The sequence below is a fragment of the Pseudomonas sp. ACN8 genome (assembly GCF_002303925.1).
Lineage (GTDB): Bacteria > Pseudomonadota > Gammaproteobacteria > Pseudomonadales > Pseudomonadaceae > Aquipseudomonas.
Window position 1 is genome coordinate 1 of the sequence record NZ_MRCS01000014.1, and the last position, 55,774, is coordinate 55,774.

The window sequence follows — 55,774 nt, forward strand, 5'->3', positions numbered from 1 at the left end:
GCGAGAGGACATGGATCAATCCGTACTGAATAGATATGACGGATAATAACAGCTCAGCCAAATCCACTTTGACTTGTATCAGATACTACTCGGCCTCCCTGGCCCCGGATGTCCGGCAATCGGGTGTAAAATTGGCCTGCGAACAGCTGTTTAAAGCTGTTGCATCATTTTGCGTACCCCAGCCACATGACGACGGCTGACGATCAGCGCATCACCGTTGAGGCCTTTTAGGAATAGCTGAAAATGCCCCAGGGGTGTGCGTTGCAATCGCTCGATACGCTCACGGGCGACCAGTGCATTGCGATGGATACGCACGAAACGGTCACCGAATTCATCTTCGAGGGCCTTGAGCGGCTCATCGAGCAGTACTTCGCCGCTTTCGTGGCGCAAGGTCACGTATTTGTGGTCGGCAATGAAATACACCACCTGATCCAGCGGAATCAGCTCGATCCCTTTACGGGTCCGGGCGCTGATATGGCTGCGCGGGCCGTTGCCGCTTTCGGCAGCGGGGCGGGTCAGGGCGCCGAGCTGGGCACGATTGGGGCGCTCGGCTCTCTTTAATGCTTCATGTAATTGTTCAGTTCTCACAGGTTTCACCAGATAGCCTACGGCGCTGGCCTGTAAGGCTTCCACGGCAAATTCATCGGGCCCGGCGCAGAACACCACGGCGGGGGGAGTTTCGCGTTCACACAACCGAGCAGCCACTTGCAGGCCATCCAGGCCGGGCATGCGGATATCGAGCAGCACGATATCCGGCTTGTGGCTGTCGATCAGTGCCAACGCCTCTTCGCCATTCGTGGCACTAGGCTCCAGGACACTGTACCCCTCGAGTTCGCCAACCATTCGGCTCAGGCGCTCGCGGGCCAAGGGTTCGTCATCAACGATCAGGACATTCATATTGCGCTGGATTCCTGCGTGAGTCTCGCACAAGGATAGCGTAGACAGGTGAAGTGACGTCCGTCACCGCGATCCACGCTAAGACTAGCGCGAGCGCCAAAAAGTGCCGTTGGTCCGGCGGCTAAATTTTCATCTGCCGGGCGATTGGCGGCCCAGGCCCGCGTTGGCGATGCATCGCCACAGGGTTTGCTGATACGCAATATGAACACCCCACTCTTCTTATAGCCAGCGGCTGCACCGAGAAGTGCGCTGGTCCTACTGTCCAACTGTAGACGGTTGCCGGGACGATATTGCTCAATTGGAAAATATCGTTCGGCAAAAATGCGCGAATATTGTCCGAGCCCGGGCTCTCGCCCCCCCAAAAAACGTATCGACCAGTGTCAGCGACAGGATTGGCAACCCTGTTATTATCCGCGCCAGCGTTCCACGCCTTCTTACTTCAAGCCGATACGAGCGAATTCATGAGCACTGACAAGACCAATCAGTCCTGGGGCGGCCGCTTCAGTGAACCCGTCGACGCCTTCGTCGCCCGCTTCACCGCCTCCGTCACCTTCGACCAGCGCCTGTATCGCCACGACATCATGGGCTCGATCGCCCACGCCACCATGCTGGCCAAGGTCGGCGTACTGACCGATGCCGAGCGCGACAGCATCATCGATGGCCTGAACACTATCCAGGGTGAAATCGAGGCCGGCCAGTTCGACTGGCGCATCGACCTCGAAGACGTTCACATGAACATCGAGGCACGCCTGACCGACCGCATCGGCGTGACCGGTAAAAAGCTGCACACCGGCCGCAGCCGTAACGATCAGGTTGCCACCGACATCCGTCTGTGGCTGCGTGACGAGATCGACCTGATCCTGGCCGAAATCACCCGCCTGCAAAAAGGCCTGCTGGAACAGGCCGAGCGCGAAGCCGCCAGCATCATGCCGGGGTTCACCCACCTGCAGACCGCACAGCCGGTGACGTTCGGGCACCACATGCTGGCCTGGTTCGAAATGCTCAGCCGCGACTACGAACGCCTGGTCGATTGCCGCAAGCGCACCAATCGCATGCCGCTGGGCAGCGCGGCGCTGGCCGGCACCACCTACCCGATCGATCGCGAATACACCGCCCAACTCCTGGGTTTCGACGCGGTTGGCGGCAATTCGCTGGACAACGTCTCCGATCGTGATTTCGCCATCGAATTCTGCTCGGCGGCCAGTATCGCGATGATGCACCTGTCGCGATTCTCCGAAGAGCTGGTGCTGTGGACCAGCGCGCAGTTCCAGTTCATCGATCTGCCCGACCGTTTCTGCACCGGCAGCTCGATCATGCCGCAAAAGAAAAACCCGGACGTGCCGGAGCTCGTGCGTGGCAAGACCGGTCGCGTATTCGGCGCGCTGATGGGCTTGCTGACCCTGATGAAAGGCCAGCCTCTGGCCTACAACAAGGACAACCAGGAAGACAAGGAACCGCTGTTCGACGCTGCCGACACCCTGCGCGACTCGCTGCGGGCCTTTGCCGACATGGTGCCGGCGATCAAGCCCAAGCACGCGATGATGCGCGAAGCGGCCCTGCGCGGCTTCTCTACCGCCACCGACCTGGCCGACTATCTGGTGCGTCGCGGCCTGCCATTCCGTGATTGCCACGAAATCGTCGGCCATGCCGTGAAGTACGGCGTGGACAGCGGCAAGGACCTGGCGGAAATGAGCCTGGAAGAACTGCGCAAGTTCAGCGACCAGATCGACCAGGACGTGTTCGCCGTACTGACCCTGGAAGGCTCGGTCAATGCCCGCAACCACATCGGCGGCACCGCGCCGGCGCAGGTGAAGGCTGCCGTGGCTCGCGGCCAGGCGTTGCTCGCCAGCCGCTAAAAGCCAAAAGCATCGCAAGCAGGCTCGCTCCAACATTGGATATGTGTTCGCACATCTAACCCTGTGTGCGAGCCTGCTCGCGATGACTGACTTCAGAACACCACAGAACTACTTCCTGGCCGCGACCATCGCCATGAACGCTGGCATCGCCGCCTCTCTGTCCAGCGCAATTCGCTGAACGTTGGGGTTCTGTCCCAGACGCTCCAGCAACGCCTTGGCCGCTGGCATTTCTGCCAACAGATCAATCCCGAACACCTTCTGCCCGACCGCACTGGCCAGTGAAACGCTGTACTGGAAGTACAGGTCGGCAATGCTCAAGCTTTCTCCAGCCACATAAGGGGCGAATTTGCCGTGCCTGGCCAGGGAGGCAAACCCCAGTAGCAACTCAGCCTTGCTCTTTTCCTTGATCGCCTCCGGCACCGTCATGCCAAAAAATGCTTCCGGGAAGCAGGCACGCGCCGGCAGTTCGATGTACAGCTCGATTTCCTTGGCCAACGCCAGCACCTGCGCGCGCTCGAACGGCTCACTCGACAACAGCGGCTTGCCCTTTTGGGCTTGTTCGATGTACTCGAGAATCACACTGGTTTCGTTAATGTAGCCCTGCTCGACGCCCAGCACCGGGACCTTGCCTCGCGGGCTGATCGCCAATGACTCCGGGGTCTGGGTCGGGACGAACATGACCTCCTCGAACGTCAGGCCTTTTTCCAGCAACGCCAGTTTGACCATGTTGTAGTAGTTGCTGACGCAAAATCCATAAAGTTTAAACATCACAAAGCCTCCAGGCCGTGCGGGGTGGGCGGTGTCTGTTTATAGAACGCTCAAGGCGTTCCTGCCAGCAGCAACATGCAGGTGAATGCGGGTAAACTGGCCGCCTTTCCCTGAGGAGCCTGCCATGAGCGAGCCAACCGATATCGACAACGACGAAGAAGAGTTCGCCGAAAGTACCCTGATCCAGGCCATCGAAAACCAGATCGAAAGCGACAACCCGCCGGCTGCCAAGGCGACGTTCAACAAGCTGACGCTGGTGGGTTACGAACGCGAAGAAATTCTTAACCTGATGGCTCACGTTTTGGCGGTCGAAATCGACGCGATTCTCGAAGAAGACCGCGCGTTTAACACCGAATGGTACGAAGCTGCCCTGCGCGCATTGCCCGAGTTGCCGCCGGAAAAGCAGTAAATCCACGCCCTCCCTGTAGGAGCGAGCTTGCTCGCGAAAAACCCGAGAGCGCCACGGGGCATCTGGTTTACGCGTCATCGTTGACGATCTTCGCGAGCAAGCTCGCTCCTACAGAGGCAAAAAACCCTGTCGCGAGCACTGGACATGCCGCGCAAGTGGGCTCACCTTAGGGGCGCTGTCGTCCAATTCCTAGAAAGTCTGGAGTCCTTATGTCGCTTACCCCTGAGTTGGTTGCCGAACTGGAAGTCCTCGCACTCTTCAACCTGGACAGTTCCCAGGAAGGTCTGAAAATTCATCAGACCGCTGCCCCGAAACACATCGCCGCCGCCAAACGCCTCTTTGAAAAAGAACTGACCGACCAGCCTGATGGCGGTTACCTGACCAGCCTGGGTCGTGACGCCGCGCAAAATGTGCAATCCGTGCTGACCATTCTTAACGCCGAAGTAACAGCCTGAATTCTGCCGCATCGCCCACGGAGACCCCGATCCAGGGATTTCCGCGGGCACATTCCCCTGATGCCTGCCTCAAGCCGTTAGAAATCTGACGCCAGAAAAACAAAATCAGCTTAAAAGTCCTCGCCTCAAGGCGCTAAACTGCCCCTCATCCGAAGAGCCCCACGTCCGAGCCCTGCGAGCCGGTTTGAGCTGACATGACGCGCACCCACGAAATCCGCCCTGATCTGGACGAGGGAATCGATCGCAAGGTTCTCAGCCAGCTGCGCGCACGCTTTCTGAAACTCAACGAAGGACGCATGGCTCGCGCCATGGAAGGGTTGTCGACCCGCCAGCAAGGGGTCCTGACCTTGCTGCCGCTGTTTTTCCACGTTAACCATCCGCTGTTGCCCGGCTACGTTTCCGGCAGTACGCCGGCCGGGCTGTCGAATTTCGAACCGGATGCCAATGTCCTCGCCGAAGCCCAGCGCCTGACCCGCTCGTTCTCCTACAAGCCGCGCCACGGCAGCAACCCGCCAAGGCCGATTCACGGACTGTTCCTGATGGGCAGCCTCGGCACCCTGGCGCAGGCCGACCAGAGCGACATGGATGTGTGGGTCTGCCATGGGCCGGACCTGACCGAGAACGAACTTGCCGAGCTGCGCAAGAAATGCCAGTTGCTGGAAGCCTGGGCCACCAGCCAGGGCGCCGAAGCGCATTTCTTCCTGATCGACCCGAGCCGTTTCGTCCGCGGCGAGCGCGATACCCAGCTGAGTTCGGAAGATTGCGGCACCACCCAGCACTACCTGTTGCTGGACGAGTTTTACCGCACCGCGATCTGGCTGGCCGGGCGCACACCGATCTGGTGGCTGGTGCCGGTCTACGAAGAGTCGAGCTACGACCGCTACACCCATACCCTGATTTCCAAGCGTTTCATCCGTGCCGATGAAACCCTCGACCTCGGCAACCTGGCCTACATCCCGCCCGGCGAATTTGTCGGTGCCGGGCTCTGGCAATTGTTCAAGGGCATCGAGTCGCCCTACAAGTCGGTACTCAAGCTGCTGCTGACCGAGGTTTACGCCAGTGAACACCCCAGGGTCTATTGCCTGAGCCTGCGCTTCAAGCAAGCGGTGTTCGCCAACCAGCTCGACCTCGACGAACTGGATCCGTATGTCGTGGTGTACCGGCGTATCGAGGAATACCTGATCGCCCGCAACGAACCGGAACGCCTGGAACTGGTACGTCGCGCGCTGTACCTGAAGGTCAATCGCAAACTCACCGGCAACAGCCGCACCCAGAGCTGGCAGCGCTCTTTGCTCGAACGCCTGGCCCATGAATGGCACTGGGACCAGCGCCAACTGACTCTGCTCGACAGTCGCAGCCAGTGGAAAGTCCGTCAGGTCAGCTCCGAGCGACGGGCACTGGTCAACGAGCTGAACTACAGCTACCGCTTCCTCACCCAGTTTGCCCGTCACGAACAAACGGTCAGCCGCATCAACAAGCGCGACCTGAGTGTCCTCGGCCGTCGCCTGTACGCCGCTTTCGAGCGCAAGGCCGGCAAAGTCGAATTCATCAACCCCGGCATCGCCCCGGACCTGGCTGAAGACACCCTGACACTGGTGCACGCACCGAACAAGAAAGAACCGGGGCAAAGCCAGTGGGGCTTGTACAACGGCAGCCTGACGGCACTGGAATGGGAGCATTTCGCGCCGATCAAACGCAGCCGTCACTTGCTCGAGCTGCTGACCTGGTGCCACCGCAATGGCGTGATCGACAGCAGCACCCGCCTGGCCCTGCACCCCGGCACCAGCGACTTGAGCGAATTCGAACTGTTCAACCTGCTCGGCAGCCTGCAACAGACTATCGCCCTGCCCTTGCCCACCGTCGCCGAGGAACCTCTGTTGCGCGCCAGCGTGCCGAGTGAAGTGCTGATCCTGGTGAATGTCGGCATCGATCCGCTCAAGCACCATCGCGACCTTAACATCCTCATGACCACCGAGCGCACCGACTCCCTGAGCTACGCAGGTGTCCGGGAAAATCTGGTGCTGACCCTGGACCAGGTCACGCTCAACAGCTGGAACGAAGTGCTGGTCGGCCGCTACGACGGCCCCCATGCCCTGCTCGACTGCATCCGCGACTACCTCAACAATCTGCCCGCCGGGCCGCAACAGCCGAAGCTGAGGGTGCGCTGCTTCTGCCATAACCGCGCGCAGTTCATTGCCCAACGGGTGGAAGAAATCCTCGATACCGCGCAGAACCTGCTGCTGAGCCGGCTCAACCATCGCTACCTGATCCAGGTCCAGCAGCACTACCACGTTCTGGAGTTGGTGCCGGGCCAGGTCCAGCACATCGCGCTAGCCACTCTGCCGGCACTGATCGATTACCTGGGCAAGGAAATGGCGAGCTACAGCCCGCTTCACCTGGACCCAAAGGCTTTGGAAGACCACGATCTCGCGCTGTTCCTGCCAACGGGCCAGCCGAACTGCATCCAAGTGTTCTACCGGGTCAACGAAGATCAGGCCGATCTGTACGTGCTCGATGAGTTCAATGCCCTGTGGCAGCAACGCCTGCCCTGGCACGACGAGCAAAGCCTGCTGGTGCCGCTGCAGCGTTTCCTGCAATCGATCCAGTACCGTCGCGATGCCCTGATGCCAATGGACGCGGCCCACCCCCTGAACCTCGACACCCTGTATTGCCAGTTGCTGCCGTCAGGCCCTGGCCGGGCGCGCCGCATCGAAGCCCGGCCGGTGCCGCAGACGCCGGTGAACAAGCCGTTCTACGACGTGCAGGCGATCGTCGGCAAAGCCGCACCGGGTCAGGTGCAGGTGACGTTGTATTGCAATCAACGGGAGTTTTCCGAGCTGGAGCATGGCGACCAGTTGTTCCGCGTGGTCGCCAGGGAAATCGTCGGGCAGCGCCGGGAAACCGAACGCTACCGCTGCTACATCACCGACCTCGACCTGTCAGGCCTGCTCGGTGAAGGGCAGAGTTCCACCCATCTGTACCTGCGCTTCAAAGCTGACCTGGAGCTGGCATTGAACGAGGCGCTCGATCAGGTCTGAGGGGTGTCACTCCGGGAACGCGCCGCCATTGGCCGGCTGCGATTCGACTTCCAGCAGCGTCAGCTTCAGGGTCTTGCCGCCCGGAGCCGGCCAATCGATGTGCTGGCCAACCTTCAGGCCGAGCAGCGCGCTGCCCACCGGCGCAAGGATCGAGACTTTGCCTTCGTCGGCGTTCGCATCCTTGGGATACACCAGGGTCAGGTGGTAGTCCTTGCCACTGCCTTCTTCGCGGCAATGCACACGGGAATTCATGGTCACGACATCCGCCGGCACTTCATCGTGGCCGACCAGGGTATCGGCGCGATCCAGTTCGGTTTGCAGCGCAATAACGCCCGGCAGCGTCTCGTCCAGGCTGTCGATCAGACGCTCAAGACGCTGAACGTCCAGACGGGTAAGGGTGATGGAAGGTGCGGTCATGGTCTGGGCAGACTCCTTTCTTCTGCACGAAAAAAGCAAAACCCCGCCAGAAAAAGGCGGGGTTTTCACAAGCCTCGATGGGTTGAGGCGTTTCCGGACACTATCACAGCTCAAAAAATATACAAGCCAGGCCATTTTTTGTGGGAGCGAGCCTGCTCGCGAAGAACGTTAAAGCGCCGCGTTCAACCAGACAGCCCTCGTCATCGTTAACGCCCATCGCGAGCAGGCTCGCTCCTACAGGGGATGGGTAGCGGCTTTTCGCCGGGCGGCCTGCGCACAAATCACCCGCCGACGTTCGTCATCGGCCGAACGCCATTCGCGAATGTCTTCGACGTGACGGAAACAGCCCAGGCAGACTTTCCGCTCGTCCAGCCGGCACACACCGCTGCAGGGCGACGGTACCACCGGGCTGACGTTGCTGTAGAGCGGCTTGGGAGCACGGACAGGCGCAGGCTGGGTCACGATCTCACAGGCCTTCGAAATCGAGCTCGACACCAGCCTGCTGCTGGACGATACGCTCAAGCATCTCACCCAACTGCTCTTCGCTCTTGTCGCACATCCAGCGCTCGCTTTCTTCGTCGTAGTCGAAATGGAAACCACCGGACACCGCCGCCAGCCACAGCTGACGCAGCGGCTCCTGGCGACTGAAGATCAACTGGCTGCCGTTCTCGAACTTGACGGTCAGCACACCGGCCGAGCTTTCGAGGTCGATATCCAGGTCGCTCTCGTCAAAGATGTCCTCCAGGGTTTGCTGGGTGGCATCGACAAGGTCATGGAAACGCGCTTCGGACAAACTCATTACGGCAACCTCAAAAAGTGTCTGATCAGGCTCAAGCGCCGCAAGATACGACTGAGCCCCGTCGATTGCAAAGGATAACAACCGAGGCCCCCCTTGTGGGAGCGAGCCTGCTCGCGAATGCGGACTGACATTCAACATTGATGTCGCCTGACACGACGCCTTCGCGAGCAGGCTCGCCCCACAGGGATTGCGTGATACCGGCCGGCCACGAGCCAAGCCCCGCCGGACGGGCGGTCCGTTGCATAGGCAAGCTGCCGGGTGGCCGGTATACTCCGGCGCAATTAATGCATTTTCAAGGATTTCGCCATGAAGCGCCTGATCTCTTCCCTTGCTGCGCTCCTCGCGGTTGCCTGCCTTGTGTCGGCCTGCGGTCAAAAAGGCCCGCTGTACCTGCCCGATGAAGACCAGGACCCTGTCGAGCAAGCCAAGTCGTCGCAGCAGCAGCCTGCCTCCAAAGCACACAAGCACGACGTCTACCAATAATAAGGGAACCTCATGGACGCTTTTAACTACCGTGACGGTGAACTGTTCGCGGAAGGTGTTGCCCTGTCTGCCATCGCCGAGCGCTTTGGTACACCGACCTACGTTTACTCGCGCGCGCACATCGAAGCGCAATACCTGGCTTACGCCGATGCACTGGCCGGCATGCCGCACCTGGTGTGCTTCGCTGTAAAGGCCAACTCCAACCTGGGTGTACTGAATGTCCTGGCGCGCCTGGGCGCCGGTTTCGACATCGTCTCCCGTGGCGAACTGGAACGCGTACTGGCCGCTGGCGGCACCGCTGACAAGATCGTGTTTTCCGGTGTCGGCAAGACCCGTGACGACATGCGTCGTGCCCTGGAAGTCGGCGTGCACTGCTTCAACGTCGAATCCACCGATGAGCTGGAACGTCTGCAAGTGGTCGCCGCCGAACTGGGCGTTCGCGCGCCGATTTCGCTACGCGTGAACCCGGACGTCGATGCCGGCACCCACCCGTACATTTCCACCGGTCTCAAAGAGAACAAGTTCGGCATCGCCATCGCCGACGCCGAAGACGTATACGTGCGTGCCGCGCAACTGCCGAACCTGGAAGTGGTCGGCGTCGATTGCCACATCGGCTCACAACTGACCACCCTGCCGCCGTTCATCGACGCCCTCGACCGCCTGCTGGGCCTGGTCGACCGCCTGAGCGATTGCGGTATCTACCTGCGCCACATCGATCTCGGTGGTGGCCTGGGCGTGCGCTACAAGGACGAGGAGCCGCCACTGGCTGCCGACTACATCAAGGCCGTGCGCGAGCGTCTCGACGGTCGTGACCTGGCGCTGGTGTTCGAGCCGGGCCGCTTCATCGTCGCCAATGCCGGTGTGTTGCTGACCCAGGTCGAGTACCTCAAGCACACTGAGCACAAAGACTTCGCCATCGTCGACGCGGCCATGAACGACCTGATCCGCCCGGCGCTGTATCAAGCCTGGATGGACGTCACCGCGGTGTGCCCGCGCAACAGCGCCGCTCGCGCCTACGACATCGTCGGCCCGATCTGCGAAACCGGCGACTTCCTGGCCAAGGATCGTCAGCTGGCCCTGGAAGAAGGCGACCTGCTGGCCGTGCATTCGGCCGGTGCCTACGGGTTTGTCATGAGCTCCAACTACAATACCCGCGGCCGTGCCGCTGAAGTGTTGGTGGACGGTGATCAGGCATTTGAAGTGCGTCGCCGTGAAACGGTAGCCGAGTTGTTTGCTGGCGAAAGCCTGCTGCCGGAGTAAAACCATGCTGCTGCGTTTTACCAAGATGCACGGCCTGGGCAATGACTTCATGGTCCTCGACCTGGTCAGCCAGCACGCGCATATTCTGCCCAAGCATGCCAAGCAATGGGGCGATCGGCACACCGGCATCGGTTTCGACCAGTTGCTGATCGTCGAAGCGCCGAGCAACCCGGACGTGGATTTCCGCTATCGGATCTTCAACTCCGACGGTTCCGAAGTGGAACAATGCGGCAACGGTGCGCGTTGTTTTGCCCGCTTCGTACTCGACAAGCGCCTGACCGCAAAACGGCAGATCCGCGTCGAGACCAAAAGCGGCATCATCGAACTGGACGTTCGTAGCGACGGCCAGATCAGCGTCAACATGGGCGCCCCGCGCCTGGTGCCGGCCGAGATTCCGTTCGAAGCCCCGAGCCAGGCCTTGAGCTATCAAGTCGACGTCGACGGCACCACGGTCGATCTGGCCGCCGTGTCCATGGGCAACCCCCATGCCGTGCTGCGGGTCAGTGATATCAACAACGCGCCGGTGCATGAGCTGGGGCCGAAAATCGAACATCACCCGCGCTTCCCGGCACGGGTCAATGTCGGTTTTCTCCAGGTCATCGACCGCAACCGCGCGCAGTTGCGCGTCTGGGAACGTGGAGCCGGGGAAACCCAGGCTTGCGGAACCGGTGCCTGTGCCGCCGCAGTGGCCGCGATCAGCCAGGGGTGGATGGATTCGCCGCTATTGATCGACCTGCCTGGCGGGCGCTTGTCCATCGAATGGGCAGGCCCTGGCCAACCGGTGATGATGACCGGCCCGGCAGTGCGCGTATATGAAGGACAAGTGCGTCTTTGAGTGAGCGAAACCCATGACCGACAAGCCTCAGGTACCCGCACGACAAACTGACGAGTCACCGTCCGAAAGCCTCGAGGCGGCGGCTGTTGCCGCGTACCTGGAGGCTCATCCGGACTTCTTCGTCGAGCACGAAGAACTGCTCCCGTCCCTGCGCATTCCCCATCGGCGCGGCGATACCGTGTCGCTGGTGGAGCGTCAGATGACCATCCTGCGCGACCGCAACATTGAACTGCGTCATCGCCTGTCGCATTTGATGGACGTGGCCCGGGACAACGACCGGCTGTTCGAAAAGACCCGTCGCCTGATCCTCGCATTGATGGATGCCGCCAGCCTGGAAGACGTGGTGATGTGCGTCGAAGACAGCCTGCGCCAGGAATTCCAGGTGCCCTTCGTCAGCCTCATCCTGCTCGGCGACAACGCCATGCCGGTGGGCCGCTGGGTCACCCACGCCGAAGCACAAGTGGCCATCGGCGGTTTGCTCTCGGAAGACAAAAGCGTCAGCGGCAGCCTGCGCGAGCATGAGCTGGATTTCCTGTTCGGCGAAGAACAGCGCAAGCAGATCGGTTCCACCGCCGTCGTTGCCATCAGCCACCAGGGCATCCACGGCATCCTGGCCATCGCCAGCCGTGATCCACAGCACTACAAAAGCTCGGTGGGCACCTTGTTCCTGAGCTACATCGCTGAAGTCATGGGCCGCGTGCTGCCACGGGTCAATAACTCTCTACGCTCGGTACGCTGAACATGGAACGACAACTCGACGCTTACTGCGAACACCTGCGCAGTGAGCGGCAGGTGTCGCCCCACACGCTGTCGGCCTACCGTCGCGACCTCGATAAAGTGCTGGTCTGGTGCGTCAAACAGAACATCGGCAGCTGGGCGGCGCTGGACATCCAGCGCCTGCGCAGCCTGATTGCCCGTCTGCACGCCCAAGGCCAATCGTCCCGCAGCCTGGCGCGATTGCTGTCGGCCGTTCGCGGGCTCTATCACTACCTGAACCGCGAAGGCCTGTGCGACCACGATCCGGCCAATGGCCTCGCACCGCCCAAAGGCGAACGCCGCCTGCCGAAAACCCTCGACACCGACCGCGCCCTGCAACTGCTGGAAGGTGGTGTGGAGGATGACTTTCTCGCTCGCCGGGATCAGGCGATTCTGGAACTGTTCTATTCCTCAGGGCTGCGCCTGTCGGAGCTGACCGGACTCAATCTCGATCAACTGGACCTGGCCGACGGCATGGTCCAGGTACTCGGCAAGGGCAGCAAGACCCGACTGTTGCCGGTGGGCCAAAAGGCTCGCGAAGCGCTGGAGCAGTGGCTGCCACTGCGGGCCATGGCCAACCCCGCGGACGATGCGGTGTTCGTCAGCCAGCAAGGCCGCCGCCTCGGCCCCCGGGCGATCCAGGTGCGGGTCAAGGCTGCCGGCGAGCGCGAACTGGGGCAGAACCTGCACCCGCACATGTTGCGGCACTCCTTCGCCAGCCATTTGCTGGAGTCCTCTCAGGATCTGCGCGCGGTGCAGGAACTGCTCGGCCACTCGGACATCAAGACCACGCAGATCTACACCCACCTGGACTTCCAGCACCTGGCCACGGTCTACGACAGCGCCCACCCACGGGCCAAACGCATTAAGGGCGACGATTCATGAGCATTCAGTTGATCACCTTCGACCTCGACGACACCCTGTGGGATACCGCCCCCGTCATCGTCAGCGCCGAAGCCGTTTTGCGTGAATGGCTGACCGAGCACGCGCCCAACCTGGGGGCAGTGCCGGTGGAGCATCTGTGGGCCATTCGCGAGCGCGTATTGAGCAAAGAGCCTGGTCTCAAGCACCGCATCAGTGCCCTGCGTCGACGGGTGCTGTTCCATGCACTGGAAGAGTCCGGTTATGGGCATGGCGAAGCCTCGGATCTGGCGGACAAGAGCTTTGAAGTGTTTCTGCACGCTCGCCATCAGATCGAAGTGTTTCCGGAAGTCGAACCGACCCTGGAAATCCTCGCCAACCATTACGCCCTCGGCGTGGTCACCAATGGCAACGCCGATGTGCGTCGGCTGGGCCTGGCGGATTACTTCAAGTTTGCGCTGTGCGCCGAAGACATCGGCATTGCCAAACCCGACGCACGACTGTTTCAGGAAGCCTTGCAGCGCGGTGGCGCGACCGCTGAAACGGCGGTGCACATTGGCGATCATCCGGGCGATGACATTGCCGGTGCGCAGCAGGCGGGAATGCGGGCGATCTGGTTCAACCCGGCGGGCAAGATATGGGAAGCAGAACGACTGCCGGATGCGGAGATTCGCAGCCTGACCGATTTGCCAGCATTGCTGGCGAGCTGGAACAGAGCCTCGAGCTGACACAAAAACCAATGTGGGAGCAAGCCCGCTCCCACAGAGAACTGTGCTCAACCCGAAGTTTGTTTCAGGCATGAAAAAGCCCGCAGCGACGGCGGGCTTTTTCAGCAAGCGGGTAGCAGGCTCAGATAGGCCGGCTGCCGTACTTGTTGTCCGGTTTCTTGGGCGGATCGGCGACCACATTGGCCTCCACTTCCTGCACCTTGCCGCCCTTGGCCAAAAACTCCTCCATGGCCCGCGCGAGAGCATCGCGTTCCTTGTTCTTGGCTTCGACACTCGGCAGCTCATCGACCGATACCGCTGCCTTGGCCTTGCCTTTGGCGGTCGGAGCCGGCGCATCACCGCCGTCGTCTTCAGCGACGTCTTCCGCCGCTGCTTCCAGACCTTCTTCGGTTTCGTCGTCGTCGCCTACTTCGAGGTCGTCGTTTTCCAGATCATCGTCGCTCATGTTCTACCTCATGACTTGCGAAAAGCAGATTAGTTATAGCCCAGCTTTGCCCTCTGTCGAAGGCTGCAGGAAAAAATTCAACAGCCGCTGCTGACCAGCGGTTATGCCTCTTCACCGTGCACGGTGGCGAGGACTTTACGGGCACCGCCATGATCACGGTGCTCGCCCAGATAAACGCCTTGCCAGGTCCCTAACGCCAACCGGCCTGCCGAAACCGGCAAACTGAGCTGACAGCCAAGTACGCTGGCCTTGAAGTGCGCCGGGAGGTCGTCCAGGCCTTCGTCGTTATGCTCATAGCCGTCTGTTCCTTGTGGGATCAGACGATTGAAAAATCGTTCGAAGTCGCGACGTACCGCCGGATCGGCGTTCTCGTTGATGGTCAACGACGCCGAGGTATGCTGCAGCCACAAATGCAACAGACCGACCCGACATGCCTTGAGTTCAGGCAAGCCGGCGAGTAATTCGTCCGTTACCAGATGAAAGCCCCTGGGCCTCGCCCGCAAGGTAATCAGAGTCTGTTGCCACATACAGTTCTCCGCACGTTCGGGGCGCATTCTAGCGCGCTCTGGGAAAAAACAAAGGCCCTAATATTCCTTCAATTCTGTAAGCCTTTGGCCGCACAAAAACACCTGACGCAAACATCGTAAAACCTGTAGGAAAAAACCTTTCAGCTCAGCCTTCAATGACAAATTCCAGACAAAAAAATGCCCGGCAAGCCGGGCAAGTTTTTTATCCGCGTGCTTACAAGTTGTAGCCGCGTTCGTTGTGAAGCGCCAGATCGATGCCGACCGCTTCTTCTTCTTCGTTGATGCGCAGGCCCATGACCATATCCAGCACCTTGAGGATGATGTAGGTAGCGATCGCGGTGTAGATCACCGTGAAGCCCACGCCTTTGCACTGAATCCACACTTGTGCGGCGATGTCGGTCACGGTGCCGAAGCCACCCAGGGACGGAGCAGCGAACACACCGGTCAGGATTGCGCCGAGGATACCGCCGATACCGTGCACACCGAAGGCGTCCAGGGAATCGTCATAGCCGAGCTTGCGCTTGAGGGTGGTGGCGCAGAAGAAGCACACCACGCCAGCCGCCAGACCGATAACCAACGCGCCCATCGGGCCAACGGTGCCGGCAGCCGGGGTGATTGCCACCAGACCGGCAACCACGCCCGAAGCGATGCCCAGTGCGCTAGGTTTGCCGTGGGTGAGCCACTCGGCAAACATCCAGCCCAGCGCAGCAGCGGCGGTAGCGATTTGAGTCACCAGCATCGCCATGCCGGCGGTGCCGTTGGCCGCAGCGGCGGAACCGGCGTTGAAACCGAACCAGCCGACCCACAGCATGGCCGCGCCCATCAGGGTGTAACCGAGGTTGTGCGGCGCCATCGGCGTGGTCGGGAAGCCCTTGCGCTTGCCCAGTACAAGGCAGGCAACCAGACCAGCCACACCGGCGTTGATGTGCACCACGGTGCCACCAGCGAAATCGAGCACGCCCCAGTCCCACATCAGGCCACCGTTGCCGGACCAGACCATGTGCGCGATCGGCGCATACACCAGGGTGAACCAGATGCCCATGAACACCAGCATTGCGGAGAACTTCATCCGCTCGGCGAACGCACCGACAATCAGCGCCGGGGTGATGATCGCGAAAGTCATCTGGAAGGTGACGAAGACCGCCTCGGGAAACAGCGCCGCAGGGCCGGTCAGGCTGGCTGGCGTGATACCGGCAAGGAACGCCTTGCCCATGCCGCCGAAGAAGGAGTTGAAGTTGACGACGCCCTGCTCCATGCCCGTGGTATCGAACGCGATGCTGTAGCCATAGATGACCCACAGGACGCTGATCAGACCGGTAATGGCGAAGCACTGCATCATCACGGAAAGAATGTTTTTCGACCGAACCATGCCGCCGTAGAACAGCGCGAGGCCGGGAATGGTCATGAACAGCACCAAGGCTGTCGAGGTCATCATCCAGGCGGTGTCGCCGGAGTTGAGGACTGGGGCCGCCACTTCGTCTGCCGCCAGAGCAAGGCTGGGCATTACGATGGACAACAGGGCTCCTAGCCCTGCGAATTTACGCAGAGTCATATTGTTTTCTCCTGGGGCGTTGGGTTTGTGGCGGCTTAGATTGCGTCGGTATCGGTTTCGCCGGTACGGATGCGAATCGCCTGTTCCAGATTGACCACGAAGATCTTGCCGTCACCGATCTTGCCGGTGTTGGCAGCCTTGGTGATGGCCTCGATTACCCGGTCCAGATCCTTGTCGTCGATGGCGACGTCGATCTTCACCTTGGGCAGGAAATCGACCACGTATTCCGCGCCGCGATACAGCTCGGTGTGACCCTTCTGCCGACCAAAGCCTTTGACTTCAGTGACGGTAATGCCCTGCACGCCGATCTCGGACAGCGACTCGCGTACGTCGTCCAGCTTGAACGGCTTGATGATGGCAGTGACTAGCTTCATGAAAACTCTCTCCCGAATTGGTGGACTTGCCCCAGGAAAACAAACCCGACTCAAGTCTAAGCGCAGTGCCTGGCTTTGTAACGCATCGTCGGCCCTGACCTGCCCGTCCGACGCTCCTCACGAAACACTCCCCCGCTTCGCTTGGCGCACTGCGTTCGTCACAGTGACTGCATCAGTGCATGGGTCATCAGGGTCTAAGCAGAAAGCTTGCCATCTCCACAAAAACTACTGTTTTCAAGCCTTTACCCGCAGATGACTGCCACTTCGCAACAACAGCCGACGCGATACGCACAACAACGGTGCGATACCGCCCGTCCCCATGCGCGAAAAGCGTGCATCCCTTGCCCGCGCAAATGACTATAGACACTGCGTGATACACTGCCCGTCATTGTTTCCAGGACATTGCCCATGCTCGCGCCAAAAGACTTCCTCGACGCCCTCACCGGCACCGCCTCCCGCCTCTTCAGCGGCGACACGCCTCTGCCGAAAGCTGAAATCGAAAGCCAGTTCAAGATGTTGCTGCAGAGTGGCTTCAGCAAACTGGATCTGGTGAGCCGGGAAGAATTCGATAGCCAGATGGTTGTGCTGGCGCGCACGCGGGCGCGGCTGGAGAGCCTTGAAGCGAAAGTGGCGGAGCTGGAAGCGAAGCTGAATCCGCCGACCGAATAAATGCTGATGTGAAATGCAGCCCCCCCTGTGGGAGCGAGCCTGCTCGCGATTGAAGGTCGGAACGACCTTGCACTTCACCTGTAGGAGCTGCCGAAGGTTCGGGCCGCGTTCGGACGATCTTTTGATCTTCAGCCCCGCAACAATCCCGGCAACGTCCTACAAACATCACACCGCCGTCCGATTGCGTCGCCAGGTATCCGCTCTCTAAGCTCATCCCAATGCTGAATATTCAGCACTGGGTTTGGCGACCTGGAACCAAGCAATGCACCGCAACCATCCGTTTTCGGGCAATTATCTCGATTCGAATTATGGCGGCTGTGTGTGGGAGACCTTAAGGTCTGCCGGTATTCGCTTGGCCGGTTCGCCAACCCGCACGCAGCTGCCACCCTTATTGTTTGGCGACGATAAATGGCAGTTATCTATCAAGCGAACTTGGGTACTGCTCCATGGAAGAAAACTTTCTAATCCCTCACATCTTCACCCGCCACAAGCTTCACCTCCACGCCTTACTCCTTCAAAACCAACCGTGGCTCTGCGCTCGCGACCTTGGCCGACTACTACGCATCTATCTCAACGAACGCCTAGTCCAGAAACTCGATCCTGACCAATATCAAACCACCAAAATCCTGATCCACGGCCGCATCGAAAACGCCCTGCTGATCAGCGAATCCGGCGTCTACGCCTTGCTGGTCTATCACTACTGCCCCGAATACCGAGCCTTACGCGAATGGCTCACACACGAAGTCGTTCCCGCCCTGCGAGACGCCCAACACCCCACCACAATCGAGCGCCCACAACTGAGCCTGCTCAACTGGCCGGAAAGGTCATTGAGCCTGCTGCACTGGAACAACCAGCCGTGGATTCGGCTGCAGGATGTGCCGCAGATGATGACAGAGCGGGAGCAGGCAAGACGCCCGGTAAAACCGTGGTGGAAGCGGGCTTCACGTGTCTTGCAGTCGCTTTGAACATTTTAACGTTCAACCACGCTCGATCTGGGCTGAGCGCAACTCGTAGGTCGATTGCAGATTCAGCCAGAAATCGGGTGTGGTGTTCAGGTGGATGGATAGCTTTTGCGCCAGACCAACTCTGACACCGCTCCGCTGATTCACCACATCGCTTACTTCCGCCTCTGGCTCGTTCAGCGAGCGAGCCAGAGCATCGGTTGTAACGCCCAGTGACTTCAAAAACTCCTCGCTGAGAATTTCGCCAGGATGAATCGGGCGCATCCCATTCCTGTTCATTCACGCCTCCTAAGGCTGCATTCAGCGAGATCATAAGCAGCAACCTTCATCCGGCAAGACCATCCACGCTCTTTCATCGAAGTCCTTCAACAATCTCGGCACGGTCCTACAAAAAAGCAGCTCTCCGGCCTGATTTATCAGTCCGCCCCTTTTCTTTACGCTTTTCGCGTCTTCAATTTAACTCCTAGGCACAGGAGGTCCATGATTCACAAAAAGCGAAAAGCTAGGCTGTTGCTCATCGTTCAGTATCATGCTGAAGCGCTTCGACTGACTGGTAATATTTCAGCCAATCAACAACGATTTCTTGATGTCGCTGCCACTCACGGCAAAAACCTTGAACCTCTGGGCTTGCTTGCCGGCAAAAGAACCTGAACCTAGCTACCAAAGAACCGCCTGAATGGCGGTTTTTTGTCTGCCAGCATGCTCCAGGCTGACTCGCAACATCCTGCGAAAATTCATCTTCTCTGGCGCCACGCGAAATCCTCATCTCCTGACTACCCTTGAAAACCCGCAGGAAGCGGTATCCGTCATTTCAAGGAACGACCATGTCCCTCTCCATCGTCCACAGCCGCGCCCAGATTGGCGTGGATGCCCCCGCTGTCAATGTTGAAGTCCATCTGGCCAATGGTTTGCCATCGCTGACCATAGTCGGCCTGCCCGAGGCGGCGGTGAAGGAAAGCAAGAAACGGGTGCGCAGTGCGACCATCAATTCGGGGCTGCAGTTTCCGCCACGGCGCATTATCCTGCGGCGCGCAAGCCCGGGCATTCGTTGGTGGTGCCGCGCGCCAATACCGATGAAGCGTGCCTCGCGTCGGGCTTGAAAGTGATTAGCAAACCCTATTCCGATTTGATGAATTGCAGGGACAACTCGCGGCGAAACGTGCGCTGTTGAATTCTTCCCCAGACGCTCACAACATGTTTATTTTGCGTTGAAACACACCCAACGACTCATGATGGCGGAATGTCTTTTCCCTAGGGATTTTGCGATCCCATCTGTATACTCTGCGCACTTTTTTCCCGTGATCAGCCATGACCTCTATAGAAGAATATCTCAAGGAAAAGCACGGCAAGCCGGTCGTTTCCAGACTTGAGCACAGAATTAGAGGCGGCGCGAACAACGCAAAGGGCAATACCTTTGAGACAGATTTTGCCGTGCACACCATTGCGCAGCTCTATGTTTTAGGTGGCGATCACAAAAGCACAGAAATTCTGACCCAGGCTGTTGACTTAGTAGATGACCTGGTGTGCGAAAACCCTACTTTGGGCACAAAAGAGAATTATCAGCTGAAAAACTCCCCAACTATTCGATGGGGGTCGGGAATTGCGGACGACTTTGCCATCCAGCAAGATGTAAATACTAATTTCTACAACATACCAAGCTCAAAAACTATTCTTGTAATTTCTGATGAAAACTGCCATCGCAGACTGACTAAAAAAATTCCAGAAATTATCAAGACACATTCTGCCTGCGTGTACTTTAAATCTGAGACGTTCAATTCACTGCTTGCTAGCAATGACCCGCAGATTCAGCCATTTAAAGAGCTATGCGCATTCCCAAACGACCCAGATAAAGTAACCACCGTATGGCAAGCACTCAATGGGGCTTGGACTACAAACAGAGCAAATAGCGTAACGGCTCTTAAAATTGTTGAGGCAGCGGCGCAAGGCTTTAAACCCTACTATTTCAAACTCAATGCGGGCGCCGACATCCCAGAATCCTTGAAGGCTATCCTTGACAAAGTCGACGGACTAAGCTATAGCGTATGCAACGGTTTCCTTGTGTACGATATAAAAGGATGTCTTGAAGGAACGATACAAATCGACTCGGACAGCCTAAACGAATTGGAAACAAAGCTGTCTAACAATCCAGTGACTGACTGGAGTAGCTTCATCGATGTTATTAGCCGGGGTGATGTATGATAACTAAAGTCGCAGTAGCAGAAAATGCCGAGCGCACTTGGGCTTATCCTAATGAACAACGCAGTATCGATATGCTTTCTAGCCTGCTCGATACTTCGTCCCCTCCAAAGGCTTATCAGGACACGATGTATCGAATTGGTCAGTTGCTGGCCGAAAAGCTCTATGATGAACAAAAAATATCGTCTAAGAGCAAGATTTGTATCGTGTCCACTGTAGAGGATGCGGACTTCTTATCGAAAGGTGTATATGACACCCTCGCTGATAAGGTGCAAGAACTCTATTTTGTTTGCGTTTGGAACCAACGTGAAAGCATGTTTGAGGGCAGCGCTACCGTTGCCCCAATCATTCGTAAATTTATGCAACCAGGCTATGAGAACTCCGATGAGATGATTGTAGTAAAATCTATTATCTCTGGTTCTTGTGTAGTAAAAACGAATATTACTGCACTTTTTGACAAAATTCGACCAAAGAAAATTCATGTAGTTTCGCCAGTAATGCATGAAGATTCAGCGAGAAAACTGTTGAAAGAATTCCCAAGCAGCTACTCTGGGCTGTTCGATTTTGAATTCTTAGCAAAAGACAGAGATCGCGATAATAACACTGGCGAGATAAGACCGGGAATTGGTGGCAATGTATATGAAAGACTTGGTTTCTCCAATCAAGCGGACAAGAACCAATATTGGCCAAAGCTCGTGAAATCCATGCTACACGCGATGTAACTTAATATCATGAAAAGGCCCGCCAATGCTGCGGGCCTTTTTTTGTATCTAACACCAAATCCCCCACACGTGCCCGCGAAATCCAACTGGAATTTCTTATACCTCTTATGGCGGGGCTGGAGGTGACGATTTCCGAAAACCTTTGCTGCTGGGGCCGCCCGGTCGTGAAATCTTGGTATTAGCATATACAACGAAGTCTGGACACGCGGCTAGTCCATGCCATAGTCGACTATCCCATGCGTTGCATCCAAGCTTATCCCTAGCTTCGTCATACCTTCGCTTCAACACCCCATCGAGAGCCTTCTGCGTCACTCCACCAGGATAATATTGACGTAACTCTCCAATCAGCCCGCTAACTGTACTAGATGCCTCACCTTTGAATCTTTCGATAAGTCCAAGCCGGTCAAGATGCTGATGCGCAATTGCACCTGCCTGGCTGAACTTACCCTCACCTCCACCATAGTATTGAATAGAAAGCCTTCCGTTGTTAACGGTAACCTTGCAGTGTAGCAAGGCCTCCTCATTATCTACGGTGAAGTAGGGATGACAATAAATCAGGTGATTTTTGTCGAAATAATTTGATTTTCTCTGATTGCAGCCATAGCAGATATAGAGCAGATTTTCGTGATAAACGGAATACTCTGGAAAATAGTCCTTGGGCATATAGTGATCCCAAGTTTTCGGATCGTTCAACATGCAGTACGCGCATCGCTGCACATTAATATCTGCTTGTGACTGTAAGGATTTTAGAATGGCATCCTTATGCGAGGATAATTCCTTGGTGTTAACAGCATAGCACGACTTCAGAGCCTCAGACGCCTTGTCAGTCCAAGCCTGCTCTATGGGCGTATGAAACCCCTTTAATATTGTTGCATATGACTTGCAAAGAGCTAATACGTCAACTTTCACCGCCATTAGCTCGGCTCTTGTCTTCAAATTCTTATTGCCAATAATTTTTTGGAAATAACTGTCAACGTCGAGACTATTTGCTGCTAGTTGATATCTCATTGCAGCGATGCCTTTCCTTCCCCTAGCGACTCGAGGTAAATGTCAGCACTTAAACTCAATTGATTGCTGAAAATGGCGCGTACAGCTTCAACATCTTGGTTCGCTTCACTATACATACGGTCCAGCACCGAACGATAGTCGCGGTCAGCCTCAGTAGAAGAGAAGACAAACTTGGTTAACTCTGACAAACTTTCTCCAAATGTCTGAAAAGTAGGTTTCAAAACCATTGGAGTCATCCGATCCCGACGAATTACATGGACACACTCCATGGGGAGTTGTTGGATTACCAAGGGCGAATGCGTAGCAATAATGGCAAACGAATCCTGACTTTCCAGAATTTCGCTGAGCGTATTCAGGAGACCAGTAAGCAATTGAGGATGCAGATGCAACTCTGGCTCGTCAAATAGAATTAATGTACGGCGGTCAATTTTTGAAAGTATATGAAATACACAATTTAGAGCCAGCCGTTGTCCGGCGCTTAAACGTTCGTAAAGGTTTTTATTATTCTCCGGCTCATCGATAAAAGTATCCAAATCATCAATTCGAACGAGATTCCCAAGAACTTTTTTCAGTAGATCTCGCTTTTCATCGGAAAGGCTGGCGAGCGTTGTTTGAATTTCCTCCAGAAGATCCTCTTTGCTCTTGAGGCGTCCTCGATGATGTTGCAGCCCACAATAGCTGTATTTAAATTTTTCACCCTGCAACTGCGTCGGGCGTTCAAATTCGTCAAATGCACTAAACGATACAGCTACAACGCCATATATTGAAGGAACAGGATTAATAACATCATCGCCTTGAAGCGCAGATCGCTTTGCCTTTAGAGCCTGCTTTGAAAAACGGCTCATCAACATTGCAAGCCTTGCCATCACTTGCGTTTTTCCGACACCGTTTAGCCCAACAATCGACTGCATGCGGCGAGGTGCGCCAAGTTTAGAGTAGAAGTCAAAGTGGAATTCATGCGGAGCACTCGCTCCCTCGAGTAGTACTTTTGCAGTAAATGCATTTATTAATTGCTGTTCGGCGCCAAAGCGAATCCCTGCGTCGTCGAGTAATTCGCGAGCTTCCGGCTCTCTAAGTAGAGAAATCTGAAAGCAAGGCTGCTCTTGGAACCGAAGTTTTACATCAAGTAAAAATGAGGCATCGCTAAGTGTTTTCAGAACATCACGAGCCATTTCCATGTCAAGCCTGGCTAGTCCATCGTAATACTTTTTGCTTGAGCTGAGCGAGCATATCGACTCGAGAAGCGCCCGTGGAACCAACGCGCCGGGCTGCACCTCTTGAAACGGTCTATTCTCCAAGCCTTCAGCCTGACCGCCCTTCATTATTTTTATTTGGTTAAGCTCTACTTGAATGTTCCCACTCAACCTTAAGCGCACACCAAAAAGCGTATAGTAGGAGTAATCATTCCAACCGTCTCGCGCAAGTAGAAGATGAGGATAGGGAGCATCTGACGGTGCCCCTACGAAAAATCGACTGCAGATATAGATGTCCATTGGGAGACGCTAGCAGGAACGAGTATGTTTCGTCTAGGCTGTGGTATTCGAGAGACAGCAAACTGGACAGATCTATTTGAAAATAGTGTTCCATGCGCCACTCGACACTCACAATTAAGTTCATTCCTAGGCTTAGTCGGCATCCTGCGCGTCGCAAACAGGTCACTGACACCCCTTGTAAACCTATCTTCGAGCATATCGTTCTTTTTCAACTACCCTTCAAAAACCGCAGGAAGCGGTCCAACGTCAGCTCAAGGAACGACCATGTCCCTCTCCATCGTCCACAGCCGCGCCCAGATTGGCGTGGATGCGCCCGCCGTTACCGTCGAAGTCCATCTGGCCAACGGTCTGCCCTCACTGACAATGGTCGGCTTGCCTGAAGCGGCGGTGAAAGAAAGCAAGGACCGGGTGCGCAGCGCGATCATCAATTCGGGGCTGCAATTTCCAGCGCGACGGATCACGCTGAATCTGGCGCCGGCGGATTTGCCCAAGGATGGCGGGCGATTCGATCTGGCAATTGCGCTGGGGATTCTCTCGGCCAGCGTGCAGGTGCCGACGCTGACACTGGATGACGTGGAGTGTTTGGGGGAGCTGGCGCTTTCCGGCGCAGTGCGGCCGGTCCGCGGGGTGCTACCGGCGGCATTGGCGGCGCGCAAGGCCGGGCGCTGGTTGATGGTGCCGCAGGCGAATGCCGAAGAGGCTTGCCTGGCGTCGGGGTTGAAGGTCATTGCAGTGGACCATCTGCTGCAGGCGGTGGCGCACTTCAATGGGCACACCCCCATCGAGCCTTACGTTTCCAACGGTTTGCTCTACGCCAGCAAACCCTATCCCGACTTGAACGAAGTTCAGGGGCAAATGGCGGCCAAACGCGCGCTGCTGATTGCAGCAGCGGGTGCGCATAACCTGCTGTTCAGCGGGCCACCGGGTACGGGCAAGACACTGCTGGCGAGCCGATTACCAGGGCTGCTGCCACCCCTGGCCGAGAGCGAAGCACTGGAAGTCGCAGCGATTCAATCCGTCGCCAGTTGTGTGCCACTGAGCCATTGGCCGCAGCGCCCCTTCCGACAACCACACCATTCCGCCTCAGGACCGGCACTGGTGGGCGGTGGCTCGAAACCACAACCGGGCGAAATCACCCTCGCTCACCATGGCGTGTTGTTCCTCGATGAACTCCCGGAATTTGATCGCAAGGTATTGGAGGTATTGAGAGAGCCACTGGAATCCGGCCACATCGTAATTTCCCGCGCCAAGGACCGCGTACGCTTCCCGGCGCGCTTTCAATTGGTCGCCGCGATGAATCCCTGCCCCTGTGGATATCTTGGCGAACCGAGTGGCCGTTGTTCCTGTACGCCGGACATGGTTCAGCGCTATCGCAACAAACTGTCGGGGCCACTGCTGGATCGTATTGATCTGCACCTGACGGTTGCTCGCGAAGCCACGACATTGAATCCTGCGTTAAAACCCGGCGACGACACTGCCACCGCCGCCGAGTTGGTTGCCGACGCACGAGAACGGCAACAAAAGCGCCAAGGCTGTGCCAATGCCTTTCTCGACTTGCCGGGCCTGCGCAGTTACTGCAAGTTATCCACAACAGACGAAACCTGGCTGGAGACGGCGTGTGAACGACTGACCTTGTCACTGCGAGCGGCCCATCGACTGCTCAAAGTAGCGCGCACTCTTGCGGACCTTGAACAAGTCGATGAGATCAGACGCGAGCACTTGGCCGAAGCGCTGCAATATCGGCCAACAACACTTTAGTCAGCGTCACCCCTTGCTGAGATCAACCAACGGCGTCTGCCGCACCTCAGTCTCCCGCCCACCCTGGATCTCGCTCACCTGCTTCAACGCCTTATCCACAGCGGTCTTATCCGCCAGCAAGGCGTAGCTGATGCGGAACTGCTTCTGCTCCTTCGGCCCGATCATTGGCACCAGGTTCAGTGGCCGCTGATACCGGCGGTTGTAGGAAAAACTCGTGCCTGGCTCCAGCCCCGTGACATAGCCCTGCCCTTGGGTATCGGTGTTTTTCCACAAGGAGAACACCGGCAGTGTTTGAGTGTTGAAGCCGACCGAGACGCCCAGGCTGCCGGCCTTGTTATACAGGACGGTCAATGTATCGCCCTTGGCATCGGCGTACGGCACTACGTTGTAAACCGTTTCGTCGTAGTCCTTGGTGGGTCCTCGATAGGTTTGCCAGTCCGGTAAATCGCTTTTGGCTTTATCGTTGAACGGCGACACCTGTTTCACCGGCGCGGCGAAGCGGGCGCCCTGCTCCAGGAACGGGGTGCTGAAGTTACTGTGATACAGCGCCTGGTATTCCTTCGGATAGTCGCCGTTGTTGGTCAGGGTGTCGTTGAGGGCGAACGCTACGCTACCGGGCTCGGTGACCAGTTCGGTCGCGACCGAGAAGTCGACTTTCTTGAAAGCCTGCTCTTTCAGCTCGCCGCGCAGGCTGATGGCGTACGGCGGTTTTTCATCAATGTGCAGGGTGACTTTATTGGCCGGGATATTGGCAGCACGACCGTGCAGGGTCAGCAGTTCGCCGTTGTCGATGCCGGGGTGGCCGACCCATTCGTAGCCACAGCGGGTGACCAGCTCATTGAAGCCTTCCAGCCAGCCCAGGCCACCACGGCCGTTGAGCTCGATGAAGGACGGATTGACCACTTCCTTGACTGGCGAATCCCAACCCATGCGCACGTTACCGACCGAGGCCTGCAGGACGTTCATGCCGCGAGTAGGAACTACCGAAAGTTTCATCGTGCCGTTATCGATGTCGACGATGCTGACACCTTCCTGCCGACCTCCGTGCAAGGTGCGCAGGGTCACGCTGAAGGGTTTGTCGGTTTTTACGCCGAGTTGCTGGCTGGTGATTTGCCAGTTCTGGGCGGCTTTGTCGGTGTCGAGCAGGGCGTAATCCCAGGCCACGGCGTGGGAGGCAGCGGACAGTGCGCTGAGGGCAACGAAGAGTTTGAGTGGAGTCATGGCAACAGCCTTTCTTGGAGTTGTGCGATTTTTATAGACCTGAAGAAACGTTTCAGCAAGCATAAAAATCGAAACATCGATGGCAAATGCCAAGAAAGACAATTGCCTGAAGCCGTCATTGCGCCGGCTTCATCGTTCAGCTCAGATGCACGACATCCGGCAATTCCATGGCCCGGACTTCGTTTTGCAGAAAGTCGCTGAGCCGGCGCATGCGCTCGCCGCCGGGCCGGGTTTTCGGCCAGACCAGGTAATAATTCTCACCACTGGCGACGGCGGTCGGCCACGGCAAACTCAGACGTCCCTGCGCGACATCCTCCGCCACCATCAGCAGATCGCCCACGGACACACCGTAACCTCGAGCGGCAGCGATCATGCCCAGCTCCAGGGTATCGAACACCTGTCCGCCCTTGAGCGACACCTGATCGGCCAACCCCATGCGCTCCAGCCAGTTGCGCCAGTCGCGACGGTCCGGTGTCGGGTGCAGCAATTCGGTATTGGCCAAACGCGTGACATCCCAAGGCTGATCGTTCAGCAGGTTGGGGGCGCCCACCGGGATCAATTCCTCGGGGAACAGGTAACTCGCCTCCCAGTCCGGGGGGAAATGTCCATTGCTCAGCAGCACCGCACAGTCGAACGGCTCGTCATTGAAATCCACCGAATCGACGTCCATCCACGCACTGGTCAATTGCACTTCATTGCCCGGCTGCAGATGACGGAAGCGACTGAGGCGCGCCAGCAACCAGCGCATGGTCAGGGTCGACGGGGCTTTCATGCGCAGGATGTCGTCTTCGGCGCGCAAGGTATTGCAGGCGCGCTCCAGGGCGGTGAAGCCTTCGCGAATGCCCGGCAGCAGCAGACGGGCCGACTCGGTCAGTTGCAGGTTGCGGCCACTGCGGTGAAACAAGCGGCAAGCAAAATGCTCTTCGAGCGTACGAATATGTCGGCTGACTGCGCTTTGGGTAATCGACAGCTCTTCGGCCGCGCGAGTAAACGAACTGTGCCGCGCCGCCGCTTCGAATGCGCGCAGGGCATACAAGGGAGGAAGACGACGAGACATTGGGAAAGCTCCTACTGCGGGGTTCGTCTACCCTAGCAGAAACTCTCCAGCATGAGTTTTAATCATGCCACCCATCCTTTTTATCCCTTTGTGCAAACCGCGCAGAGCGCCGAGAATCGGTGTTTTCCTGTTCCCTTTGATAATCGAGCGTGATGACCATGCAGCATCCGGCACGTACTGAACTCTGGGCCATTCTGCGGCTGGCGGGGCCGCTGATTGCCTCGCAGTTGGCGCACATGCTGATGGTCCTCACCGACACCCTGATGATGGCGCGCCTGAGCCCCGAGGCGCTGGCCGGTGGCGGGCTCGGCGCGGCGACCTATTCGTTCGTGTCGATTTTCTGCATCGGCGTGATCGCGGCGGTCGGCACACTGGTGGCGATCCGTCAGGGTGCCGGCGATATTGTCGGTGCCACTCGCCTGACCCAGGCCGGGTTGTGGTTGGCGTGGTTGATGGCACTGGCCGCCGGCTTGCTGCTATGGAACCTCAAACCGATGCTGCTGCTGTTCGGCCAGACGGAAAGCAACGTCCAGATGGCCGGACAGTTTTTGATCTTCCTGCCGTTCGCCCTGCCCGGCTACCTGAGCTTCATGGCCCTGCGCGGGTTCACCAGCGCCATTGGCCGTGCGACGCCGGTGATGGTCATCAGCCTCGGCGGGACGGTGGCTAACTTTGTGCTCAATTACGCGCTGATCACCGGTATGTTCGGTCTGCCGAAACTGGGGCTGGTCGGCATTGGTCTGGTCACGGCCATAGTCGCCAACCTGATGGCACTTGCGCTGGCGTGGCACATTCGTCGGCATCCGGCTTATGAGGCCTATCCGCTGCGCCAGGGCCTGTCGCGGCTGAACCGCCAGTACCTGAAGGAACTGTGGCGCCTGGGCCTGCCGATTGGCGGCACCTACGCGGTGGAAGTCGGGCTGTTTGCCTTCGCCGCGCTGTGCATGGGCACCATGGGCAGCACGCAGCTGGGCGCACACCAGATCGCCCTGCAAATCGTTTCAGTAGCGTTCATGGTCCCGGCGGGTATTTCCTACGCAATCACCATGCGCATCGGCCAGCACTACGGTGCCGGGCAATTGCTGGATGCGCGCCTGGCCGGACGGGTCGGTATCGCGTTCGGGGCCGTGGCGATGCTGTGTTTCGCCATGGTCTTCTGGCTATTGCCAAACCAGTTGGTCGGTTTGTTTCTCGACCACAACGACCCTGCGTTTCGCGATGTCATCAACCTGGCCGTGAGCCTGTTGGCGGTGGCGGCCTGGTTCGAACTGTTCGACGGCGTGCAAACCATCGCCATGGGCTGCATTCGCGGGCTCAAGGATGCCAAGACCACTTTCCTCGTCGGCCTGGGTTGCTATTGGCTGATTGGCGCACCGGCGGCGTGGTGGATGGCGTTCCACCTGGACTGGGGGCCAACGGGTGTCTGGTGGGGGCTGGCGCTGGGGCTGGCGTGTGCGGCGGTGAGCCTGACGCTGGGGTTTGAGTGGAAGATGAAGCGGATGATCAAGCGCGATACGACGTCAGAGCAACGCTTCGAGATCGCTCAGCCTGACTGAGATCCCTTGTAGGAGTGAGCCTGCTCGCGATAGCGAACTATCAGCCGACATGAATGTTGACTGACCTGGCCTCATCGCGAGCAGGCTCACTCCTACAGGGGGCGCGCGGAGTTTTTAACTCATGATTTCCAGCATCGGCTGCTGACTGGAGCCAACCGTCAGATACTCCACCAACTCATCCAGCGGCAATGGCTTGCTGATCAAATATCCCTGCACCTGATCGCACTCAAACCCGCGCAGCAGATCCAGTTGCTCCGGCGTTTCCACACCTTCTGCGACCACCTCGAGGTTGAGGTTGTGCGCCAGATTGATCATCGCGTGGACCAGCTTGCGGTTTTCCTCGCGCTGTTCCATGCCGCCGACAAAGCTCTTGTCGATCTTCAGCAAGGTGATCGGCAGGCTGTTGAGGTGCACGAACGACGAGAATCCGGTGCCGAAGTCGTCGAGTGAGAACCGCACGCCCAGCCGTCCGAGGGCGTCCATGGTCTGCTTGACCAGATCGCTGCGACGCATCACGGCGGTTTCGGTCAGTTCGAACTCCAGCCACTGCGCCTCGACACCGCGCTCGGCAATCAGGCGACTGAGGGTCGACAGCAACTGGCTGTCCTGGAACTGCCGGAACGACAGGTTGATCGCCATGTGCAACGGCGGCAAACCCAGCTCAAGCAGCGCCTGCATGTCACGCAAGGCCCGGGAAATCACCCAGTAGCCCAGCGGCACGATCAGGCCGCTCTGCTCGGCCAGCGGCACGAACTCGCTCGGCGGCAACAAGCCGCGCTCGGCATGGCGCCAGCGCACGAGGGCTTCGAGGCCGACAATTTGCCCGTCTTCGAGATTCAGCCGTGGCTGGTAGTGCAGCTCCAGCTCATCGCGGCGCAGTGCCCGACGCAGCTCGGTTTCGAGGTCGGCGATGCTGCGGGCATTGCGGTTGATACGCTCGTTGAAAATGTGAAAGGTACAGCCCTGGGTGCTTTTGGCCTGCTGCATGGCGATGTGCGCATGCCACATCAGCGGGTCCGCACCGGTCTGGGCCCGGGCGTGGGCGATGCCCAGGCTGGAACCGATCAGCAGGCTTTCGCCATCGACCCAATAAGGCTCGGCCAGTGCTTCGCTGATACGCTCGGCCATCCACTCGGCACGCTGGGGAGCTCGACGGGTGTCGATCAGCAGCGCGAATTCATCACTGCCCAGGCGCGCCAGTTGATCGCCGGCCTCAAGCTGATTCTTGAGCCGCGCCACCACTTGCAGTATCAGGCGGTCACCGGCCTGATGGCCAAGGGCATCGTTGGCATAACGGAAGTTGTCGAGGTCGAGATGACCGAGGGCCAGGCCGCGACCATCGTTTTCCGCCAAGCGCGCCGTCAGCAGGGTCTGGAAGCCCTGACGGTTGGCGATGCCGGTCAGCGGATCTTGCTCGGCCAGGCGTTGCAGGGTGTTTTCCAGGACGCCGCGTTCGCGCACATGGCGCAGGCAACGGCGCAACATGCCGGAATCGAGCAGGTCGCGCACCAGCCAGTCACTCACGCCATCGGGTGGGGTCTGCGGCTCATGGTCGAGCAGCAGCACCGTCGGCAGGCTGCAACGGCCCGGCGCCGGTTGAAGTTGCGGGATGGTCAATAACACCGCGCTGCGGTTGTCATCGAACAGACTGCTGACCGACTCCCAACTCGGCGCGCTGATGAGCACGGCCGAGCTCCCCATAGGAGCCAGACACTCGCGCAACAACGCTGCCCACGCTGGCTCTTCGGCCAGTAGCAGCAAACGCAAGGGTTCGACAGGCGTAGACAAGCTAGCTCCCTAGACTCTGCAAAGATGTAGGCGACGGGCATTATGCCGTTCCGATGACCAATGACAATGACATCAGTGAGCAAAACCAGCCCTTTGTATCCGCAATTACGAACATTAGCCGCAAATTCGTTGCGCATCCTGCGTGAAAGTAACAAAACCGGCAATTACAGATAGCGTGCTACGTCACAAGTCGGACAGAGCAGCACAATTCGCTGAGCCTGTTAAAATGCCGGCCCATTTCGTGACTGACTCCTGAATTTACCTATGTCCCGACTCAATCCCCGGCAGCAAGAAGCCGTGAACTACGTCGGCGGCCCTCTATTGGTGCTCGCCGGTGCAGGCTCCGGCAAGACCAGCGTGATCACGCGCAAAATCGCGCACCTGATCCAGAACTGCGGCATTCGCGCCCAGTACATCGTCGCCATGACCTTTACCAACAAGGCCGCCCGCGAAATGAAGGAACGGGTCGGCACCCTGCTGCGTGCCGGTGAAGGGCGCGGGCTGACGGTCTGCACGTTCCACAACCTGGGCCTGAACATCATCCGCAAGGAACACGTGCGGCTGGGCTACAAACCGGGCTTCTCGATCTTCGACGAGACCGACGTCAAGGCCCTGATGACCGACATCATGCAGAAGGAATACTCGGGCGACGACGGTGTCGACGAGATCAAGAACATGATCGGCGCCTGGAAAAACGACCTGATCCTGCCAGCCCAGGCCCTGGAAAACGCGCGCAACCCCAAGGAGCAGACCGCTGCCATCGTCTACACCCACTACCAGCGCACGCTCAAGGCGTTCAACGCGGTGGACTTCGACGACCTGATCCTGCTGCCGGTGAAGCTGTTCGAAGAGCACGCCGACATCCTGGAAAAGTGGCAGAACAAGGTGCGTTACCTGCTGGTCGACGAGTACCAGGACACCAACGCCAGCCAGTACCTTCTGGTGAAAATGCTCATCGGCAAGCGCAACCAGTTCACCGTGGTGGGCGACGACGACCAGTCGATCTACGCCTGGCGCGGCGCTCGACCGGAAAACCTGATGTTGCTCAAGGAAGACTACCCGTCCTTGAAAGTGGTGATGCTGGAGCAGAACTACCGCTCCACCAGCCGCATCCTGCGCTGCGCCAACGTACTGATCTCGAACAACCCCCACGAGTTCGAAAAACAGCTGTGGAGTGAAATGGGCCACGGCGACGAGATCCGCGTGATCCGTTGCCGCAACGAGGACGCCGAGGCCGAGCGCGTGGCCATGGAAATCCTCAGCCTGCACTTGCGCACCGACCGACCGTACAGTGATTTCGCGATCCTCTATCGCGGCAACTACCAGGCCAAGCTGATCGAGCTGAAGTTGCAGCATCACCAGGTGCCGTATCGCCTGTCCGGCGGCAACAGCTTCTTCGGGCGTCAGGAGGTGAAAGACCTGATGGCCTACTTCCGCCTGATCGTGAACCCGGACGACGACAATGCATTCCTGCGGGTGATCAACGTGCCGCGCCGCGAGATCGGCTCGACCACCCTGGAGAAGCTGGGCAACTACGCCACCGAGCGCAAGATCTCGATGTACGCCGCCACCGACGAGATCGGCCTGGGCGAGCATCTGGACAGCCGCTTCACCGATCGCCTCTCGCGCTTCAAGCGTTTCATGGATCGGGTGCGCGAGCAGTGCGCCGGCGAAGACCCGATCTCGGCCCTGCGCAGCATGGTCATGGACATCGACTACGAGAACTGGCTGCGTACCAACAGCTCCAGCGACAAGGCCGCCGACTACCGCATGGGTAACGTCTGGTTCCTGATCGAGGCGCTCAAGAACACCCTGGAAAAAGACGAAGAAGGCGAGATGACCGTCGAAGACGCCATCGGCAAACTCGTCCTGCGCGACATGCTTGAGCGCCAGCAGGAAGAGGAAGACGGCGCCGAAGGTGTGCAGATGATGACCTTGCATGCGTCCAAGGGCCTGGAATTCCCCTACGTGTTCATCATGGGCATGGAAGAGGAAATCCTCCCGCACCGTTCCAGCATCGAAGCCGACACCATCGAAGAAGAACGTCGCCTGGCCTACGTGGGCATTACCCGTGCACGCCAGACCCTGGCCTTCACCTTCGCCGCCAAGCGCAAGCAGTACGGCGAGATCATCGATTGCGCGCCGAGCCGCTTCCTCGATGAATTGCCGCCGGACGATCTGGCCTGGGAAGGCAACGACGACACACCGACCGAAGTCAAAGCCGTGCGAGGCAACAACGCACTGGCAGATATACGCGCGATGTTAAAGCGCTAGAATTGACCACTTTTTTACAACCTTAGGGCGCATAAAGCGCCAACAGAGGACAGCTTCATGGAAGCCCTGCACAAAAAAATTCGCGAAGAAGGCATCGTGCTTTCCGACCAGGTCCTGAAAGTCGACGCCTTTCTGAACCACCAGATCGACCCGGCCCTGATGAAGCTGATCGGCGACGAATTCGCCACGCTGTTCAAGGATTCGGGTATCACCAAGATCGTCACCATCGAAGCTTCGGGCATCGCGCCTGCGATCATGACCGGTCTGAATCTGGGTGTGCCGGTGATTTTCGCCCGCAAGCACCAGTCCCTGACCCTGACCGAAAACCTGCTGTCGGCGACCGTGTACTCGTTCACCAAGCAGACCGAAAGCACCGTGGCCATCTCCCCGCGCCACCTGACCAGCAGCGACCGCGTGCTGATCATCGACGACTTCCTGGCCAACGGTAAGGCGTCCCAGGCACTGATTTCGATCATCAAGCAGGCCGGCGCCACCGTGGCGGGCCTGGGCATCGTGATCGAGAAGTCATTCCAGGGCGGCCGTGCGGAACTGGACTCGCAGGGTTATCGCGTAGAGTCCCTGGCCCGCGTTAAGTCGCTGGCCGATGGTGTCGTGACCTTCATCGAATAAAGCCGGGACAAAGTAGTACCCCTGTAGGAGCGAGCCTGCTCGCGATTGCATAGTGTCAGCCGACATAGTCATTGGCTGATACACCGCTATCGCGAGCAGGCTCGCTCCTACAGTTGTTTTTGGGCGAGCAGTTATTGCGTAGTGGCCTTGAGACCCATGAGCAACAAGCGCTGAAACAGGTCTTCCATCAAGCCCTCCGGGTTGGCCAGTTGCATGCGCTGCAGGTGCTCCTGGAACAACGCAGGCTCCGGCGCATCCAGCGCTGCCTTGCCCAACTCCAGCACCTCGCTCAGCTTGAACTTGCTCTTGAGCCAGTTCAGCGCCCGCAACAGATCGCGCTCGACCTCGGTGAAATCACAGCCCAGCGGATACTCCGGAAACAGCCGTGGATGCCGCGCCTGAATCGCCTGCAAACGCTGCGGACTGTTATCGGTAAAGCGCGGATCGAGACAAAAGTCCTTGGGCAATTTGCCGACTTTCTGCGCCTGCTCGATCAATCCCGGCTGAAAACGCGAGTCGCTGATGTTGAGCAAAGCCTCGATCACTGCCGCATCGGTTTTGCCACGAAGATCGGCGATGCCGTATTCGGTGACCACGATGTCCCGCAAGTGCCGGGGAATCGTGCAGTGACCATATTCCCAGACGATGTTCGAGCTGACGTCGCCACCAGACTCGCGCCAGCTGCGCAGCAGCAACACCGAGCGCGCGCCTTGCAACGCATGCCCCTGCACCACGAAGTTGTATTGCCCGCCTACGCCGCTGAGCACACGTCCATCTTCGAGCTGATCCGCCACCGCGGCACCGAGCAAGGTCACGGTGAACGCGGTGTTGATGAACCGCGCATCCAGGCGCTGCAAGCGCTTGAGTTCTTCCTGGCCGTAGAGCTCGTTGATGTAGCTGATGCGGGTCATGTTGAATTCGAGCCGCTTGTTTTGCGGTAATTCGCGCAAGCGTTCGTAGTAGCTGCGCGGACCGAGGAAGAAACCGCCGTGCACCGAGATACCATCGGTTTGTGCCGCCTCGTCGAGGGTGCCGGCATTCGCCTGCTGTTGGGTCGCCACGTCCGGGTAGACCTTGCGCCGCACGATCCCGGCATCCGCCAGCACCAGCAAACCGTTGACGAACATTTCGCTGCAGCCATACAGGCCTTTGGCGAAGAGGCCGATGCCGCCTTCGCGCTCGATCAGTTGCGCCCAATGGCTGAGCTCTACGTCTGCCAGCAAAGCCCTGTATTCGTCATTGTCGGCTTGCCGTACCAGCAGCGCCGCCGTCAGCGCATCCCCCATGGAACCGATGCCGATCTGCAAGGTGCCGCCGTCACGCACCAGAGTGCTGGCGTGCAGGCCGATGAAGTGGTCCTGACACCCCACCGGCATGTTCGGCGTGGAAAACAGTGTGGTGTTGTCCTTCTCATCGATCAACAGGTCAAAGGTGTCGATGCCGAGTTCCGCATCGCCGGGCATGTAGGGCAGATCGTTGTGCACCTGCCCGACCATCAGGATGGTTTCCCCCGTAGCGCGGCGCTTGGCGATCATCGGTAACAGGTCGAGGGTGATGTCCGGGTTGCAGCTCAGGCTCAAGCGGTCGGGATGCTCGGCATGGCTGGCCACCAGTTGCGCCACCAGATTCAAACCGGCGGCATTGATGTCCCGCGCCGCATGGCTGTAATTGCTGCTGACGTAATCCTGTTGCGCCGTGGCACTGTTGAGCAGGCTGCCGGGCTGCATGAAGAACTGCTGGATGTGGATGTTGCCCGGCAGACCATCGCGACGCAGATCGGCAAGAAAATCCAGCTCGGGATAATCGCCGAAAACCCGTTCGATGAAGGGTTCGAGAAAGCGTTTTTGCAATCCATCGCCCAAGGGCGGGCGCCCCAGGCACAACGCGGTGTAGATCGTCAGCCGTCGTTCGGGTGACTGTGCGATTCGCCGATACAGCGCGTTGACGAAGTGATTGGGTTTGCCCAACCCCAGAGGCAGGCCCATGTGGATATGCGCCGGCAACCGTGCCAAGACGTCATCGACTGCCTGTTCGATAGAGCACAACTGAACCATCGGGTCCTCCCTCACGTTCCATGACTTGGGCCTGGACCGAGCTTGCCGTGTCTTTGCTGCATTGACCAGCCTATAAAAACTGTAGGAGCGAGCTTGCTCGCGATAGATTCACAGACGCCGCGGGGCATCAGGTTCGCCGCGTTATCGTTGACGACCATCGCGAGCGGGCTCGCTCCTACAGATGGGCAGCGGTGTTCATTGAAACGATGGGCACAAAAAAGCCGCTCGAAAGCGGCTTTTCACCAGCAAGACTCAGGCTTATTTCAAGCCGGACATCTTCTGGATGGCGCCTTTGAGCTCGGCGTCTGCACAATCGGCGCAGGTACCTTTTGGCGGCATCGAGTTGATGCCGGAGATCGCCTTGGCGAGCAGGCCGTCAACACCACCTTCTTTCTTGGCGCGCTCGCCCCAAGCGGCGGCATCACCGATTTTCGGCGCGCCCAACAGGCCTGAACCGTGGCAAGCGTTGCAATGTTTTGCAATCACTTCATCCGGAGTTTTCGCACCGCCACCGCCGCCGGCCGAAGCGGCGACTTCCATGCCCTTGCACTCTTTACCCTGAACACAAACCTGGCCGACTGGCTCAAGGCGTTTGGCAATTTCGTCGTTGGTCGCAGCCTGAGCGCTGACACTGACAGCCCATAGGGCCAATACGGTTGCTGGTGCAGCCAGCATTTTCATAATTAGGTTCACGCGTTCACCCTCAATGGTGGCTAGTCACGCCTACGGCCACGGTTCGCAGGCGGGCGCAAGTATAGCGGTAAGCCCGTCGCACTGAAACAACCCCAAAGTCGGAGGGGTCTTAGGCCGCGACGGAAAAACAGCCCGGGCGCCTCTGCGATGCTGGCAGGACGCCTCTTTTCTTAGAAATTTGCCGGCGTGGCTGCGCTGATTAGTCGCGCCGGCACGTCGAACGGATTACGGAAACGGTGTGGCTTGGTACTTTCAAAGTAGTAGCTATCGCCGGCTTCGAGGACAAAAGTTTCGAGACCGACCACCAGTTCCAGTTTTCCTTCGACCAGGATGCCGGTTTCCTCGCCCTCATGGGTGAGCATCTCGTCACCGGTGTCGGCACCTGGCGGATAGATTTCATTGAGGAATGCGATAGCCCGGCTCGGGTGCGCCCGACCGACCAGTTTCATGGTCACCGCGCCATCGGAAATATCGATCAGCTCGTTGGCCTTGTAGACGATCTGAGTCGGTTTCTCCTGCAGGATTTCTTCGGAAAAGAACTCGACCATGGACATGGGAATCCCGCCCAACACCTTGCGCAGCGAACTGATCGAAGGGCTCACGCTGTTCTTCTCGATCATCGAAATCGTGCTGTTGGTGACCCCCGCCCGTTTGGCGAGCTCACGCTGGGAAAGGCCTTTGAGCCTACGGATGGATTGCAGTCGTTCACCGACGTCCAAAGCTTGCGCCTCCAGGATTCAGATTGTTGGAATAGTGAGCGTTATCATGGCGACAGCGTTCAGTATTTACAACACCTTGACCTGAATCCTGCTCAGCGAGGCGACTTCCGGTCTGGAGCCCTGCGCACTAAGCCCCGGAATAGAGCAGTGGCACTCGGCGCAGGTTGCAGAAAATCTGGTAAGGAATCGTGCCGGCAGCCATGGCCACATCACTGGCGAGGATGTTTTTGCCCCACAATTCGACGGTCGAACCAAGACCGGCCTGCGGCACATCGGTCAGATCGATACAGAGCATGTCCATCGACACCCGGCCGATCAACTGGCTGCGCTGCCCGGCAACCAGCACTGGCGTGCCGGTCGGTGCCAGACGCGGGTAGCCGTCGGCGTAACCCATGGCCACGACGCCAATGCGCATCGGTTTAGGGGTGATGAATTTGGCGCCGTAACCGACGGGCTCGCCAGCCGGCAACTCGCGCACACTGATCACTTTCGATTCCAGGGTCATGACCGGTTGCAGCCGCGATGCCACTTCGTTGGCTTCTTCGAAGGGCGTGGCGCCATAGAGCATGATGCCCGGGCGCACCCAATCGCTCGGAATCTGCGGCCAACCGAGCACCGCCGGCGAGTTGCGCAGACTGACCTCGGCGGACAAGCCCTTGCGCGCCGCTTCAAATACCGCCACCTGATCGGCACTGGCCTGCTCGTGCAGTTCGTCGGCACGCGCAAAGTGGCTCATCAACACGATTTTTGCGACCTTGCCGCTGGCCAGCAGCCGTTGATAGGCCGCCTGATAATCCGCCGGGTGCAGCCCCACGCGGTGCATGCCCGAATCGAGCTTCAGCCACACGGTGATCGGTTTGCTCAACGCCGCTTTCTCGATGGCTTCAAGCTGCCACAGCGAATGCACCACGCACCAGAAATCATGCTCGACGATCAGCGCCAACTCATCGACTTCGAAAAAACCTTCCAGCAGCAGGACCGGCGCGCGAATGCCCGCCGCCCGCAGCTCCAACGCCTCTTCGATGCAGGCCACGGCAAACCCGTCCGCCTCGGCTTCCAGCGCCTGGGCGCAACGTACCGCGCCATGGCCATAGGCATCGGCCTTGATCACCGCGAGGGCTTTGGCCCCCGTGAGCTCACGGGCGATTCGGTAGTTGTTGCGCAGGGCTTGAAGGTCGATCAGGGCACGGGCAGGACGCATGGCGGCAGACTTCTGGTCGGGTTATCGGGAAGAAAAACCGGTGCTGGCTGACGGCGTGAACCGCCAACAGCACCGGGAGAGGGATCTGTCTGAAAGCTTATGGCAGAGCGGCTACAACCGACAGCTCGACCAGGATTTGCGGTTCGCACAGTTTCGATTCGACTGTGGCGCGGGCCGGAGCGACGCCTTTTGGCAGCCACTGGTCCCACACCGCGTTCATGCCTTCGAAATGCGCGTCGATGTCTTTCAGGTAAATCGTCACCGACAACAGATTGTGCTTGTCGGTGCCGGCCAGATCGAGCAACCGCTCGATGTTGGCGAGGGTTTCACGGGTCTGCTGTTCAATCCCGGCGTTCATGTCATCGCCGACCTGTCCGGCAAGGTAAACCGTACCGTTATGAGTGACGATCTGACTCATGCGCTCATTGGTGAGCTGGCGCTGGACTGACATGCTTTGCAGGCTCCTGGGTTTTGCTGCCATAACGGGAAATATCGAGGCCTTCGGCGCTGATCTGCGGCTTTTTCTTTGCCATCAAGTCAGCCAGCAAGCGACCCGAGCCGCACGCCATGGTCCAGCCGAGCGTGCCGTGACCGGTGTTCAGGAACAGATTCTTGAACGGGGTGGCGCCAACGATCGGCGTTCCATCCGGCGTAGTCGGACGCAGACCGGTCCAGAAATCGGCCTGGGCCAGATCGCCGCCCTGAGGATAAAGGTCGTTGACGATCATCTCCAGGGTTTCCCGGCGACGCGGGTTTAGCGACAGGTCAAAACCGGCGATTTCAGCCATGCCGCCAACGCGGATGCGGTTGTCGAAACGGGTGATCGCGACCTTGTAGGTCTCGTCGAGAATGGTCGAAGTCGGAGCCATCGCCGGGTTGGTGATCGGCACGGTCAGGGAATAGCCCTTGAGCGGGTACACCGGTGCCTTGATCCCCAGCGGCTTGAGCAGTTGCGGCGAGTAGCTGCCGAGGGCCAGCACGTAGCGGTCAGCGGTTTCCAGCTTGCCGTCGATCCATACGCCGTTGATGCGGTCACCGGCGAAGTCGAGGCGCTGAATGTCCTGGCCGAAACGGAATTGCACACCGAGGTTCGCAGCCATTTCTGCGAGCTTGGTAGTGAACATCTGGCAGTCGCCAGTCTGGTCGTTCGGCAGGCGCAAGGCACCGGCGAGGATGTCAGTGACGCTGGCCAGGGCCGGCTCAACGCGGGCAATGCCGTCGCGGTCGAGCAACTCGAACGGCACGCCGGACTCTTTCAGCACGGCGATGTCTTTCGCGGCGCCGTCGAGTTGAGCCTGGGTGCGGAACAGTTGGGTCGTACCAAGGCTGCGGCCTTCGTAGGCGATGCCGGTTTCGGCGCGCAGTTCATCGAGGCAGTCACGGCTGTACTCGGACAGACGGACCATGCGCTCCTTGTTCACCGCATAACGGCTTGCGGTGCAGTTACGCAGCATCTGTGCCATCCACAGGTACTGGTCGATGTCGGCAGTGGCCTTGATCGCCAAGGGCGCGTGGCGCTGCAACAGCCACTTGATGGCTTTGAGCGGCACACCCGGCGCGGCCCATGGCGAGGCATAACCCGGCGAGACCTGCCCGGCGTTGGCGAAACTGGTCTCCATGGCAGCGGCCGGCTGCCGGTCCACAACCACCACTTCAAACCCGGCACGGGCCAGATAATAAGCACTGGTGGTACCGATGACGCCGCTACCCAAGACCATGACGCGCATTTTCATATCCCTCATCGCGGCTAACCGCTGACGTTTGTTATTCAGAGCTTTAGATGCGCGCAGTGTAAAAAAGATTCGCCAGTGCTTTTCACTATATAAGCGCCTATATTTGGCGACAATTCTCGGCAAAAACCCTTTTCACGGAGGCGCATCCCCTATGCGTACCAACACTCAGACCAAACGTGAGCTGGACAAGATCGACCGCAACATCCTGCGGATCCTGCAAGCGGACGGGCGGATTTCCTTTACGGAACTTGGGGAAAAGGTCGGGCTCTCGACCACGCCCTGTACTGAGCGGGTCCGGCGTCTGGAGCGCGAAGGGATCATCATGGGCTACAACGCCAGGCTCAATCCGCAGCATCTGAAGGGTAGTCTGCTGGTGTTCGTCGAGATCAGCCTGGACTACAAATCCGGCGATACTTTCGAAGAGTTCCGACGTGCGGTGCTGAAATTGCCCCACGTGCTGGAGTGTCATCTGGTGTCAGGGGATTTCGATTACCTGGTGAAAGCGCGGATTTCCGAGATGGCCTCGTACCGCAAGTTGCTGGGCGACATTCTGCTCAAGCTTCCTCATGTACGGGAATCCAAGAGCTATATCGTGATGGAAGAGGTGAAGGAGAGCCTGACTTTGCCGATTCCGGATTGACATTTGTGGTGCTGTTATCGCCAGCAGGCTGGCTCCCACAGGTTCGGTGGTGAACACAAATCTGTGGCTCACCCACATTCCCTGTGGGAGCTAGCCTGCTAGCGATGCGGAAACCCGGTTCGACGGTCTAAACCAACACCTGTCGGTTCGAAGCCATGTACTCGAACACCTGTTTCTCCACCCGCGGATGAATCAGCTCCACCGGCCCGCGCCCATTGGGGCACGGCAAGGTCTTGGTGGTGCCGAACAACCGGCAGATCAGCGGCCGCTCGTCATACACCGTGCAACCATTCGGCCCCAGATGCACACAGTTGAGCTCTTCCATGGCGGCATCCTGCTCGGCGTGGGACTTGCGCGGCAGGCGCGACATTTCTTCGGGCGAGGTGGTCACCGGCCCGCAGCAGTCATGGCAGCCAGGCACGCACTCGAACGAGGGAATCTGTTGGCGCAATGTGCGGATTGTCTGGCTGTTGCAGCTCATTGAAGCGGTGACCGATAGCGAAATAGAGCGCGATTGTGACGCAAAAGCCCCGATCCAGACAGCACCAGCCGACCAATGTTGCCCGTCCGGGAAGGTCCGGCTTATGCTCCGTCAGGTTTTCCAGACGCAAGAATCAGGAACACGCACATGAATGCCCGTGCTCAACAGCCTGCCCTGAACCATACCGCTTCTTACTACGCCGCCAGCAGCCTGCCGCAGCCCGAACTTGCGGCGCTCAAAGGCGAAGTGCTGGCTGATGTCTGTGTGGTGGGCGGCGGATTTTCGGGATTGAACACGGCGCTTGAGCTGGCCGAACGCGGCCTCAGCGTGGTGTTGCTTGAAGCCCATGGAATCGGTTGGGGTGCCAGTGGTCGCAATGGCGGGCAGCTGATTCGCGGCGTCGGCCACGGCCTCGATCAGTTCACCAACGTCATCGGCGCCGAAGGCGTGCGGCAAATGAAACTCATGGGCCTTGAAGCTGTGGAAATTGTCCGGCAACGGGTCGAGCGTTTCCAGATCCCCTGCGACTTGACTTGGGGTTACTGCGACCTCGCCAACAAGCCCCGTGACCTTGAAGGCTTCGCCGAGGATGCCGAAGAACTGCGCAGCCTCGGCTACCGCTACGAAACCCGTTTGCTGCAAGCCAACGAGATGCACACCGTGGTCGGATCCACGCGCTATGTGGGTGGCCTGATCGACATGGGTTCGGGGCACCTGCATCCACTGAACCTGGCCTTGGGCGAAGCCGCAGCGGCGCAGCGATTGGGGGTCCAGTTGTTCGAGCACTCGGCCGTGACCCGCATCGACTATGGCCCCGAGGTCAAGGTTCATACCGCCCAGGGTTCGGTGCGCGCCAAGACCCTGGTGCTGGGTTGCAATGCCTACCTCAATAACCTCAACCCGGAACTCAGCGGCAAAGTCTTGCCCGCCGGCAGCTACATCATCGCCACCGAACCACTGAGCGAAGAACTGGCCCACGCCCTGCTACCGCAGAACATGGCGGTCTGTGACCAGCGGGTGGCGCTGGACTACTACCGGCTCTCGGCGGACCGGCGCCTGCTGTTTGGCGGTGCCTGCCATTACTCGGGCCGCGACCCGAAAGACATCGCCGCGTACATGCGCCCGAAAATGCTCGAGGTTTTCCCGCAGCTGAGCGCAGTGAAGATCGATTACCAATGGGGCGGCATGATCGGTATCGGCGCCAATCGCCTGCCGCAGATCGGGCGACTCAAGGACCAGCCGAACGTGTACTACGCCCAAGCCTATTCCGGCCATGGCGTGAATGCCACGCACCTGGCCGGCAAGCTGCTGGCCGAAGCCATCAGCGGGCAGCACAGCGGTGGTTTTGATCTGTTCGCCAAGGTGCCGCATATCACTTTCCCGGGAGGCAAGCATTTGCGTTCGCCGTTGCTGGCGTTGGGGATGTTGTGGCATCGGCTTAAAGAGTTGGCCTAAAAGATTGTTTGTGGCAGTTCTGACGCCATCGCGAGCAGGCTCGCTCCCACATTGGATTTGTGGTCATACGCAAATCCCCTGTGCGAGCCTGCTCGCGAATGGGCCTGAAAATCACCATGGATTTCAGATCCGCCAGAAAGGCTTCAGCCCCTCCTCCCGCGCCTGCTCCCGCGTCAGCCCGATATCCTTGAGCTGATCGGCCGTCAGGGCCAGCAAGGCCTTGCGTGTGTGCAGGCGACGCCAGAACCGGTCCCAGCGACTCAGGCTGGACGACGCATGGCCCATGCCCGCCTCCCGCGTGCCGTTGTTCTGCCCGGTCGCCAGTTCCTGACTGTGTAACGTCAGCCGCACATCGCTCAAACCGTTCATCTTGGATGCTCCTGTTTACTTGGGTAGCCAGAGGTTCCATGATGCGTGGGCGCGAAAAAGCATTACAGATTCAAAGCAACTGTATTAATTCCATACAGTTTTGCCGATTCCGCCACTGAATCCCGTTTTTTCACCCGATCTGTACTGGTTACCCGAATCACCCCAATCGAGGCTGCACCATGACCCTTTACGTCAACCTCGCCGAATTGCTCGGCACACGTATCGAACAGGGCTTCTATCGCCCCGGTGACCGGCTGCCCTCGGTACGGGCGCTAAGCGTCGAGCACGGCGTCAGCCTGAGCACGGTGCAGCAGGCCTATCGGGTGCTGGAAGACAGCGGGCTGGCCATGCCACGGCCCAAGTCCGGGTACTTCGTCCCGGCCAGTCGCGAACTGCCGGATTTGCCGGCAGTCGGCCGCCCTGCCCAACGGCCGGTGGACATTTCCCAATGGGATCAAGTGCTGGAGTTAATACGCGCCGTGCCGCGCAAAGACGTGGTGCAACTGGGCCGCGGCATGCCGGACATCACCAGTGCGACCATGAAACCGCTGCTGCGTGACCTGGCGCGAATCAGCCGTCGGCAGGACATGCCCGGGCTGTATTACGACAACATCCACGGCAACCTCGAACTGCGCGAACAGATCGCTCGCCTGATGCTCGATTCGGGCTGCCAGTTGAGCGCCAGCGAACTGGTGGTCACCACCGGTTGCCACGAAGCGCTGTCCACCAGCATTCGCGCAATCTGCGAGCCCGGCGACATTGTCGCGGTGGACTCGCCAAGCTTTCACGGTGCTATGCAGACCCTCAAGGGCCTGGGCATGAAGGCCCTGGAGATCCCCACCGATCCGCTGACCGGCATCAGCCTGGAGGCGCTGGAACTGGCCCTGGAGCAGTGGCCGATCAAGGTCATACAGTTGACCCCCAACTGCAACAATCCATTGGGCTACATCATGCCGGAGTCGCGCAAACGCGCATTGCTGACGCTTGCCCAGCGCTATGACGTGGCGATCATCGAGGACGATGTGTATGGCGAACTGGCCTACACCTACCCGCGTCCGCGCACGATCAAGTCCTTCGACGAAGACGGTCGCGTCCTGTTGTGCAGTTCGTTTTCCAAGACCCTGGCGCCGGGCCTGCGCATCGGCTGGGTCGCGCCCGGCCGCTATCTGGAACGGGTGCTGCACATGAAATACATCAGCACCGGATCCACCGCGCCACAGCCGCAGATTGCCATCGCCGAGTTCCTCAAGGGCGGCCACTTCGAACCGCATTTGCGGCGGATGCGCACGCAATACCAACGCAATCGCGACGCGATGATTGATTGGGTGACCCGCTACTTTCCGGCCGGTACCCGCGCCAGTCGCCCACAGGGCAGCTTCATGCTGTGGGTTGAACTGCCGGAAGGCTTCGACACCCTGAAACTGAATCGGGCATTGCACGACCAGGGCGTACAGATTGCCGTGGGCAGCATCTTTTCCGCCTCCGGCAAGTATCGCAATTGCCTGCGCATGAACTACGCTGCCAAGCCGACACCGCAGATCGAAGACGCTGTGCGCAAGGTGGGTGCGACCGCGATCAAACTGCTGGCGGAAACCGATCAGCTCAGCGACTGACTTTTCTTCGGGAATCGGCGTCCATATACCTATCTGCGCCGCCAAACGGAACGATCCTACGTGAGAGTCAGACAGCCCCTGCTTGCTCTTCTGCTACTCGCCGCGTTCCTGGGCGGCTGCTCCAGCTTCGACGTTCAGCGTGTACCGAGCCAGGCACTGCCGGCTGCAGACTCCGCATTCGGCCGCTCGGTCCAGGCGCAAGCCGCACCCTACAACGGTCAATCGGGCTTTCGCCTGCTATCGGACAGCACCGAGGCCTTCACCGCCCGTGCCGAACTGATCCGTAACGCCCAAAGCAGCCTCGACCTGCAGTACTACATCGTGCACGACGGCATCAGCACGCGCATGTTGATCGCGGAGTTGCTCAAGGCCGCCGACCGGGGCGTGCGGGTGCGGGTACTGCTCGACGACACCGCCAGCGACGGCCTGGACCGGGTGATCGCGACCCTCGCCGCGCATCCGAACATCCAGATCCGCGTGTTCAACCCGTTGAACCTGGGCCGCAGTACGGGTGTGACGCGCACCGCGGGCCGGCTGTTCAACCTGTCGCAACAGCATCGACGCATGCACAACAAGCTGTGGCTGGCGGACAACAGCATGGCCATCGTCGGCGGGCGCAATCTGGGGGACGAGTATTACGATGCCGAGCCCAACATGAATTTCACTGACATCGACATGCTCGGTGTCGGCCCGGTCGCCGAGCAACTCGGGCACAGTTTCGACCAGTACTGGAACAGCGCTCTGAGCAAGCCGATCGACGAATTCCTGTCGAGCAAACCCACACCCCACGATCTGGAAAACACCCGCACCCGACTGGAAGAGTCCCTGGCCGAAACGCGTAAACAGAATCACACGCTCTACAAACACCTGATGACCTTCACCACCCACCCACGCCTGGACATCTGGCGCCGCGAACTGATCTGGGCCTGGAGCCAGGCATTGTGGGATGCGCCAAGCAAGGTACTAGCCAAGGGCGAGCCCGATCCGCAATTGCTGCTGACCACGCAACTCGCACCTGAACTCAATAACGTCAGCAAAGAGCTGATCATGATCTCGGCCTACTTTGTGCCCGGCCAGCCGGGGCTGGTGTACCTGACCGGGCGCGCCGATGCCGGCGTATCCGTGAGTTTGCTGACCAACTCACTGGAAGCCACGGACGTTCCCGCCGTGCACGGTGGTTACGCGCCCTATCGCAGGGCGCTGCTGGAGCACGGTGTGAAGCTGTACGAATTGCGTCGCCAACCCGGCGACGGAGGCGGCAGCGGTAGTGGGCCGCATCTGTTTTCCAGTAGCGCCTATCACGGCTCCGACTCCAGCCTGCACAGCAAGGCGATGATCTTCGACCAGCAGAAATCCTTTATCGGCTCTTTCAATTTCGATCCGCGCTCGGTGCTGTGGAACACCGAAGTCGGCGTGCTGGTGGACAGCCCGGAATTGGCCGCACGGGTCCGTGAACTGGCGCTACAGGGCATGGCGCCGGCCCTGAGTTATCAGGTGGAGCTGGAAAACGATCAGATCGTCTGGACCACCGAAGACAACGGAAAGATGCACACCCTGACCAAGGAGCCAGGGAGTTGGTGGCGGCGTTTCAATGCGTGGATGAGCAATACGGTTGGGCTGGAGAAGATGCTGTAACGCTCGGCCGTCACCATTGTCCCGATGCCCATCAGGCTGGCTGAGCGGTACCAAAAGCCCCTTGCCGCGACACCACAATCAACACACCCAAGGCCCCCACCGCCATCAGCAACGGCAACGCATGGCCGTTGATCCACTGGCTGCCGGCTCCCGCCAGCAGCGGCCCGATCAGACAACCAATCCCCCACAGCTGTGCAATGTGCGCGTTAGCCCGCACCAGCGCATCGTCACGATAACGCTCGCCGATCAGGATCAGTGACAAGGTGAACAAGCCGCCGGCACTGGCGCCGAACAGCACCCACAAGGGCCAGATCAGCAGTGTGTCGATCAGCAGCGGGATTGCCAGGCTCGACACCAGCAGGACCACCGCACAACCGGTGAACAACGCCCGTCGCGACAAGCGATCGGCCAACGCACCGATCGGCAATTGCAGCACCGCATCGCCGACCACCACTGTACTGACCATCGCCAGGGCGATCTCCGTGGTGAAGCCCTGGCGCAGGCAATAGACCGGCAACAGCGTCAGGATCATCGCCTCGAACGCGGCGAACAGCGACACCGCCCAGGCAATCGCCGGCAAGCCTCGACAGAACGCGAGCAGATCACTGAAGGTCACGCTGCTGGCTTCACTGCTCGGCGCACCACTGCGGCCCAGCAACAGGAACGGAGCAGCCATCAGCAAACCGACGCCCACCCAAAAACCATAGTCATGCTCGGTACCGAGGAAGCCCAGCAACACCGGCCCGGCCAGCTGACTCAAGGCGTAGCTGCTGCCATACAGCGCCACCAGCCGCCCGCGCCATTGCTCGACCACCAGTTGATTGATCCAGCTTTCACCGATGATGAATACGAGAGTCAGGATCACCCCGATCATCAGCCGCAGCACCAACCAGACCGGATAGCTCGGCAACAGCGCCAGCAAACCGATCGAAACCGCCCCGGCCCACAGGCACAGGCGCATCAGGTTGGCCGTGCCGAATCGCGCCGCCAGATGACTGGAGATTTTCGCCCCCAACAGGACGCCGATGGCCGGCATCGCCGCCATCACGCCAATGGCAAACGAGCCGTAGCCCCAACTTTCCAGACGAAACGACACCAGCGGCATGCTGACACCCAAGGCCAGGCCGACACTCAGGACAGATGCCAAAACGGCGAAATAAGTCGCCCAACGCATGTTCCACGCTCCTGTGGATAATCATTGTTTTTACAGACGGTACAAAACACTGTGGGAGCGAGCCTGCTCGCGATGACGGAGCAACACTCAACATTTTCGTCGACTGTCACACCGCTATCGCGAGCAGGCTCGCTCCCACAAGGGATCTGTGTCGTTTCAGGAGGCCTGCTCTAAAACAGGCCTCCCTTAACGCTTACAACTTGATCCAGGTCGCCTTCAGCTCGGTGTACTTGTCGAACGCGTGCAGCGACTTGTCGCGGCCGTTGCCGGACTGCTTGAAGCCACCGAACGGGGCGGTCATGTCACCGCCATCGTACTGGTTGACCCACACGCTACCGGCACGCAATGCGCGGGCGGTGAGGTGAGCCTTGGAGATGTCGGTCGTCCAGACCGCAGCGGCCAGGCCGTACGGTGTGTCGTTGGCGATCGCGATGGCTTCTTCGGCGCTGTCGAATGCGATGACCGACAGTACCGGGCCGAAGATTTCTTCCTGGGCGATTTTCATCGCGTTGCTCACACCGTCGAAAATCGTCGGCTCAACGTAAGTGCCGCCAGTTTCCTGGAGCGTACGCTTGCCACCGGCCACCAGCTTGGCGCCGTCGGCATGACCCGATTCGATGTAAGACAGCACAGTGTTCATCTGCTGGGTATCGACCAGCGCGCCAACATTGGTCGCCGGATCCAGCGGGTTGCCCGGCTTCCAGGTTTTCAGCGCTTCGATCACCAACGGCAGGAATTTGTCCTTGATCGAACGCTCCACCAACAGGCGCGAACCGGCGGTGCAAACCTCGCCCTGGTTGAAGGCGATGGCGCCGGCTGCGGCTTCGGCAGCGTCTTGCAGGTTCGGTGCATCGGCGAACACGATGTTCGGGCTCTTGCCGCCGGCTTCGAGCCAGACGCGTTTCATGTTCGATTCGCCCGAGTAGATCAGCAGTTGCTTGGCGATCTTGGTCGAACCGGTGAACACCAGAGTGTCGACATCGTTATGCAGGGCCAGGGCCTTGCCGACGGTGTGGCCATAACCTGGCAGCACGTTCAGCACGCCTTTCGGAATGCCGGCTTCGACAGCCAGTTCGGCGATGCGGATGGCGGTCAGCGGGGATTTTTCGGACGGTTTGAGGATCACCGAGTTACCGGTGGACAGCGCAGGACCGAGTTTCCAGCACGCCATCATCAGCGGGAAGTTCCACGGCACGATGGCGCCAACAACACCCACCGGCTCACGGGTCACGAGACCCAACTGATCGTGCGGGGTGGCTGCCACTTCGTCATAGATCTTGTCGATGGCTTCGCCGCTCCAGCTCAGGGCTTGCGCCGCGCCGGGAACGTCGATGTACAGGGAATCGCTGATCGGCTTGCCCATGTCCAGGGTTTCAAGCAGGGCCAGCTCTTCGGCGTGCTGTTTCAGCAGGCCGGCGAAACGGATCATGGTGGATTTGCGCTTGGTCGGCGCCAGGCGCGACCAGACACCGGAATTGAAAGTGGCGCGAGCGTTTTCCACGGCGCGCTGGGCATCGGCGGCATCACAGCTGGCAATCTTGCCCAGCAGACGGCCATCGACCGGGCTGATGCACTCGAACGTCTCGCCGGAAACGGCGTCGGTGTATTCGCCATTGATATAGGCGCGGCCTTCGATTTTCAGGTCGCGGGCACGTTGTTCCCAGTCGGCACGGGTCAGGGTGGTCATGCGAGTGTCCTCCTCTTATTGAATACGACACCCGCGTTCTTCGCGGGCGCTGTCAGGAATTCTGCCCGGCCAGCCTGCTGTTCGGCCCAAGGCATCCACCACCCTAAACCAGCCGCACATGAAGTTTCAATATATTTGACATAACGCGGGTAAACGACCTTGCGATGTTCATTTTAATAAACATAGACTTTGGGTCTGACCAACCACTCGCGCCGTAATCACGGAGGGATAACAACAATGAACATCCAGAACGTCGTCGACTTCAGCCAGGCTACCACCGCCGCAGAACGCTACCGTCCAGACCCGACCAAAGTGCTCAAGGGCGACCCGGAGCAAGCGGTTTACAACCACTACAACAGCCCTTGTGGTCAGTTGAACGCCGGGGTGTGGGAAGGCGCCATCGGCCAGTGGACGGTGAACTTCACCGAACACGAATACTGCGAAATCGTGCAGGGGGTTTCGGTGCTGCGTGACAGCGACGGCAATGCCAAGACCCTGCGCGCAGGCGACCGCTTCGTGATCCCGGCCGGGTTCAAAGGCACCTGGGAAGTGCTGGAACCGTGCCGCAAGATCTACGTGGCGTTTGAACAGAAGGCTTAGCACTAAAGTGCTGTGACTTGATCAGATTGAAGTGCTATCCGCTTTTTCAAGCACAACAAAAAAGGCCCGTATCTCGCGATACGGGCCTTTTTCGTAAGAGGGAAAAATCAATTACTTGATTTTGCCTTCTTTGTAGATCACGTGCTTGCGAACAACCGGATCATATTTCTTGATCTCGATTTTGTCCGGGGTAGTACGCTTGTTCTTGTCGGTAGTGTAGAAGTGACCAGTACCGGCGCTCGAAATCAAACGAATCAATTCACGCATGATTAGCTCCCTTAAACCTTGCCATCGCGGCGAAGTTCGGCCAGCACGACAGTGATGCCACGCTTGTCGATGATACGCATGCCTTTGGCAGATACGCGCAGACGCACAAAACGTTTCTCTTCTTCAACCCAGAAGCGGTGATGCTGCAGGTTCGGCAGGAAACGACGACGGGTTTTGTTGTTTGCGTGGGAAATGTTATTCCCAGTCACCGGACCCTTACCGGTAACTTGACATACTCTAGACATGCCTCAGCCCTCTAAAACCACATGCCCAACCCGGCATGGGTTGGCCGCTTAATCTCTCAGTCATTTGGCGCCAGGCGCCGCGTTTCTTTAGAGGTCTTACCGGCTACACCTACAGTGAAGGAACCGGGCCCCTAGAAAAGAGCGCTGCTTTATACCAGAAAGACTGGAGAGCAACAACATTCAGTGTGCGTTGAATTCACAAAAACCCCGTTTTCCGGGCTCCGAGCGCCTTGGACAAAGGCTATCGTCGATGGCGACCGCTCGTCGCAGAGAATCGGCCAACCGGCCAAATCAGGATTCTGCTCGCCCGCCTCACAGCAAATTGAGGCGCTATAGTCCCCTCAAAATGAAAAAGGGGATAGTCATTTGCAAAAGAGCCCACTAGGGTAAGACTTTTCCAGACTGCACTTGCAGATGGGCCTTCGATCTGTAAAGGAAGCCGACCATGCGCCTCGCTGCCCTACCGCTGTTGCTCGCCCCGCTTCTGCTGAGCCCCCAGACCTTTGCCGCCGCCCTGAGCGTCTGCACCGAGGCCAGCCCTGAAGGCTTCGACGTGGTGCAGTACAACTCACTGACTACCACCAACGCCTCGGCCGATGTGTTGATGAATAGCCTGGTGGACTTTGACACGGCCAGCGGCAAAGTGGTCGCCAGCCTCGCCGACAGCTGGGAAGTCAGCCCCGACGGCCTGACCTATGTCTTCAAGCTGCACCCGCAGGTGAAATTCCATCGCACCGAGTACTTCACCCCCACGCGCGACCTGAACGCCGAAGACGTGATTTTCAGCTTCGACCGCATGCTCGACCCGGCCAATGCGTGGCACAAAGTCGCCCAGAGCGGCTTTCCCCATGCGCAATCGATGCAATTGCCTGCACTGATCAAGAAGATCGATGCACTCGATCCGCAGACCGTGCGCTTCACCCTCGACCATCCGGATTCGACCTTCCTGGCGACCCTGACCATGGGTTTCGCCTCGATCTATTCAGCCGAATACGCCGACAAACTGATGAAGGCCGGCACACCCGAGAAGCTCAACAGCCAGCCGATCGGCACCGGGCCGTTCGTGTTCACCCGCTTCCAGAAGGACGCCTCGGTTCGCTACAAAGCCAACCCCGAATACTTTCGCGGTAAACCTTCTGTAGACCCGCTGATCTTCGCCATCACCCCGGACGCCAATGTGCGCCTGCAGAAATTGCGCCGTAACGAATGCCAGATCGCCCTGTCGCCCAAGCCTCTGGACGTACAGGAAGCGCTGAAAGAACCGACGCTGAAAGTCGAAAAGACTGACGCGTTCATGACCGCATTCGTCGGCATCAACAGTCAGCATCCGCCACTGGACAAGCCTGAAGTCCGCCAGGCCATCAATCTTGCCTTCGACAAGGCCAACTATGTCAAAGCCGTGTTCGAAGACACTGCCGAGGCGGCCAACGGCCCGTATCCGCCCAACACCTGGAGCTACGCGAAAGGTCTGCCGGGTTACCCTCACGACATCGCCAAGGCCAAAGCCTTGATGGCCAAGGCCGGGTTCAAGGACGGCTTCCAGACCACCATCTGGACCCGCCCTTCCGGCAGCCTGCTTAACCCCAACCCAAGTCTTGGCGCTCAACTACTGCAGTCTGACCTCGCGGAAATCGGCATTCAGGCCGAAATCCGCGTGATCGAATGGGGCGAACTGATCCGCCGCGCCAAGGCCGGTGAGCACGACTTGCTATTCATGGGCTGGGCCGGTGACAACGGTGACCCGGACAATTTTCTCACGCCGCAGTTTTCCTGCGCTGCGGTCAAGTCCGGCACCAACTTCGCCCGCTATTGCAATCAGGATCTGGACAAACTGATCAGCGCCGGCAAGACCACCGGCGAGCAAGGTGTGCGCAGCAAGCTCTACGAACAGGCCCAGGCGCAGATCCAGCAGCAGGCGCTATGGCTGCCACTGGCCCACCCGACGGCCTTCGCGCTGACACGCAAGGATGTCGAGGGGTACTCCGTCAGCCCGTTCGGCCGGCAGGATTATTCCAAGATCAGTATCAAATAACCCAACCACCACACAAAACCCTGTAGGAGCGAGCTTGCTCGCGATGGTCGTGAACGATAGCGCGGGTAGCCAGACACCCAGCAGCGTTCTCGGGTTTATCGCGAGCAAGCTCGCTCCTACAGGGGCCATGCACTACATCCACCCATACTCAGCCATCGACAACGGATCGCCGTCGCCGATGATGAAATGGTCGAGTACCCGCACATCAATCAACTCCAACGCCTTTTGCAGGCGCTTGGTCAGCACCCGGTCGGACTGACTGGGGTCGGTATTGCCCGACGGGTGGTTGTGGCAGAGGATCAATGCCGCTGCGTTGTTGGCCAAGGCGCGCTTGACCACCTCTCGCGGATGAACGCTGGTGTTGTCGATGGAGCCGCGGAACAGCGTCTCGAACGCTAGTACCTGATGCCTGGAATCGAGAAACAGACAACCAAACACCTCGTGTGGCTCGTGGCGCAGCATCGATTTCAGGTACTCGCGAACCGCGTGCGGATTCTCCAGTGCCGACTTTTGGCGCGCACGCTCGGCCAGGTGACGCCTGCTCATTTCTTGCGCAGCCTGCAACTGTGCAAATTTGGCCGGCCCAAGTCCCAGCTGCTTGCTGAATGTTTCCTGATCGGCCTCAAGCAGCAAACGCAGGCTGCCAAACTGATTCAACAGGTGTCGCGCCAGATCTACTGCACTCCTGCCCACCACGCCCGTGCGTAGAAAGATCGCCAGTAATTCGGCATCCGAAAGGCTTCCCGCGCCCTGTTCAAGCAACCTCTCCCGCGGCCGCTCCGCCGCCGGCCAATCGCGAATACTCATAACACCTCCCTGTCTGTGGGCGCCGCTGCTCCGTAGCGGTCGCTGTGATATCGTAGCCCATCTTTTTTGCGGGCGATTTCACTCCTGGGGAGGGGGTATCGCCATGCAGTCATCAACGAAATGAAAGGCAGGCCTATGCAGCGGCTGTATCGGAAACGCATTGTTCTGGGCGTCGGCGGCGGAATCGCTGCCTACAAGAGCGCCGACCTGGTTCGCCGCCTGATCGATCAGGGCGCCGAAGTGCGCGTGGTCATGACCCGTGGCGGCGCAGAGTTCATCACCCCGCTGACCATGCAGGCCCTGTCCGGGCACCCGGTCCACCTGGACCTGCTGGACCCGGCGGCCGAAGCGGCCATGGGCCACATCGAGCTGGCCAAATGGGCTGACCTGGTGCTGATCGCCCCCGCCACGGCGGACCTGATCGCCCGCCTGGCCCAAGGCATTGCAGACGACTTGCTGACCACGCTGGTATTGGCCACAGACGCCGTCGTTGCTGTTGCCCCCGCCATGAACCAGGCCATGTGGCGCGACCCGGCCACCCAAGCCAACCTGCAAACCCTCGAAAGCCGCGACATCAAGGCCTTCGGCCCGGCGTCCGGCAGTCAGGCCTGTGGTGACGTGGGCCTGGGACGCATGCTTGAAGCCACTGATCTGGCCCAGTGCGCCGCCGACTGCTTCCAGCGTCAGGCACTGACCGGTAAACATGTGCTGATCACCGCCGGTCCGACCCAGGAAAACATCGATCCGGTGCGCTACATCACCAACCACAGCTCCGGGAAAATGGGTTTTGCCCTGGCCGAAGCCGCCGTGGAAGCCGGTGCCCGCGTAACCCTGATCACCGGCCCCGTGCACCTGCAGACCCCGGATCGCGTTACCCGCATCGACGTGGTCAGCGCCCGCGACATGCTCGCTGCCTGCGAAGCGGCGATCCCTTGCGACCTGTTCATCGCCTCGGCAGCGGTTGCGGACTACCGTCCGGAAGTCGTCGCCCCGCAGAAACTCAAGAAAGATCCTACGAACGGCGACGGCTTGTTGCTACAGATGGTGCGCAACCCGGACATCCTTGCCACCATCGCCACCCGCCCTGACCGTCCGTTCAGTGTCGGTTTCGCCGCCGAGACCGAACACCTGCTCGATTACGCTGCACGCAAGTTGAAAGACAAGAACCTCGATCTGATCGTCGCCAACGACGTCGCCAACCCGAGCATTGGCTTCAACAGCGAAGAAAACGCCTGCAGCGTCATCGATCGCGAGCTTCACGCCACACTTTTCGCCCAGACCAGCAAGAGCAAGATTGCTCGTCAGCTGATCACCTTTATCGCCGAACGTCTGAACCAGGTTTAATTTACATGCACGCTTTGCAAGCCAAGATCCTCGACCCCCGCATCGGTACCGAATTCCCGCTGCCGCAATACGCCACACCGGGCTCCGCCGGCCTCGACCTGCGCGCCATGCTGGAACAGGACACCGTGATCAAGCCGGGTGAAACCGTACTGATCCCCACCGGCCTGTCGGTCTATATCGGCGACCCGAACCTGGCGGCGCTGATTCTGCCGCGCTCGGGGATGGGCCATAAGCACGGCATCGTGCTGGGCAACCTCGTGGGACTGATCGACTCCGACTACCAAGGCCCACTGATGGTTTCCTGCTGGAACCGTGGCCAGACCGAGTTCACCATGCCAGTTGGCGAGCGCCTGGCGCAACTGGTGCTGGTGCCGGTGGTGCAGGCTCACTTTGAGATGGTTGAAGAGTTTGTCGAAACCGAGCGCGGCACTGGCGGTTTTGGTCATACCGGTACCCGTTGATCCGGTCACGCTCTTCTTGTGGCAGGGGGATCTGACTCCCTCACCACAAAATTCAAATTGTCATCTGCAAGGTTTAGCTCCGAAAATCAAGGCATTGCCCGGCTAAACCCTTGCCGTCACGGGCATCATGGCCCTTTCACAGCACGAACTCTCTGCGGAAAACGCCGTCATACCCTTCAGTTTGAACCTGCTGCCGAATGAGTCGGCGGCCTGTCCAGCCACTTTCGAGATGGAGCATTTCCACAGATGAACACCCCGGCCAAAGTCGCACCCAAGTTCCCTGACAGCATCTTCCGCGCCTACGACATCCGCGGCACCGTCCCGGAATTCCTGAACGCCGAAACCGCTTACTGGATCGGCCGCGCCGTCGGCTCCCAAAGCCTGGCCCAGGGCGAGCCAAACGTTTCCGTCGGTCGCGATGGCCGTCTGTCCGGCCCGGAGCTGGTCGCGCAGCTGATCAAAGGCATCGCCGACAGCGGCTGTCACGTCAGTGATGTCGGCCTGGTCCCGACTCCGGCGCTCTACTACGCCGCCAACGTACTGGCCGGCAAATCCGGCGTGATGCTCACCGGCAGCCACAACCCGTCGAACTACAACGGGTTCAAGATCGTCATTGCCGGCGACACCCTGGCCAACGAACAGATCCAGGCCCTGCACGACCGCCTCAAGACCAACAACCTGAGCAGCGGCCAGGGCAGCATCACCCAGGTCGAGATCCTCGACCGCTACAACACCGAAATCGTCCAGGACATCAAGCTGGCCCGTCGCCT

General features: G+C 59.0%; 55 protein-coding genes and 3 pseudogenes (1 of these 58 cut by a window edge). 29 read left to right on the forward strand and 29 right to left on the reverse strand.

The window, feature by feature from the left end:
- Window positions 1-150: 150 nt before the first annotated feature.
- The gene (locus BSF44_RS09920) at window positions 151-897 is read right to left on the reverse strand and encodes a LytTR family DNA-binding domain-containing protein (RefSeq protein ID WP_095943358.1); all 747 of its coding nucleotides are present in this window, start codon (window positions 895-897) and stop codon (window positions 151-153) included.
- Window positions 894-1,010, reverse strand: a pseudogene (locus BSF44_RS31090) (sensor histidine kinase); the annotation flags it as partial. The pseudogene BSF44_RS31090 and the gene BSF44_RS09920, both read right to left, overlap by 4 nt.
- A gap of 348 nt (window positions 1,011-1,358) precedes the next feature.
- On the opposite strand from BSF44_RS31090, the gene argH reads away from it, so the two are divergent.
- Window positions 1,359-2,753: an argininosuccinate lyase gene (argH, locus tag BSF44_RS09925; protein ID WP_008001478.1), complete on the forward strand. Its 1,395-nt coding sequence runs from the start codon at window positions 1,359-1,361 to the stop codon at window positions 2,751-2,753.
- Window positions 2,754-2,861: 108 nt separating this feature from the next.
- On the opposite strand, the gene BSF44_RS09930 is transcribed toward argH, so the two are convergent.
- Entirely contained in the window at window positions 2,862-3,521 is a 660-nt protein-coding gene (locus BSF44_RS09930; protein WP_095943359.1) for a glutathione S-transferase, read from the reverse strand.
- Between the two features lie 124 nt (window positions 3,522-3,645).
- Here BSF44_RS09930 and BSF44_RS09935 point away from each other — a divergent pair, with 124 nt between their 5' ends.
- The 3 genes from BSF44_RS09935 (at window position 3,646) to BSF44_RS09945 (ending at window position 7,423) form a co-directional block, all read left to right on the forward strand.
- Window positions 3,646-3,930, forward strand: coding sequence for a hypothetical protein (locus BSF44_RS09935; protein WP_046039010.1), 285 nt, complete (start codon window positions 3,646-3,648; stop codon window positions 3,928-3,930).
- Between the two features lie 209 nt (window positions 3,931-4,139).
- Complete coding sequence (locus tag BSF44_RS09940) at window positions 4,140-4,385, forward strand: TIGR02647 family protein (RefSeq protein WP_007980796.1); 246 nt, start codon at window positions 4,140-4,142, stop codon at window positions 4,383-4,385.
- 194 nt (window positions 4,386-4,579) lie between these two features.
- Entirely contained in the window at window positions 4,580-7,423 is a 2,844-nt protein-coding gene (locus BSF44_RS09945; protein ID WP_095943360.1) for a class I adenylate cyclase, read from the forward strand.
- A gap of 6 nt (window positions 7,424-7,429) precedes the next feature.
- Here BSF44_RS09945 and rnk read toward each other — a convergent pair whose 3' ends face one another.
- From rnk to cyaY, 3 genes are all read right to left on the reverse strand, one after another.
- Window positions 7,430-7,840 (reverse strand): nucleoside diphosphate kinase regulator, encoded by a 411-nt coding sequence (gene rnk / locus BSF44_RS09950; RefSeq protein WP_095943361.1) that lies wholly within the window; start codon window positions 7,838-7,840, stop codon window positions 7,430-7,432.
- Between the two features lie 234 nt (window positions 7,841-8,074).
- Window positions 8,075-8,302: a DUF1289 domain-containing protein gene (locus BSF44_RS09955; RefSeq protein ID WP_095943362.1), complete on the reverse strand. Its 228-nt coding sequence runs from the start codon at window positions 8,300-8,302 to the stop codon at window positions 8,075-8,077.
- Window positions 8,303-8,306: 4 nt separating this feature from the next.
- Complete coding sequence (gene cyaY / locus BSF44_RS09960; RefSeq protein WP_008050853.1) at window positions 8,307-8,639, reverse strand: iron donor protein CyaY; 333 nt, start codon at window positions 8,637-8,639, stop codon at window positions 8,307-8,309.
- A 306-nt stretch (window positions 8,640-8,945) separates the two neighbouring features.
- Between cyaY and BSF44_RS09965 the strand changes: the two genes are divergently transcribed.
- From BSF44_RS09965 to BSF44_RS09990, 6 genes are read left to right on the forward strand one after another with little or no spacing between them, the layout of a single operon-like run.
- Window positions 8,946-9,122, forward strand: coding sequence for a lipoprotein (locus BSF44_RS09965; protein WP_007980804.1), 177 nt, complete (start codon window positions 8,946-8,948; stop codon window positions 9,120-9,122).
- 12 nt (window positions 9,123-9,134) lie between these two features.
- A complete protein-coding gene (gene lysA / locus BSF44_RS09970; protein WP_095943363.1) occupies window positions 9,135-10,382 on the forward strand; it encodes a diaminopimelate decarboxylase in 1,248 nt (415 codons plus the stop codon).
- 4 nt (window positions 10,383-10,386) lie between these two features.
- Window positions 10,387-11,217 (forward strand): diaminopimelate epimerase, encoded by an 831-nt coding sequence (gene dapF, locus BSF44_RS09975; RefSeq protein ID WP_095943364.1) that lies wholly within the window; start codon window positions 10,387-10,389, stop codon window positions 11,215-11,217.
- A gap of 13 nt (window positions 11,218-11,230) precedes the next feature.
- Window positions 11,231-11,956, forward strand: coding sequence for a DUF484 family protein (locus BSF44_RS09980; RefSeq protein ID WP_095943365.1), 726 nt, complete (start codon window positions 11,231-11,233; stop codon window positions 11,954-11,956).
- Window positions 11,957-11,958: 2 nt separating this feature from the next.
- Complete coding sequence (gene xerC / locus BSF44_RS09985; protein ID WP_095943366.1) at window positions 11,959-12,858, forward strand: tyrosine recombinase XerC; 900 nt, start codon at window positions 11,959-11,961, stop codon at window positions 12,856-12,858.
- Window positions 12,855-13,562, forward strand: coding sequence for an HAD family hydrolase (locus BSF44_RS09990; RefSeq protein WP_095943367.1), 708 nt, complete (start codon window positions 12,855-12,857; stop codon window positions 13,560-13,562). Before xerC ends, BSF44_RS09990 begins: the two co-directional genes overlap by 4 nt.
- A 121-nt stretch (window positions 13,563-13,683) precedes the next feature.
- Here the strand turns inward: BSF44_RS09990 and sutA are convergent, their stop codons facing one another.
- From sutA to glnK, 4 genes are all read right to left on the reverse strand, one after another.
- The gene (gene sutA / locus BSF44_RS09995; RefSeq protein ID WP_095943368.1) at window positions 13,684-14,007 is read right to left on the reverse strand and encodes a transcriptional regulator SutA; all 324 of its coding nucleotides are present in this window, start codon (window positions 14,005-14,007) and stop codon (window positions 13,684-13,686) included.
- Window positions 14,008-14,108: 101 nt separating this feature from the next.
- On the reverse strand, window positions 14,109-14,534 hold the full coding sequence (locus BSF44_RS10000; RefSeq protein WP_095943369.1) for a secondary thiamine-phosphate synthase enzyme YjbQ: 426 nt from the start codon (window positions 14,532-14,534) through the stop codon (window positions 14,109-14,111).
- A gap of 214 nt (window positions 14,535-14,748) precedes the next feature.
- Window positions 14,749-16,086, reverse strand: coding sequence for an ammonium transporter (locus BSF44_RS10005; RefSeq protein WP_095943370.1), 1,338 nt, complete (start codon window positions 16,084-16,086; stop codon window positions 14,749-14,751).
- A gap of 35 nt (window positions 16,087-16,121) precedes the next feature.
- Window positions 16,122-16,460, reverse strand: a complete 339-nt coding sequence (gene glnK, locus BSF44_RS10010) for a P-II family nitrogen regulator (protein WP_002555808.1) — start codon at window positions 16,458-16,460, stop codon at window positions 16,122-16,124.
- A 408-nt stretch (window positions 16,461-16,868) separates the two neighbouring features.
- On the opposite strand from glnK, the gene BSF44_RS10015 reads away from it, so the two are divergent.
- Both BSF44_RS10015 and BSF44_RS10020 read left to right on the forward strand, forming a co-directional pair.
- Window positions 16,869-17,129, forward strand: coding sequence for an accessory factor UbiK family protein (locus BSF44_RS10015; RefSeq protein ID WP_046038993.1), 261 nt, complete (start codon window positions 16,869-16,871; stop codon window positions 17,127-17,129).
- A 446-nt stretch (window positions 17,130-17,575) separates the two neighbouring features.
- Window positions 17,576-18,094, forward strand: coding sequence for a Bro-N domain-containing protein (locus BSF44_RS10020; protein ID WP_095943371.1), 519 nt, complete (start codon window positions 17,576-17,578; stop codon window positions 18,092-18,094).
- Between the two features lie 12 nt (window positions 18,095-18,106).
- On the opposite strand, the gene BSF44_RS10025 is transcribed toward BSF44_RS10020, so the two are convergent.
- Window positions 18,107-18,370, reverse strand: a complete 264-nt coding sequence (locus BSF44_RS10025; protein WP_095943372.1) for a HigA family addiction module antitoxin — start codon at window positions 18,368-18,370, stop codon at window positions 18,107-18,109.
- A 201-nt stretch (window positions 18,371-18,571) separates the two neighbouring features.
- Here BSF44_RS10025 and BSF44_RS30305 point away from each other — a divergent pair, with 201 nt between their 5' ends.
- From BSF44_RS30305 to BSF44_RS10040, 4 genes and pseudogenes are all read left to right on the forward strand, one after another.
- Entirely contained in the window at window positions 18,572-18,742 is a 171-nt protein-coding gene (locus BSF44_RS30305; RefSeq protein WP_172435330.1) for a hypothetical protein, read from the forward strand.
- A gap of 173 nt (window positions 18,743-18,915) precedes the next feature.
- Window positions 18,916-19,288 (forward strand): annotated as a pseudogene (locus tag BSF44_RS10030) (magnesium chelatase domain-containing protein); the annotation flags it as partial.
- Window positions 19,289-19,399: 111 nt separating this feature from the next.
- Window positions 19,400-20,290, forward strand: a complete 891-nt coding sequence (locus BSF44_RS10035; RefSeq protein ID WP_095943373.1) for a hypothetical protein — start codon at window positions 19,400-19,402, stop codon at window positions 20,288-20,290.
- Window positions 20,287-21,009: a hypothetical protein gene (locus tag BSF44_RS10040; protein ID WP_095943374.1), complete on the forward strand. Its 723-nt coding sequence runs from the start codon at window positions 20,287-20,289 to the stop codon at window positions 21,007-21,009. The genes BSF44_RS10035 and BSF44_RS10040 overlap by 4 nt, the downstream gene beginning before the upstream one ends.
- A gap of 105 nt (window positions 21,010-21,114) precedes the next feature.
- On the opposite strand, the gene BSF44_RS10045 is transcribed toward BSF44_RS10040, so the two are convergent.
- The gene (locus BSF44_RS10045) at window positions 21,115-22,017 is read right to left on the reverse strand and encodes an HNH endonuclease (protein WP_095943375.1); all 903 of its coding nucleotides are present in this window, start codon (window positions 22,015-22,017) and stop codon (window positions 21,115-21,117) included.
- Entirely contained in the window at window positions 22,014-23,510 is a 1,497-nt protein-coding gene (locus BSF44_RS10050) for an AAA family ATPase (protein ID WP_095943376.1), read from the reverse strand. The genes BSF44_RS10045 and BSF44_RS10050 overlap by 4 nt, the downstream gene beginning before the upstream one ends.
- A gap of 264 nt (window positions 23,511-23,774) precedes the next feature.
- Here BSF44_RS10050 and BSF44_RS10055 point away from each other — a divergent pair, with 264 nt between their 5' ends.
- Window positions 23,775-25,268, forward strand: a complete 1,494-nt coding sequence (locus tag BSF44_RS10055; RefSeq protein ID WP_095943377.1) for a YifB family Mg chelatase-like AAA ATPase — start codon at window positions 23,775-23,777, stop codon at window positions 25,266-25,268.
- Between the two features lie 6 nt (window positions 25,269-25,274).
- Here the strand turns inward: BSF44_RS10055 and BSF44_RS10060 are convergent, their stop codons facing one another.
- Both BSF44_RS10060 and BSF44_RS10065 read right to left on the reverse strand, forming a co-directional pair.
- Complete coding sequence (locus tag BSF44_RS10060; RefSeq protein ID WP_095943378.1) at window positions 25,275-26,489, reverse strand: aldose 1-epimerase family protein; 1,215 nt, start codon at window positions 26,487-26,489, stop codon at window positions 25,275-25,277.
- 136 nt (window positions 26,490-26,625) lie between these two features.
- Entirely contained in the window at window positions 26,626-27,546 is a 921-nt protein-coding gene (locus tag BSF44_RS10065; RefSeq protein WP_095943379.1) for a LysR substrate-binding domain-containing protein, read from the reverse strand.
- Window positions 27,547-27,704: 158 nt separating this feature from the next.
- Here BSF44_RS10065 and BSF44_RS10070 point away from each other — a divergent pair, with 158 nt between their 5' ends.
- On the forward strand, window positions 27,705-29,102 hold the full coding sequence (locus BSF44_RS10070) for a NorM family multidrug efflux MATE transporter (RefSeq protein WP_095943380.1): 1,398 nt from the start codon (window positions 27,705-27,707) through the stop codon (window positions 29,100-29,102).
- 114 nt (window positions 29,103-29,216) lie between these two features.
- Here the strand turns inward: BSF44_RS10070 and BSF44_RS10075 are convergent, their stop codons facing one another.
- A complete protein-coding gene (locus BSF44_RS10075) occupies window positions 29,217-30,890 on the reverse strand; it encodes a bifunctional diguanylate cyclase/phosphodiesterase (protein ID WP_095943381.1) in 1,674 nt (557 codons plus the stop codon).
- Window positions 30,891-31,154: 264 nt separating this feature from the next.
- Between BSF44_RS10075 and rep the strand changes: the two genes are divergently transcribed.
- Window positions 31,155-33,164: a DNA helicase Rep gene (gene rep, locus BSF44_RS10080; protein WP_095943382.1), complete on the forward strand. Its 2,010-nt coding sequence runs from the start codon at window positions 31,155-31,157 to the stop codon at window positions 33,162-33,164.
- Window positions 33,165-33,221: 57 nt separating this feature from the next.
- Window positions 33,222-33,794 (forward strand): xanthine phosphoribosyltransferase, encoded by a 573-nt coding sequence (locus BSF44_RS10085; protein ID WP_046038985.1) that lies wholly within the window; start codon window positions 33,222-33,224, stop codon window positions 33,792-33,794.
- 131 nt (window positions 33,795-33,925) lie between these two features.
- Here the strand turns inward: BSF44_RS10085 and BSF44_RS10090 are convergent, their stop codons facing one another.
- From BSF44_RS10090 to dadA, 6 genes are all read right to left on the reverse strand, one after another.
- A complete protein-coding gene (locus BSF44_RS10090) occupies window positions 33,926-35,848 on the reverse strand; it encodes an acetyl-CoA hydrolase/transferase C-terminal domain-containing protein (RefSeq protein WP_095943383.1) in 1,923 nt (640 codons plus the stop codon).
- 258 nt (window positions 35,849-36,106) lie between these two features.
- Window positions 36,107-36,529 carry a cytochrome c5 family protein gene (locus BSF44_RS10095; protein WP_095943384.1) on the reverse strand — a complete coding sequence of 141 codons (423 nt, stop codon included), beginning with the start codon at window positions 36,527-36,529 and terminating at the stop codon, window positions 36,107-36,109.
- 182 nt (window positions 36,530-36,711) lie between these two features.
- Window positions 36,712-37,260: a cupin domain-containing protein gene (locus BSF44_RS10100; RefSeq protein ID WP_008023455.1), complete on the reverse strand. Its 549-nt coding sequence runs from the start codon at window positions 37,258-37,260 to the stop codon at window positions 36,712-36,714.
- A gap of 127 nt (window positions 37,261-37,387) precedes the next feature.
- The gene (gene alr, locus BSF44_RS10105; RefSeq protein ID WP_095943385.1) at window positions 37,388-38,461 is read right to left on the reverse strand and encodes an alanine racemase; all 1,074 of its coding nucleotides are present in this window, start codon (window positions 38,459-38,461) and stop codon (window positions 37,388-37,390) included.
- A 97-nt stretch (window positions 38,462-38,558) separates the two neighbouring features.
- The gene (locus BSF44_RS10110; RefSeq protein WP_095943386.1) at window positions 38,559-38,912 is read right to left on the reverse strand and encodes a RidA family protein; all 354 of its coding nucleotides are present in this window, start codon (window positions 38,910-38,912) and stop codon (window positions 38,559-38,561) included.
- A complete protein-coding gene (gene dadA / locus BSF44_RS10115; RefSeq protein WP_095943447.1) occupies window positions 38,884-40,188 on the reverse strand; it encodes a D-amino acid dehydrogenase in 1,305 nt (434 codons plus the stop codon). The genes BSF44_RS10110 and dadA overlap by 29 nt, the downstream gene beginning before the upstream one ends.
- A 157-nt stretch (window positions 40,189-40,345) precedes the next feature.
- Here dadA and BSF44_RS10120 point away from each other — a divergent pair, with 157 nt between their 5' ends.
- Window positions 40,346-40,834, forward strand: coding sequence for an Lrp/AsnC ligand binding domain-containing protein (locus BSF44_RS10120; RefSeq protein ID WP_007975155.1), 489 nt, complete (start codon window positions 40,346-40,348; stop codon window positions 40,832-40,834).
- A 127-nt stretch (window positions 40,835-40,961) separates the two neighbouring features.
- Here the strand turns inward: BSF44_RS10120 and BSF44_RS10125 are convergent, their stop codons facing one another.
- The gene (locus tag BSF44_RS10125; RefSeq protein WP_095943387.1) at window positions 40,962-41,315 is read right to left on the reverse strand and encodes a YkgJ family cysteine cluster protein; all 354 of its coding nucleotides are present in this window, start codon (window positions 41,313-41,315) and stop codon (window positions 40,962-40,964) included.
- Window positions 41,316-41,462: 147 nt separating this feature from the next.
- Here BSF44_RS10125 and BSF44_RS10130 point away from each other — a divergent pair, with 147 nt between their 5' ends.
- A complete protein-coding gene (locus tag BSF44_RS10130; protein WP_095943388.1) occupies window positions 41,463-42,770 on the forward strand; it encodes an FAD-binding oxidoreductase in 1,308 nt (435 codons plus the stop codon).
- 123 nt (window positions 42,771-42,893) lie between these two features.
- On the opposite strand, the gene BSF44_RS10135 is transcribed toward BSF44_RS10130, so the two are convergent.
- Window positions 42,894-43,139, reverse strand: coding sequence for a DUF1127 domain-containing protein (locus BSF44_RS10135; protein ID WP_095943389.1), 246 nt, complete (start codon window positions 43,137-43,139; stop codon window positions 42,894-42,896).
- A 179-nt stretch (window positions 43,140-43,318) separates the two neighbouring features.
- Here BSF44_RS10135 and BSF44_RS10140 point away from each other — a divergent pair, with 179 nt between their 5' ends.
- On the forward strand, window positions 43,319-44,752 hold the full coding sequence (locus BSF44_RS10140; RefSeq protein WP_095943390.1) for a PLP-dependent aminotransferase family protein: 1,434 nt from the start codon (window positions 43,319-43,321) through the stop codon (window positions 44,750-44,752).
- A gap of 60 nt (window positions 44,753-44,812) precedes the next feature.
- Window positions 44,813-46,387, forward strand: coding sequence for a phospholipase D family protein (locus BSF44_RS10145; RefSeq protein WP_095943391.1), 1,575 nt, complete (start codon window positions 44,813-44,815; stop codon window positions 46,385-46,387).
- Between the two features lie 31 nt (window positions 46,388-46,418).
- Here the strand turns inward: BSF44_RS10145 and BSF44_RS10150 are convergent, their stop codons facing one another.
- Window positions 46,419-47,561, reverse strand: coding sequence for an MFS transporter (locus BSF44_RS10150; RefSeq protein WP_095943392.1), 1,143 nt, complete (start codon window positions 47,559-47,561; stop codon window positions 46,419-46,421).
- A 193-nt stretch (window positions 47,562-47,754) separates the two neighbouring features.
- Window positions 47,755-49,248, reverse strand: coding sequence for an aldehyde dehydrogenase (locus tag BSF44_RS10155; protein WP_095943393.1), 1,494 nt, complete (start codon window positions 49,246-49,248; stop codon window positions 47,755-47,757).
- Window positions 49,249-49,485: 237 nt separating this feature from the next.
- On the opposite strand from BSF44_RS10155, the gene BSF44_RS10160 reads away from it, so the two are divergent.
- On the forward strand, window positions 49,486-49,848 hold the full coding sequence (locus BSF44_RS10160; protein ID WP_095943394.1) for a cupin domain-containing protein: 363 nt from the start codon (window positions 49,486-49,488) through the stop codon (window positions 49,846-49,848).
- 111 nt (window positions 49,849-49,959) lie between these two features.
- Here BSF44_RS10160 and rpmG read toward each other — a convergent pair whose 3' ends face one another.
- Together rpmG and rpmB are read right to left on the reverse strand one after the other, a co-directional pair.
- Window positions 49,960-50,115: a 50S ribosomal protein L33 gene (rpmG, locus tag BSF44_RS10165; RefSeq protein WP_003177274.1), complete on the reverse strand. Its 156-nt coding sequence runs from the start codon at window positions 50,113-50,115 to the stop codon at window positions 49,960-49,962.
- 11 nt (window positions 50,116-50,126) lie between these two features.
- Entirely contained in the window at window positions 50,127-50,360 is a 234-nt protein-coding gene (gene rpmB, locus BSF44_RS10170; RefSeq protein ID WP_007975166.1) for a 50S ribosomal protein L28, read from the reverse strand.
- Between the two features lie 445 nt (window positions 50,361-50,805).
- Here rpmB and BSF44_RS10175 point away from each other — a divergent pair, with 445 nt between their 5' ends.
- The gene (locus BSF44_RS10175) at window positions 50,806-52,392 is read left to right on the forward strand and encodes an ABC transporter substrate-binding protein (RefSeq protein WP_095943395.1); all 1,587 of its coding nucleotides are present in this window, start codon (window positions 50,806-50,808) and stop codon (window positions 52,390-52,392) included.
- 132 nt (window positions 52,393-52,524) lie between these two features.
- On the opposite strand, the gene radC is transcribed toward BSF44_RS10175, so the two are convergent.
- Complete coding sequence (gene radC, locus BSF44_RS10180; protein WP_095943396.1) at window positions 52,525-53,199, reverse strand: DNA repair protein RadC; 675 nt, start codon at window positions 53,197-53,199, stop codon at window positions 52,525-52,527.
- Window positions 53,200-53,334: 135 nt separating this feature from the next.
- Between radC and coaBC the strand changes: the two genes are divergently transcribed.
- The 3 genes and pseudogenes from coaBC to BSF44_RS10195 all read left to right on the forward strand — a co-directional run.
- Window positions 53,335-54,543 carry a bifunctional phosphopantothenoylcysteine decarboxylase/phosphopantothenate--cysteine ligase CoaBC gene (gene coaBC, locus BSF44_RS10185; protein WP_095943397.1) on the forward strand — a complete coding sequence of 403 codons (1,209 nt, stop codon included), beginning with the start codon at window positions 53,335-53,337 and terminating at the stop codon, window positions 54,541-54,543.
- Window positions 54,544-54,548: 5 nt separating this feature from the next.
- Window positions 54,549-55,004 (forward strand): dUTP diphosphatase, encoded by a 456-nt coding sequence (dut, locus tag BSF44_RS10190; RefSeq protein WP_007975171.1) that lies wholly within the window; start codon window positions 54,549-54,551, stop codon window positions 55,002-55,004.
- A 267-nt stretch (window positions 55,005-55,271) separates the two neighbouring features.
- Window positions 55,272-55,774: pseudogene (locus tag BSF44_RS10195) on the forward strand (phosphomannomutase/phosphoglucomutase); its annotated part runs 874 nt beyond the window's last position; the annotation flags it as partial.

Bases quoted from the DNA above. Each gene is read 5' to 3' on its own strand.
- radC (WP_095943396.1), bottom strand. From the start codon at position 53,199: ATGAGTATTCGCGATTGGCCGGCGGCGGAGCGGCCGCGGGAGAGGTTG.
- BSF44_RS10005 (WP_095943370.1), bottom strand. From the start codon at position 16,086: ATGACTCTGCGTAAATTCGCAGGGCTAGGAGCCCTGTTGTCCATCGTA.
- lysA (WP_095943363.1), top strand. From the start codon at position 9,135: ATGGACGCTTTTAACTACCGTGACGGTGAACTGTTCGCGGAAGGTGTT.
- rep (WP_095943382.1), top strand. From the start codon at position 31,155: ATGTCCCGACTCAATCCCCGGCAGCAAGAAGCCGTGAACTACGTCGGC.
- BSF44_RS09945 (WP_095943360.1), top strand. From the start codon at position 4,580: ATGACGCGCACCCACGAAATCCGCCCTGATCTGGACGAGGGAATCGAT.
- BSF44_RS10035 (WP_095943373.1), top strand. From the start codon at position 19,400: ATGACCTCTATAGAAGAATATCTCAAGGAAAAGCACGGCAAGCCGGTC.
- BSF44_RS10040 (WP_095943374.1), top strand. From the start codon at position 20,287: ATGATAACTAAAGTCGCAGTAGCAGAAAATGCCGAGCGCACTTGGGCT.
- BSF44_RS10000 (WP_095943369.1), bottom strand. From the start codon at position 14,534: ATGTGGCAACAGACTCTGATTACCTTGCGGGCGAGGCCCAGGGGCTTT.
- rpmG (WP_003177274.1), bottom strand. From the start codon at position 50,115: ATGCGTGAATTGATTCGTTTGATTTCGAGCGCCGGTACTGGTCACTTC.
- BSF44_RS10045 (WP_095943375.1), bottom strand. From the start codon at position 22,017: ATGAGATATCAACTAGCAGCAAATAGTCTCGACGTTGACAGTTATTTC.
- BSF44_RS10065 (WP_095943379.1), bottom strand. From the start codon at position 27,546: ATGTCTCGTCGTCTTCCTCCCTTGTATGCCCTGCGCGCATTCGAAGCG.
- BSF44_RS10140 (WP_095943390.1), top strand. From the start codon at position 43,319: ATGACCCTTTACGTCAACCTCGCCGAATTGCTCGGCACACGTATCGAA.
- BSF44_RS10015 (WP_046038993.1), top strand. From the start codon at position 16,869: ATGCTCGCGCCAAAAGACTTCCTCGACGCCCTCACCGGCACCGCCTCC.
- BSF44_RS09930 (WP_095943359.1), bottom strand. From the start codon at position 3,521: ATGTTTAAACTTTATGGATTTTGCGTCAGCAACTACTACAACATGGTC.
- BSF44_RS10055 (WP_095943377.1), top strand. From the start codon at position 23,775: ATGTCCCTCTCCATCGTCCACAGCCGCGCCCAGATTGGCGTGGATGCG.
- dut (WP_007975171.1), top strand. From the start codon at position 54,549: ATGCACGCTTTGCAAGCCAAGATCCTCGACCCCCGCATCGGTACCGAA.
- BSF44_RS10130 (WP_095943388.1), top strand. From the start codon at position 41,463: ATGAATGCCCGTGCTCAACAGCCTGCCCTGAACCATACCGCTTCTTAC.
- BSF44_RS10060 (WP_095943378.1), bottom strand. From the start codon at position 26,489: ATGACTCCACTCAAACTCTTCGTTGCCCTCAGCGCACTGTCCGCTGCC.
- BSF44_RS09965 (WP_007980804.1), top strand. From the start codon at position 8,946: ATGAAGCGCCTGATCTCTTCCCTTGCTGCGCTCCTCGCGGTTGCCTGC.
- sutA (WP_095943368.1), bottom strand. From the start codon at position 14,007: ATGAGCGACGATGATCTGGAAAACGACGACCTCGAAGTAGGCGACGAC.
- dadA (WP_095943447.1), bottom strand. From the start codon at position 40,188: ATGCGCGTCATGGTCTTGGGTAGCGGCGTCATCGGTACCACCAGTGCT.
- argH (WP_008001478.1), top strand. From the start codon at position 1,359: ATGAGCACTGACAAGACCAATCAGTCCTGGGGCGGCCGCTTCAGTGAA.
- rnk (WP_095943361.1), bottom strand. From the start codon at position 7,840: ATGACCGCACCTTCCATCACCCTTACCCGTCTGGACGTTCAGCGTCTT.
- BSF44_RS10160 (WP_095943394.1), top strand. From the start codon at position 49,486: ATGAACATCCAGAACGTCGTCGACTTCAGCCAGGCTACCACCGCCGCA.
- BSF44_RS10025 (WP_095943372.1), bottom strand. From the start codon at position 18,370: ATGAACAGGAATGGGATGCGCCCGATTCATCCTGGCGAAATTCTCAGC.
- BSF44_RS09990 (WP_095943367.1), top strand. From the start codon at position 12,855: ATGAGCATTCAGTTGATCACCTTCGACCTCGACGACACCCTGTGGGAT.
- BSF44_RS10135 (WP_095943389.1), bottom strand. From the start codon at position 43,139: ATGAACGGTTTGAGCGATGTGCGGCTGACGTTACACAGTCAGGAACTG.
- BSF44_RS09980 (WP_095943365.1), top strand. From the start codon at position 11,231: ATGACCGACAAGCCTCAGGTACCCGCACGACAAACTGACGAGTCACCG.
- BSF44_RS10085 (WP_046038985.1), top strand. From the start codon at position 33,222: ATGGAAGCCCTGCACAAAAAAATTCGCGAAGAAGGCATCGTGCTTTCC.
- xerC (WP_095943366.1), top strand. From the start codon at position 11,959: ATGGAACGACAACTCGACGCTTACTGCGAACACCTGCGCAGTGAGCGG.
- BSF44_RS10125 (WP_095943387.1), bottom strand. From the start codon at position 41,315: ATGAGCTGCAACAGCCAGACAATCCGCACATTGCGCCAACAGATTCCC.
- BSF44_RS10155 (WP_095943393.1), bottom strand. From the start codon at position 49,248: ATGACCACCCTGACCCGTGCCGACTGGGAACAACGTGCCCGCGACCTG.
- alr (WP_095943385.1), bottom strand. From the start codon at position 38,461: ATGCGTCCTGCCCGTGCCCTGATCGACCTTCAAGCCCTGCGCAACAAC.
- BSF44_RS30305 (WP_172435330.1), top strand. From the start codon at position 18,572: ATGATTCACAAAAAGCGAAAAGCTAGGCTGTTGCTCATCGTTCAGTAT.
- dapF (WP_095943364.1), top strand. From the start codon at position 10,387: ATGCTGCTGCGTTTTACCAAGATGCACGGCCTGGGCAATGACTTCATG.
- BSF44_RS10095 (WP_095943384.1), bottom strand. From the start codon at position 36,529: ATGAAAATGCTGGCTGCACCAGCAACCGTATTGGCCCTATGGGCTGTC.
- rpmB (WP_007975166.1), bottom strand. From the start codon at position 50,360: ATGTCTAGAGTATGTCAAGTTACCGGTAAGGGTCCGGTGACTGGGAAT.
- BSF44_RS10050 (WP_095943376.1), bottom strand. From the start codon at position 23,510: ATGGACATCTATATCTGCAGTCGATTTTTCGTAGGGGCACCGTCAGAT.
- glnK (WP_002555808.1), bottom strand. From the start codon at position 16,460: ATGAAGCTAGTCACTGCCATCATCAAGCCGTTCAAGCTGGACGACGTA.
- BSF44_RS10110 (WP_095943386.1), bottom strand. From the start codon at position 38,912: ATGTCAGTCCAGCGCCAGCTCACCAATGAGCGCATGAGTCAGATCGTC.
- BSF44_RS09920 (WP_095943358.1), bottom strand. From the start codon at position 897: ATGAATGTCCTGATCGTTGATGACGAACCCTTGGCCCGCGAGCGCCTG.
- cyaY (WP_008050853.1), bottom strand. From the start codon at position 8,639: ATGAGTTTGTCCGAAGCGCGTTTCCATGACCTTGTCGATGCCACCCAG.
- BSF44_RS10150 (WP_095943392.1), bottom strand. From the start codon at position 47,561: ATGCGTTGGGCGACTTATTTCGCCGTTTTGGCATCTGTCCTGAGTGTC.
- BSF44_RS09940 (WP_007980796.1), top strand. From the start codon at position 4,140: ATGTCGCTTACCCCTGAGTTGGTTGCCGAACTGGAAGTCCTCGCACTC.
- BSF44_RS10070 (WP_095943380.1), top strand. From the start codon at position 27,705: ATGCAGCATCCGGCACGTACTGAACTCTGGGCCATTCTGCGGCTGGCG.
- coaBC (WP_095943397.1), top strand. From the start codon at position 53,335: ATGCAGCGGCTGTATCGGAAACGCATTGTTCTGGGCGTCGGCGGCGGA.
- BSF44_RS10175 (WP_095943395.1), top strand. From the start codon at position 50,806: ATGCGCCTCGCTGCCCTACCGCTGTTGCTCGCCCCGCTTCTGCTGAGC.
- BSF44_RS10120 (WP_007975155.1), top strand. From the start codon at position 40,346: ATGCGTACCAACACTCAGACCAAACGTGAGCTGGACAAGATCGACCGC.
- BSF44_RS10090 (WP_095943383.1), bottom strand. From the start codon at position 35,848: ATGGTTCAGTTGTGCTCTATCGAACAGGCAGTCGATGACGTCTTGGCA.
- BSF44_RS10020 (WP_095943371.1), top strand. From the start codon at position 17,576: ATGGAAGAAAACTTTCTAATCCCTCACATCTTCACCCGCCACAAGCTT.
- BSF44_RS09935 (WP_046039010.1), top strand. From the start codon at position 3,646: ATGAGCGAGCCAACCGATATCGACAACGACGAAGAAGAGTTCGCCGAA.